Annotated in this window: 50 protein-coding genes, 1 tRNA gene and 1 pseudogene (2 of these 52 cut by a window edge); 27 read left to right on the forward strand and 25 right to left on the reverse strand. The window is 67.7% G+C overall.

Features of this window, described 5'->3' with window-relative positions; translation table 11 throughout:
- The 4 genes from LL962_RS01220 to LL962_RS01235 form a co-directional block, all read left to right on the forward strand.
- Positions 1-905, forward strand: the 3' portion of a protein-coding gene (locus tag LL962_RS01220; protein WP_228315663.1) for an HD-GYP domain-containing protein. 334 nt of this gene lie to the left of the window's left edge; 905 of the gene's 1239 nt are visible here — the last part of the coding sequence; its start codon lies beyond the left edge, outside the window; the stop codon is at positions 903-905.
- Positions 906-1468: 563 nt separating this feature from the next.
- Positions 1469-1954 (forward strand): MarR family winged helix-turn-helix transcriptional regulator, encoded by a 486-nt coding sequence (locus LL962_RS01225; protein ID WP_104586281.1) that lies wholly within the window; start codon positions 1469-1471, stop codon positions 1952-1954.
- A gap of 226 nt (positions 1955-2180) precedes the next feature.
- Positions 2181-2948: a coniferyl-alcohol dehydrogenase gene (locus LL962_RS01230; protein ID WP_228315589.1), complete on the forward strand. Its 768-nt coding sequence runs from the start codon at positions 2181-2183 to the stop codon at positions 2946-2948.
- A 32-nt stretch (positions 2949-2980) separates the two neighbouring features.
- A complete protein-coding gene (locus LL962_RS01235; RefSeq protein ID WP_228315590.1) occupies positions 2981-4462 on the forward strand; it encodes a benzaldehyde dehydrogenase in 1482 nt (493 codons plus the stop codon).
- A 103-nt stretch (positions 4463-4565) separates the two neighbouring features.
- Here the strand turns inward: LL962_RS01235 and LL962_RS01240 are convergent, their stop codons facing one another.
- Complete coding sequence (locus tag LL962_RS01240; RefSeq protein WP_228315591.1) at positions 4566-5456, reverse strand: helix-turn-helix domain-containing protein; 891 nt, start codon at positions 5454-5456, stop codon at positions 4566-4568.
- A 95-nt stretch (positions 5457-5551) separates the two neighbouring features.
- On the opposite strand from LL962_RS01240, the gene pobA reads away from it, so the two are divergent.
- Positions 5552-6739, forward strand: coding sequence for a 4-hydroxybenzoate 3-monooxygenase (pobA, locus tag LL962_RS01245; RefSeq protein ID WP_228315592.1), 1188 nt, complete (start codon positions 5552-5554; stop codon positions 6737-6739).
- Between the two features lie 208 nt (positions 6740-6947).
- Entirely contained in the window at positions 6948-7460 is a 513-nt protein-coding gene (locus tag LL962_RS01250; protein ID WP_228315593.1) for a nuclear transport factor 2 family protein, read from the forward strand.
- A gap of 122 nt (positions 7461-7582) precedes the next feature.
- Here the strand turns inward: LL962_RS01250 and glpK are convergent, their stop codons facing one another.
- From glpK to LL962_RS01285, 7 genes are all read right to left on the reverse strand, one after another.
- Positions 7583-9082 carry a glycerol kinase GlpK gene (gene glpK / locus LL962_RS01255; protein WP_228315594.1) on the reverse strand — a complete coding sequence of 500 codons (1500 nt, stop codon included), beginning with the start codon at positions 9080-9082 and terminating at the stop codon, positions 7583-7585.
- Between the two features lie 130 nt (positions 9083-9212).
- Positions 9213-10034 carry an MIP/aquaporin family protein gene (locus tag LL962_RS01260; RefSeq protein WP_228315595.1) on the reverse strand — a complete coding sequence of 274 codons (822 nt, stop codon included), beginning with the start codon at positions 10032-10034 and terminating at the stop codon, positions 9213-9215.
- Positions 10035-10211: 177 nt separating this feature from the next.
- Positions 10212-11726 (reverse strand): glycerol-3-phosphate dehydrogenase, encoded by a 1515-nt coding sequence (glpD, locus tag LL962_RS01265; RefSeq protein ID WP_228315596.1) that lies wholly within the window; start codon positions 11724-11726, stop codon positions 10212-10214.
- 206 nt (positions 11727-11932) lie between these two features.
- On the reverse strand, positions 11933-12757 hold the full coding sequence (locus LL962_RS01270) for a DeoR/GlpR family DNA-binding transcription regulator (protein WP_104586267.1): 825 nt from the start codon (positions 12755-12757) through the stop codon (positions 11933-11935).
- Between the two features lie 136 nt (positions 12758-12893).
- Positions 12894-13877 carry a PDR/VanB family oxidoreductase gene (locus LL962_RS01275; RefSeq protein WP_104586485.1) on the reverse strand — a complete coding sequence of 328 codons (984 nt, stop codon included), beginning with the start codon at positions 13875-13877 and terminating at the stop codon, positions 12894-12896.
- Complete coding sequence (locus LL962_RS01280; protein ID WP_228315597.1) at positions 13870-14673, reverse strand: GntR family transcriptional regulator; 804 nt, start codon at positions 14671-14673, stop codon at positions 13870-13872. The genes LL962_RS01275 and LL962_RS01280 overlap by 8 nt, the downstream gene beginning before the upstream one ends.
- Before the next feature lie 23 nt (positions 14674-14696).
- A complete protein-coding gene (locus LL962_RS01285) occupies positions 14697-15773 on the reverse strand; it encodes an aromatic ring-hydroxylating dioxygenase subunit alpha (protein WP_104586263.1) in 1077 nt (358 codons plus the stop codon).
- Between the two features lie 258 nt (positions 15774-16031).
- Between LL962_RS01285 and LL962_RS01290 the strand changes: the two genes are divergently transcribed.
- The 8 genes from LL962_RS01290 (at position 16032) to pcaC (ending at position 23084) form a co-directional block, all read left to right on the forward strand.
- Positions 16032-16895 carry a CoA transferase subunit A gene (locus LL962_RS01290; RefSeq protein WP_228315598.1) on the forward strand — a complete coding sequence of 288 codons (864 nt, stop codon included), beginning with the start codon at positions 16032-16034 and terminating at the stop codon, positions 16893-16895.
- The gene (locus LL962_RS01295) at positions 16892-17680 is read left to right on the forward strand and encodes a CoA-transferase subunit beta (RefSeq protein ID WP_228315599.1); all 789 of its coding nucleotides are present in this window, start codon (positions 16892-16894) and stop codon (positions 17678-17680) included. The genes LL962_RS01290 and LL962_RS01295 overlap by 4 nt, the downstream gene beginning before the upstream one ends.
- Positions 17677-18885, forward strand: a complete 1209-nt coding sequence (pcaF, locus tag LL962_RS01300) for a 3-oxoadipyl-CoA thiolase (RefSeq protein ID WP_228315600.1) — start codon at positions 17677-17679, stop codon at positions 18883-18885. The genes LL962_RS01295 and pcaF overlap by 4 nt, the downstream gene beginning before the upstream one ends.
- An 82-nt stretch (positions 18886-18967) precedes the next feature.
- The gene (gene pcaH, locus LL962_RS01305; RefSeq protein ID WP_228315601.1) at positions 18968-19699 is read left to right on the forward strand and encodes a protocatechuate 3,4-dioxygenase subunit beta; all 732 of its coding nucleotides are present in this window, start codon (positions 18968-18970) and stop codon (positions 19697-19699) included.
- A gap of 4 nt (positions 19700-19703) precedes the next feature.
- Positions 19704-20267, forward strand: coding sequence for a protocatechuate 3,4-dioxygenase subunit alpha (gene pcaG, locus LL962_RS01310; protein WP_228315602.1), 564 nt, complete (start codon positions 19704-19706; stop codon positions 20265-20267).
- Positions 20268-20529: 262 nt separating this feature from the next.
- Positions 20530-21882, forward strand: coding sequence for a 3-carboxy-cis,cis-muconate cycloisomerase (locus tag LL962_RS01315; protein WP_228315603.1), 1353 nt, complete (start codon positions 20530-20532; stop codon positions 21880-21882).
- Positions 21883-21892: 10 nt separating this feature from the next.
- Positions 21893-22675: a 3-oxoadipate enol-lactonase gene (gene pcaD / locus LL962_RS01320; RefSeq protein WP_104586251.1), complete on the forward strand. Its 783-nt coding sequence runs from the start codon at positions 21893-21895 to the stop codon at positions 22673-22675.
- Between the two features lie 22 nt (positions 22676-22697).
- Entirely contained in the window at positions 22698-23084 is a 387-nt protein-coding gene (gene pcaC / locus LL962_RS01325; RefSeq protein WP_104586249.1) for a 4-carboxymuconolactone decarboxylase, read from the forward strand.
- 45 nt (positions 23085-23129) lie between these two features.
- Here the strand turns inward: pcaC and LL962_RS01330 are convergent, their stop codons facing one another.
- On the reverse strand, positions 23130-23990 hold the full coding sequence (locus LL962_RS01330; RefSeq protein WP_104586483.1) for an IclR family transcriptional regulator domain-containing protein: 861 nt from the start codon (positions 23988-23990) through the stop codon (positions 23130-23132).
- A 146-nt stretch (positions 23991-24136) separates the two neighbouring features.
- On the opposite strand from LL962_RS01330, the gene LL962_RS01335 reads away from it, so the two are divergent.
- Entirely contained in the window at positions 24137-24994 is an 858-nt protein-coding gene (locus LL962_RS01335) for a PA4780 family RIO1-like protein kinase (RefSeq protein WP_228315604.1), read from the forward strand.
- Positions 24995-25043: 49 nt separating this feature from the next.
- On the opposite strand, the gene LL962_RS01340 is transcribed toward LL962_RS01335, so the two are convergent.
- The 3 genes from LL962_RS01340 to LL962_RS01350 all read right to left on the reverse strand — a co-directional run bounded on the left by LL962_RS01340 (position 25044) and on the right by LL962_RS01350 (position 28927).
- A complete protein-coding gene (locus tag LL962_RS01340; protein WP_104586245.1) occupies positions 25044-25754 on the reverse strand; it encodes a DUF2490 domain-containing protein in 711 nt (236 codons plus the stop codon).
- 260 nt (positions 25755-26014) lie between these two features.
- Entirely contained in the window at positions 26015-27919 is a 1905-nt protein-coding gene (gene mnmG, locus LL962_RS01345; protein ID WP_228315605.1) for a tRNA uridine-5-carboxymethylaminomethyl(34) synthesis enzyme MnmG, read from the reverse strand.
- Positions 27920-28474: 555 nt separating this feature from the next.
- Complete coding sequence (locus LL962_RS01350; protein ID WP_104586241.1) at positions 28475-28927, reverse strand: hypothetical protein; 453 nt, start codon at positions 28925-28927, stop codon at positions 28475-28477.
- A gap of 157 nt (positions 28928-29084) precedes the next feature.
- Between LL962_RS01350 and LL962_RS01355 the strand changes: the two genes are divergently transcribed.
- From LL962_RS01355 to LL962_RS01365, 3 genes are all read left to right on the forward strand, one after another.
- Positions 29085-30044, forward strand: coding sequence for a pyridoxal-phosphate dependent enzyme (locus tag LL962_RS01355; RefSeq protein ID WP_228315606.1), 960 nt, complete (start codon positions 29085-29087; stop codon positions 30042-30044).
- Positions 30029-30646: a YdcF family protein gene (locus LL962_RS01360; protein ID WP_104586229.1), complete on the forward strand. Its 618-nt coding sequence runs from the start codon at positions 30029-30031 to the stop codon at positions 30644-30646. The genes LL962_RS01355 and LL962_RS01360 overlap by 16 nt, the downstream gene beginning before the upstream one ends.
- Positions 30647-30744: 98 nt before the next feature.
- Positions 30745-31164, forward strand: a complete 420-nt coding sequence (locus LL962_RS01365) for a nuclear transport factor 2 family protein (RefSeq protein ID WP_228315607.1) — start codon at positions 30745-30747, stop codon at positions 31162-31164.
- 107 nt (positions 31165-31271) lie between these two features.
- Here the strand turns inward: LL962_RS01365 and lpxO are convergent, their stop codons facing one another.
- From lpxO to bioB, 7 genes are all read right to left on the reverse strand, one after another.
- Positions 31272-32177, reverse strand: a complete 906-nt coding sequence (gene lpxO / locus LL962_RS01370) for a lipid A hydroxylase LpxO (protein WP_104586225.1) — start codon at positions 32175-32177, stop codon at positions 31272-31274.
- A gap of 173 nt (positions 32178-32350) precedes the next feature.
- Positions 32351-33235 carry a malonyl-ACP O-methyltransferase BioC gene (gene bioC / locus LL962_RS01375; protein ID WP_228315608.1) on the reverse strand — a complete coding sequence of 295 codons (885 nt, stop codon included), beginning with the start codon at positions 33233-33235 and terminating at the stop codon, positions 32351-32353.
- Between the two features lie 171 nt (positions 33236-33406).
- Positions 33407-34189, reverse strand: a complete 783-nt coding sequence (locus LL962_RS01380) for an SDR family oxidoreductase (protein WP_104586221.1) — start codon at positions 34187-34189, stop codon at positions 33407-33409.
- A gap of 44 nt (positions 34190-34233) precedes the next feature.
- Positions 34234-34995 (reverse strand): pimeloyl-ACP methyl ester esterase BioH, encoded by a 762-nt coding sequence (gene bioH / locus LL962_RS01385; RefSeq protein WP_228315609.1) that lies wholly within the window; start codon positions 34993-34995, stop codon positions 34234-34236.
- 111 nt (positions 34996-35106) lie between these two features.
- Positions 35107-35436 carry a DUF7079 family protein gene (locus tag LL962_RS01390; RefSeq protein ID WP_228315665.1) on the reverse strand — a complete coding sequence of 110 codons (330 nt, stop codon included), beginning with the start codon at positions 35434-35436 and terminating at the stop codon, positions 35107-35109.
- Positions 35437-35574: 138 nt separating this feature from the next.
- Positions 35575-36780: an 8-amino-7-oxononanoate synthase gene (bioF, locus tag LL962_RS01395; RefSeq protein ID WP_228315610.1), complete on the reverse strand. Its 1206-nt coding sequence runs from the start codon at positions 36778-36780 to the stop codon at positions 35575-35577.
- Between the two features lie 495 nt (positions 36781-37275).
- Positions 37276-38310 (reverse strand): biotin synthase BioB, encoded by a 1035-nt coding sequence (gene bioB / locus LL962_RS01400; RefSeq protein ID WP_228315611.1) that lies wholly within the window; start codon positions 38308-38310, stop codon positions 37276-37278.
- A 49-nt stretch (positions 38311-38359) separates the two neighbouring features.
- Here bioB and LL962_RS01405 point away from each other — a divergent pair, with 49 nt between their 5' ends.
- Positions 38360-39085, forward strand: a complete 726-nt coding sequence (locus tag LL962_RS01405; protein ID WP_228315612.1) for a ComF family protein — start codon at positions 38360-38362, stop codon at positions 39083-39085.
- A 96-nt stretch (positions 39086-39181) separates the two neighbouring features.
- Here the strand turns inward: LL962_RS01405 and ubiA are convergent, their stop codons facing one another.
- Positions 39182-40081: a 4-hydroxybenzoate octaprenyltransferase gene (ubiA, locus tag LL962_RS01410; RefSeq protein ID WP_104586213.1), complete on the reverse strand. Its 900-nt coding sequence runs from the start codon at positions 40079-40081 to the stop codon at positions 39182-39184.
- 273 nt (positions 40082-40354) lie between these two features.
- On the opposite strand from ubiA, the gene LL962_RS01415 reads away from it, so the two are divergent.
- Positions 40355-40431: transfer RNA gene (locus tag LL962_RS01415), tRNA-Arg, on the forward strand.
- A 155-nt stretch (positions 40432-40586) separates the two neighbouring features.
- Here LL962_RS01415 and LL962_RS01420 read toward each other — a convergent pair.
- Positions 40587-40928, reverse strand: a complete 342-nt coding sequence (locus LL962_RS01420) for an HPF/RaiA family ribosome-associated protein (RefSeq protein ID WP_167395230.1) — start codon at positions 40926-40928, stop codon at positions 40587-40589.
- 261 nt (positions 40929-41189) lie between these two features.
- On the opposite strand from LL962_RS01420, the pseudogene LL962_RS01425 reads away from it, so the two are divergent.
- A pseudogene (locus LL962_RS01425) lies at positions 41190-43702 on the forward strand (DUF3772 domain-containing protein).
- Positions 43703-43821: 119 nt separating this feature from the next.
- Here LL962_RS01425 and LL962_RS01430 read toward each other — a convergent pair.
- Complete coding sequence (locus LL962_RS01430) at positions 43822-44712, reverse strand: LysR family transcriptional regulator (protein WP_228315614.1); 891 nt, start codon at positions 44710-44712, stop codon at positions 43822-43824.
- A gap of 245 nt (positions 44713-44957) precedes the next feature.
- Between LL962_RS01430 and LL962_RS01435 the strand changes: the two genes are divergently transcribed.
- The 4 genes from LL962_RS01435 to LL962_RS01450 all read left to right on the forward strand — a co-directional run bounded on the left by LL962_RS01435 (position 44958) and on the right by LL962_RS01450 (position 48045).
- Positions 44958-46028, forward strand: coding sequence for an aldo/keto reductase (locus LL962_RS01435; protein WP_104586205.1), 1071 nt, complete (start codon positions 44958-44960; stop codon positions 46026-46028).
- Positions 46029-46043: 15 nt separating this feature from the next.
- Positions 46044-46586 carry a nuclear transport factor 2 family protein gene (locus tag LL962_RS01440; RefSeq protein WP_329957074.1) on the forward strand — a complete coding sequence of 181 codons (543 nt, stop codon included), beginning with the start codon at positions 46044-46046 and terminating at the stop codon, positions 46584-46586.
- Positions 46583-46978: an Atu4866 domain-containing protein gene (locus LL962_RS01445; protein ID WP_228315615.1), complete on the forward strand. Its 396-nt coding sequence runs from the start codon at positions 46583-46585 to the stop codon at positions 46976-46978. The genes LL962_RS01440 and LL962_RS01445 overlap by 4 nt, the downstream gene beginning before the upstream one ends.
- A gap of 170 nt (positions 46979-47148) precedes the next feature.
- Positions 47149-48045, forward strand: coding sequence for an SDR family oxidoreductase (locus LL962_RS01450; RefSeq protein WP_228315616.1), 897 nt, complete (start codon positions 47149-47151; stop codon positions 48043-48045).
- Positions 48046-48228: 183 nt separating this feature from the next.
- Here LL962_RS01450 and LL962_RS01455 read toward each other — a convergent pair whose 3' ends face one another.
- Positions 48229-50337 carry a phosphoglycerol transferase I gene (locus LL962_RS01455; protein ID WP_228315617.1) on the reverse strand — a complete coding sequence of 703 codons (2109 nt, stop codon included), beginning with the start codon at positions 50335-50337 and terminating at the stop codon, positions 48229-48231.
- A 300-nt stretch (positions 50338-50637) separates the two neighbouring features.
- Positions 50638-52413 carry an ABC1 kinase family protein gene (locus LL962_RS01460; RefSeq protein WP_228315618.1) on the reverse strand — a complete coding sequence of 592 codons (1776 nt, stop codon included), beginning with the start codon at positions 52411-52413 and terminating at the stop codon, positions 50638-50640.
- Between the two features lie 189 nt (positions 52414-52602).
- On the opposite strand from LL962_RS01460, the gene LL962_RS01465 reads away from it, so the two are divergent.
- A complete protein-coding gene (locus LL962_RS01465; protein ID WP_228315619.1) occupies positions 52603-53544 on the forward strand; it encodes a DUF808 domain-containing protein in 942 nt (313 codons plus the stop codon).
- A gap of 256 nt (positions 53545-53800) precedes the next feature.
- Here LL962_RS01465 and LL962_RS01470 read toward each other — a convergent pair whose 3' ends face one another.
- On the reverse strand, positions 53801-55429 hold the full coding sequence (locus tag LL962_RS01470; RefSeq protein ID WP_104586195.1) for a GGDEF domain-containing protein: 1629 nt from the start codon (positions 55427-55429) through the stop codon (positions 53801-53803).
- A gap of 479 nt (positions 55430-55908) precedes the next feature.
- Between LL962_RS01470 and glgA the strand changes: the two genes are divergently transcribed.
- Positions 55909-56988 carry the 5' portion of a glycogen synthase GlgA gene (gene glgA / locus LL962_RS01475; protein WP_146092325.1) on the forward strand. 507 nt of this gene lie beyond the right edge of the window, so only the first 1080 of its 1587 coding nucleotides appear in the window; its start codon is at positions 55909-55911; the stop codon falls past the right edge of the window.

Raw genomic sequence — 56988 nt, forward strand, 5'->3', positions numbered from 1 at the left:
GGCGCATTTTCGAGGACGGACGCGACACCGTGGAGGCGATGTTTCGCGACGTGCGGCTTGGGCGCACCGTGGACACCGAGGCGGCAATGCCATTGGTGGAGGCCATCAACGATTCGGTGTTGCGCCATCCGCAGGCCTTGATCAGCGTGGCCCGGCTCAAGACCGCCGACGACTACACCTATCTACATTCGATGGCAGTGGCCGGGCTGATGAGCGGCCTGGCCCGCCAGCTCGGCCTGCCGGATGCGCAGGTGGTGGAGGCGGCCATGGGCGGCCTGTTGCACGACATGGGCAAGGCGGTGACGCCGCTGGACATCCTCAACAAGCCAGGCCGGCTCACCAACGAAGAAATGGAGGTCATGCGGCAGCACCCGTTGGATGGCCACCGCCTGCTGGTGGCCGGCGGCGTGCAGAACGCGGTGGTACTGGAGATCGCGCTGCATCACCACGAGAAGATGGACGGCAGCGGGTATCCGAATCGCCTGGTCGGCGAAGAGATCTCGCTGATGTCGCGAATGGGCGCGGTATGCGATGTCTACGATGCCATCAGCTCCGATCGTCCCTACAAGCGCGGCTGGGATCCGGCCGAATCGCTCAAGCAGATGGCGTCCTGGAAAGGGCACTTCGATCCGGCCATCTTCCAGGCCTTCGTGCGGCGGCTCGGCATCTATCCGGTCGGCTCGCTGGTGCGTCTGGAATCGCAGAAGTTGGCCGTGGTGATCGAGCAGACGCCCGATGCGTTGCTCAAACCGAAAGTGCGCGCGTTCTATTCCGCCAAGTTGCGCAGTCACGTGCTGCTGCAGGACATCGACCTGTCGCGCGCTGATTGCCAGGACCGTATCGCGCAGATGGAAAGCCCCGCCGACTGGGGCTTCCGTGACCTCGAGAAACTCTGGTTGCCCTGAGCCTTCGGCCTGCGGGCCTATCCGATTGGCGTCGCTTCTTGCCGGCGCCGCCCGACTCCCGCGACCCAGAGCATCGAGACCCCGGACCGGCCTGGCCGCGCTGCGTGCGATGCGCCGCTGTGGCCGCTGCGCCGCGCCTGGTCGGCGCAGGGCGCCCGGGATGGTCGCCGGCGCGTCACCCATCCGCTCGGCGTACACGGGGCCCGTCCGGTTCAACGAGTGGCGAGCGCGACCATGCTGCGGTGCAGCTTGGCAATGTAGTTATGATCAATAACTATTCCGCGACGTAATCAGTTGCCGACCGGACCCGATGTCCAAACCGTTTCTGGATCACTGCCGCCTCCCGCCTGCCATCTCCCAGGTGCAGCGACCGGGCGCGCGTGCTGGCGACGCTGATGCGCGCGCAGCCGGGAACGCAAGCAGCCAGCGCCTGGCAGCGGCAGGCTCATCCACCTCGAAAGACCGGTGCGCGTCTACAATCGGCTGCACGCCGGGGATCGGCGTTGCGAACGGTACGCGTCGCGCGCACCTGCCCGCCCGCTGCCCTTGTCGCGAGAACCGCCATGCCCGCTACCGTCTCCGCCGCACCATTGCCCGATGCCATCACCGAGGTGGATCAGGCGCGCCTGCTGCGGCTGCTGGGTTACCGCATCACCCGCACCGAACTGCTGGTACGGCGGATGTTCCAGGAGTGCGTGGCGGCCTTCGACCTGAAACCGGTGGATTTCTCGCTGTTGATGCTGGTCGATGGCAATCCCGGCATCAATCAACGCCAGATCGGCGATGTGCTGCACGTCTCGCCGCCGAACCTGGCGATCGTGGTCGCGCGCCTGGTCAAGCGCCGGCTGCTGCGGCAGGTCCGCGGCCGTCAGGATCGGCGCATGCAGCACCTGTCACTGACTGCGGCCGGTGTCGCTCTGCTGACCGATGCCGAGGCGCAAGTGCTGCGCATGGAGCGGCAGCTCAGCGCCATGCTCGGCTCCAGCGAGGCGCCATTGCTGCGCGCACTCGACCGCCTGGACCGCCTGGAGCGTTCGCACCCGGCATAAGCCGCGCCCATCGCAGCTACGCCCGCCATTGCCTCGGGGTACCCATGTCCGCGCCGCACGCAGCGCGGGCATGCGCGTGTCTGAGCGAGGTTGCACGTTCGCGCGCGGTCGCCGTGGTCGGCGGCCGGCCTGATCGCCGCCGCTGCAGCGGCGGCGGCGATGTCATCAACTGCACTACATCCCTGTGGTCCCGCGTCGGCGCAGCCGGCTTCCTTGGAGAATGGTAATGAGTTTGCAGAACAAGACGATCGTGGTGACCGGTGTGGCATCGGGGATCGGTGCCGAAGTCGCGCGACTGGCGCGGTTCCACGGCGCCACCGTGATCGGTGTCGATCGCACGCCGGTGCAGATGACGCTGCACGGCTTCCACCAGGCCGACCTCGGCGATCCGGCCTCCATCGATGCCCTGGTGCAGGCCTTGCCCGAACGTATCGATGCCTTGGCCAACGTGGCCGGCGTGCCGGGAACCGCGCCGCTGGAAGCGGTGGCGCGCGTCAACTATCTGGGCCTGCGCCACCTCAGCCATGCGCTGCTGCCGCGCATCGCAGCCGGCGGCTCCATCATCAACGTGGCCTCGATTCTCGGTGCCGAATGGCCGCAGCGGCTGGAGCTGCACAAGCAACTGGCCGCAGCCGACAGTTTCGAGGCGGGTAACGCATGGCTGGCCGCGCATCCGGTCGCACACGACACCTGCTACCAGTACTTCAAGGAAGCGCTGATCGTCTGGACCTTGTTGCAATCGCGGCCGTGGTTCGCCGAGCGCGGCGTGCGCGTCAACAATGTCTCGCCGGGTCCGGTGTTCACGCCGATCCTTGGCGATTTCGCCGCCATGCTCGGCGAGGAACGCGTCAAGGCAGATGCCAAGCGCATGACGCGCCCGGCGTACGCCGACGAAGTGGCCGAAGCGATCGTGTTCCTGGCGTCCGATGCGGCGCGCTGGATCAATGGCATCACGCTGCCGGTCGATGGCGGCCTGGCATCCACCACCCTGTAACTCCCCTCACCGTTTCAGCAGGAGGCTAGACCATGAATGCTCTTCCCAGCGCAGCGGCATCGGCGAACGACACTCCGGCGTGGCATGGCCGCATCTTCAATGGCGAATGGGTACCCGGCAGCGCCGGCGTGCTGTCCATCCACGAACCCGCCACCGGCGCGTTGTTGCATGAGGTCGGCAAGGCCGATCTGAGCGATGTCGCCGCCGCGGTGGCGCAGGCCAAGCAGGCGCAGCGCGCCTGGGCCGCCAGCGCCCCGCGCGAGCGTGCGGCGATCTTCCATCGGGCCGCGCAACTGTTGCAGGCGCGACGTACGGAGGCGACCCTGCTGATCGCACGCGAGACCGGCGGCATCCTGCCCAAGGCCGAGCGTGAGGTGGACGAGTCGGTGGTATTCCTCCAGCAGGCCGCCGGCATGCCATTGCAGGCCACCGGCCAGATGCTGCCCACCGTCGCCGGCCAGCTCAGCCTTGCGCGGCACCTGCCGCTGGGTGTGATCGCGGTGATCTCGCCGTTCAATTTCCCGCTGATCCTGTCGCTGCGCTCGGTCGCACCCGCGTTGGCCATGGGCAATGCGGTGGTGCTCAAACCGGACCCGCGCACGCCTTATACCGGCGGAGTGCTCATCGCGCAGGTGCTGGAAGAAGCCGGCCTGCCTGCGGGGCTGCTGCATGTGCTGCACGGCGATGCGCAGATCGGACAGGCGCTGGTGGAATCGCCCGACGTCCCGATGATCGCCTTCACCGGCTCCACCGGTGCCGGCCGCCGCATCGGCGAGCTGGCCGGCCGTCATCTGAAGAAGGTGGCGCTGGAACTGGGTGGCAACAACGCGGTGATCGTGCTGGAAGACGCCGATCTGGATCGGGCGGCGTCGGCGATCGCGTTCGGCTCGTACATGCACCAGGGGCAGATCTGCATGGCGACCGGTCGGGTCCTGGTACATCGCGCTGTGGCCGATGCGCTGACCCAGCGGCTGGCGGACAAGGCGCGCCACCTGCCGGTCGGCGATCCGGTCAGTGGCACCGTGGCGCTGGGTCCCATCATCGACCAACGCCAGCTGCAGCATGTGATCGACATCGTGAGCGACAGTGTCGCCGCCGGCGCAGTGGTCGAAGCCGGCGCCACCAACGAGGGGCTGTTCTACGCACCTACCGTGCTGTCGAACGTGCGCCCAGGCATGCGGGTGTTCGATGAAGAGATCTTCGGGCCGGTGATCAATATCTGCGTCTTCGACACCGACGACGAGGCGGTCGAGCTGGCCAACCGTGGTGAGTACGGGCTGGCCGCCGGCATCATGTCGGCTTCGGTCTCGCGTGCCATGGCGCTTGGCGAACGCCTGCATACCGGGCTGCTGCACATCAACGACCAGACCGTGGCCGATGAAGTGGTCAATCCGTTCGGGGGGACCGGTGCGTCCGGCAACGGCACCAGCGTCTGTGGTCCTGCCGACTGGGAGCAATACACGCACTGGCAGTGGCTGACGATCAAGAGCGAAGTGCCGCAATACCCGTTCTGAGCGCAGCGCCGGGATCGGCCCGCCCGGTCCCGGCGTGTCGGGGCAGTCCTGCGACCAAGGGCGCGTCATGCCGGCGCCTGCGTCTGACCAGGGATGGCGCCTCTCAGTTGCCGGCGCGAAAGCGCGTCGGCGAGCAGCCGGCGTGCCGCGCGAAGTAGCGGCTGAAATACGCGGCGTCGAAAAATCCAAGCGTGGCGGCGATCTGCTGCACGCTCATGCTGGTGTAGCGCAGGCTGCGGCGCGCTTCCAACATCACCCGGCGTTGCAGCAGCTCCAATGCGCCGGCGCCGGTCAGTCGTTTGCACAGCGCATTGAGATGGCCCGGCGTCACGCCCAACTGGTCGGCGTATCTGGACATGGGCCAATGCGCACGGTAGTGCTGGTCGATCAGCGCCTGATAGCCGCGCAGATGGCGCAGTGCCGGGTCACCCTGCTGGCCTGCCGCATGGGCTGCGTGCGCCTGTTCGAGCACGTTGCGGGCAGTCCAGATCAACAGCTGCGCTGCGGCGGCCTGCAGCGCAGCCTCATAGCCGATGCGTCGCTGTGCATGATCGCTGGCGATACCGGCGAACACGGCATCGAGCAATACTCGTGAGTGCTGCACGGGCAGCACCGCTGGCACCGTCATGGCACGGTCCAGCAACGGCGTGGCGGCAAGCGCCTGGCGCACCAACGGCACGCACAGGGTGATGACATGCCCGCGTACCTGCGGGCCGAATGCGAAACCGTGCACGCATAGCGGAGGCAGCCACACCAGTGTGGCGCCACGTAGCCGTTGGCTGTGCGCGTCCAGCTGCAAGGTTGCCGGGCCGCGTTGCAGGTACAGCAACTGTGCGAGCGCGGCGTGGCGATGCGGGACGATGCGCCAGTCGTGCAGCCGGCTGCGCGCGGCGATCGACTCCCAATGCAACAGTTCCAGCGTCTCGGAGCGGTGCTCGCCGTACAGCCCGTAGGCGGGAACGGTGGCGGTCACGTGCGGCGTGCGGGTCGGCATCGTCGAAAAGTCCAAAATCTGCCTGCAATCATCCCTTCAAACCGGGCGCTTGGCTACCGACACTGCAGACCTGGTCAGCCAAGCAGGAGTCGCGCATGCGGACGCAGGTTGCAATCATCGGTGCCGGTCCGTCCGGCTTGTTGCTGGGCGAGCTGTTGCTGCGCTGCGGGATCGACACGGTGCTCGTCGAACGCCAGACGCCCGAACACGTGCTGGGGCGCATCCGGGCCGGCGTGCTGGAGCAGGGCAGTGTGGATCTGTTGCAGCGCGCCGGCGTCGGCGAACGCGTGCAGCGCGAAGGGTTGTTGCATCACGGTTTCGAGCTATCGATCGATGGTGGGCGCGAACGCATCGACCTGCTGCGCGGTTGCGGACGCGGGGTGACCGTCTATGGGCAGACCGAGGTCACCGCCGATCTGATGCACGCACGCACGCGCAGTGCCGCGCCGACCTACTACGGCGCAGGCCAGGTGAGCCTGCATGCGCTGGACAGCGCCTCGCCGGTGGTGGAGTTCGAGCATGAGGGCAGCCGAAGGCGAATCGACTGCGACTACGTGGTTGGCTGCGACGGTTTCCACGGCATCAGCCGCGCCAGCATTCCCCCGGACCGCTTGCGTGTGTTCGAACGCGTCTACCCGTTCGGCTGGCTGGGAGTGCTCGCCGACACGCCGCCGGTGCACGACGAATTGATCTATGCCCGTCATCACCGTGGATTCGCGCTGTGTTCGATGCGCTCGTCCACCCGCACGCGCTACTACGTGCAGGTGCCGGCCACCGCGCGCGTTGAAGCGTGGAGCGACCGGGCGTTCTGGGACGAGCTGCGGGCGCGGCTGCCGACGGCACTGGCTGCACAACTGGTCACCGGTCCGTCGATCGAAAAGAGCATCGCCCCGCTGCGCAGTTTCGTCGTCGAGCCGATGCAGTATGGGCGCTTGTTCCTGGCCGGCGATGCGGCGCATATCGTGCCACCGACCGGCGCCAAGGGCCTGAACCTGGCGTTGGCCGATGTCGGCCTGCTTGCGCAGCTGTTCGCGCGCTGGAAGGCATCGGGCGATGCCGATGCGCTGCAGCGGTACTCGGCACTGGCCTTGCAGCGGGTATGGAAGGCCGAGCGCTTCTCGTGGTGGATGACCACCTTGCTGCACCGCTTCGATGGCGAAGATGCCTTTACCGCGCGCATCCGTCAGGCCGAGCTGGACTATCTGCTCGGCAGCGAGGCCGGACGCGCGACCATCGCAGAAAACTATGCAGGACTGCCGCTGACCGAGCTCTCGCAGGCCTGAGGTCTGGCGCACTTGGGTAATCGTTTGATTACCTTGAATTCCGAAAGTGGCCAGGTGCGCTTGGGAGTGGCTAGCGTGCCACCGGCTGCGCTCGCTAGGGTGAGGCTGACGCACCACCGTGGCTTTGCTCGACGAGGCGTCATTCCCCACCAACGCAGCTTGCGCGACTTCCCCCGAGCGCAATGCGTATCTCACTCAGGAGCGTCCCATGAAAAAGATCGTTTCCCGTGCCCTGTTGCTGCTTATGCTGAGCGTTCCGCTGGCAGCGTTCGCGCAGACCGCAGTCACCGCAAATCCCAACCACGAAAAGATGCTGTACGGCTCCACCTGGCAGGAAACCGTCAACAAGCGGCTGGTCTACGACTTCTGGCGCATCGTGTTCGAAGCCGGTCAGGTGCAGGAAGCGCCCAAGTACATGGACAAGAACTACATCCAGCACAATCCGAACGTCGCCAATGGGCGCGATGCCTTCATCGCGTTCCTCACTGCATTCGTGCCACCGAGCCCGGTGCAGCGTCGCGTGCAGCTTCCGCTGGTCGCCATCACCGCCGACCGCGATCTGGTCACGCTGGTGTCGGTGCGGACGCTTCCGGATCCGCGTCATCCGGGCCAGACCTACACCACCACCTGGTTCGACATGTTCCGCATCGAGAAGGGGCTGATCAAAGAGCATTGGGATCCGGACACCATCGCCGGCCGTGCCAGCAGCGGCGGGCAGTAGCGTCACGATGCGGCGCTGGCCCGCGTGCAAGCGGGCCGGCGCCACGCACTCGCCGTCATCGCCACTGCCTTTCCGACGGGCGCGGACGGGGAGCGCGAACAAGAATGTCCAGCGTCGCTGCCTCAGCCGATCCGGAACCCCATCGTCGCTTCCACTGCCTGCTGCCAACCGGCATACAGCTGCTCGCGCTTGTCCGCGGCCATGGCCGGCTCGAAGCGGCGATCCACCGCCCACTGCGCGGCGATCTCCTCGCGGCTGGTCCAGAAGCCGGTCGCCAGACCGGCCAGGTAGGCCGCGCCCAGTGCCGTGGTTTCGGCCACTTCCGGCCGCAGCACCGGCACGTCGAGGATGTCGCTCTGAAACTGTGCCATGAAGTCGTTGGCGATCGCGCCGCCGTCGGCGCGCAGCTCCTTCAGTTCGATGCCCGAATCGCTCTGCATCGCGGTCAGCACATCGCGGGTCTGATACGCCATCGACTCCACTGCCGCACGCACGAAGTGCTCCTTGCTGGTGCCGCGGGTCAGCCCGAACACTGCACCGCGAATATCGCTGCGCCAGTACGGCGCGCCCAGGCCGACGAAGGCCGGCACCAGATACACGCCATCGTTGTCGCCGGCACGTTCGGCGTATGCCTGCGAGTCGCTGGCCTTGCCGAGCATGCGCAGGCCGTCGCGCAGCCACTGCACCACCGAACCGGCGACGAAGATCGCGCCCTCCAGTGCGTATTCCACCTTGCCATCGATGCCCCAGGCGATGGTGGTCAGCAGGCCGGCCTTGGACGCCACGGCCTTGTCGCCGGTGTTCATCAGCATGAAACAGCCGGTGCCATAGGTATTCTTGGCCATGCCCGGCTCGAAGCAGGCCTGGCCGAACAGCGCTGCCTGCTGGTCGCCGGCGATGCCGGCGATGGGCACCTGCTCGCCATAGAAGTACTGGGTCTGGGTCGTGCCATAGACCTCGCTGGAAGAGCGCACCTGCGGCAACATCTGCGCCGGCACATCCAGCATCTCCAGCAGTTGCGCATCCCACTCCAGGGTGTGGATGTTGAACATCATGGTGCGCGATGCATTGGTGTAGTCGGTCACATGCACCTTGCCGCCGGTGAGGTTCCAGATCAGCCAACTGTCGATGGTGCCGAACGCAAACTCGCCGTTGCGCGCACGCTCACGCGCACCCTCCACATGGTCCAGGATCCATTTGACCTTGGTGCCGGAGAAATACGCATCGATCAGCAAACCGGTCTTGTCGCGCACCATCTGCTCGTGCCCGGCCTCCTTGAGCTGGGTGCAGATGTCCTTGGTCTGCCGCGACTGCCACACGATGGCGTTGTAGATCGGCTGGCCGGTGGCCTTGTCCCACACCACCGCGGTCTCGCGCTGGTTGGTGATGCCGATGCCGGCGATCGCGCGCGCATCGATCTGTGCGTTATTGAGCAGCTCGGTGATGGTGGTGTAGACGCTGGTCATGATCTCGCGCGGGTTGTGTTCCACCCAGCCCGGTTGCGGGAAGATCTGCGCGAACTCGCGCTGCGCCACGCCGGCCACCTTGCCGTGACGGTCGAACAGCATCGCGCGTGAGCTGGTGGTGCCTTGATCGATCGCAAGGACGTACTGCTTTTCCATCGTAGATTCCTCGAACGACGCCGGCGCGGGCGCGCGGCGGGAGTGGTCGGTGCAACCGGGGGCATTGCACGAATGGCGCGTCATCGGCGGTGATTCGTGCAGGCGTCATGCGTGCCGCAAGGCACTGCGATCAGCGTGGATCCAGCGGCTGGGTTCCGCCCTGCAGGTGCCGCACGCGTGCCGGCAGGAACGGCAGGATCAGCCATTGATAGGCCAGCGCACCGACGGGACCGCCGATCAGCGGCCCCGCGATCGGCACCCACCAGTAATTGTCCTTGGCTGGCAACGCGGCTTCGCCCCACCCTGCGAGGTAGGCAAACAGGCGCGGCCCGAAGTCGCGCGCCGGATTCATCGCCCAGGCTTCCAGGTAGCCCATCGACGCACCCAGCGTGGCCACCAGCAGGCCGATCATCAACGCGCCGGAATTGGCGCTGGGCGCCGCTTCGTTGAAGCGTTCGGTGATGGCGAAGATGCCGAAGATCAGGAAGGCGGTGATGATGATCTGGTCCACCAGCGCGTGCATCGGCGTGACCGCCAGGCCGGGAGCGGTGAAGAACACGCCGGCCGCGCCGCCGGCCTCGCGGGTCAGCTGCTGTACCTGGTTGTAGTGATCGATCACCGGCCCGTAGAGCTGGTAGACGATGGCCGCGCCGAGAAACGCACCGATCACCTGGGCGAGCCAGTACGGCAGCACCTTCTTCCAGGGAAAATCCCGGAACAGCGCCAGCGCCAATGTCACTGCCGGATTGGCATGCGTGCCCGAGACCGAGCCGGTCACGTAGATGGCCAGGGTGACCGCCAGGCCCCAGGCGATGCAAACGCCCCAATACGCATTCTGGTAGGGACTGGGATCGTAGAGGATGTACATCGCGGCCACCGAATCGCCGAGCGCGATGATGATGAACATCGCGACCGCTTCGGAGATCAGCTCGCCCACGAATTGGCGGCTCATGCGGGCAGTCTCGCGCAGGCCGCAGCTGGCCGAGCGGGATCGGGCAGGGCGCAGGCTGCTGCGCCGGTGGAGTGGGTGCTGCTCATCGGGGATGCCCTCCAGGTGACTCGGAATGTTGCCGGCTGTGCGCCAGGATACGTTGCCGGACGACCCGTCCTCGCCGGCACTGCGGTGGATTCAGGCAGGAACGCGGTCTGTGTGCCGGTCCGCCTCTGTCTGCAGATAGTCGTCGAGTCGCTGGCGTCCGGCCGTGTCGATACGCAGGCCGAGTTTGCTGCGACGCCACAGGATATCCTCGGCGCTGTGCGCCCACTCGTGCCGGCACAGGTAGTCCACCTCGGCCTGATACAGGTCCACGCCGAAGTGCGTCCCCAGACCGGCCATGTCCGTCGCATCGCCCAGCAATTGCTCGCTGCAGGTGCCGTAGTTGCGCACCAGGCGCTGTGCGGTGGCGGCGGGCAACCAGGGGCGCGCGTTGCGCACGCGCTCGAGCAGGCTGGCGATGTCGCGCTGTTCGCCGCCGGGCAGCGCATCGCCGCGCGCCGTCCAGGCCGGCTTGCGCGCACCCAACGCCTGGGTCAACCGGTCCACTGCCTCTTCGGCGAGCTTGCGGTAGGTGGTGAGCTTGCCGCCGAACACGTTGAGCAGCGGTGCCCCGTCGCTTACCAGCTCCAGCTGGTAATCGCGGGTGACCTCGGCGGCGTTGTCCTCGGCATCATCCAGCAGCGGGCGCACGCCGCTGTAGTTCCACACCACGTCCTGCGGGCCGATCTGTTGCTGGAAGTACAGGTTGGCCGCATCGCACAGGTACTGCACCTCGGCCGTGTCGATCTTCGGCGCGGCGGGGTCGGCCTCGAAGTCCACGTCGGTTGTGCCGATCAAGGTGAAGTCGTGTTCGTAGGGAATGGCGAACACGATGCGGCGATCCGGCTGCTGGAAGATGTAGGCATGATCGTGGTCGAACAACTTGGGCACCACGATGTGGCTGCCCTTGACCAGGCGCAGCGCATGCTGATGCGGCACTGCCGCGACCTTGTCCAGGAACGATACCGCCCACGGCCCTGCCGCGTTGGCTAGCGCGCGCGCCTGCACCGTGCGGCGGCGGCCATGCCGATCTTCCAGCTCCGCATACCAGAACCCGGCATCACGCCAGGCCCCCACGCAGCGGGTGCGGGTATGGATCTGCGCGCCGCGCCTGGCCGCATCCATCGCGTTGAGCACCACCAGCCGCGCATCCTGCACCCAGGCATCGGAGTAGACGAAGCCGGTCCGCAGCGATTCCTGCAACGGCGCGCCCACCGGATGGGTGCGCAGCGACAGCCTGCGCGAACGCGGCAGGCTGCGCTTGCTGCCACCCAGATGGTCGTATAGGAACAGCCCGGCGCGGATCATCCAGGCCGGGCGCAGATGCGGCTGATGCGGCAGCAGGAAACGCAGCGGCCAGATGATGTGCGGCGCCAGCCGCAGCAGCACCTCACGCTCGGCCAACGCCTTGCCCACCAGGGCGAATTCGTACTGCTCCAGATAGCGCAGGCCGCCGTGGATGAGTTTGGTGCTGGCGCTGCTGGTGTGCGCGGCCAGATCGTCCTGCTCGCACAGGCACACCGACAGGCCGCGACCGGCCGCATCGCGGGCGATGCCGACCCCGTTGATGCCACCGCCTACCACCAGAAGATCGTACGTCTCGCCCATCGGTGTCTCCGTCCGGATGCGCCTGCGGCGAACCCAAGTTGTCATGTTCGAACATATTCGAACATTCCGCCTTGCCGGAACGTGAAGACAGCTGATCGCGTGAAACCCAATTTCTCTGGGGAACTGTGGCCTGAGTAGGGACGGACATGCCGAGTTGGCAGCCCCTACTGCAGTCTAAAAAGAACAGAATCGAACATCGCGCGGGATCAGCGGGTATCGGTGCCTGTCACATGCACGCGGGTGCCCGCCTCGGCCAGGACAGGAGCCAGCTCCTGCGGCAGCGGCCGGTCGGTGAACCAGTCGTGCACCTGCGCCAGCGCGCCCAGCCGCACCATGGCATTGCGCCCGAGCTTGCTGTGGTCGGCGGCCAGCACCACCTGGCGGGAATGCTCGATGATGGCCTGGGCCACGCGGACTTCCTGGTAATCGAAGTCCAGCAGGGTGCCGTCCCGATCGATGCCGGAAATGCCGATCACCCCGAAGTCCACCTTGAACTGCCGGATCAGCTCCACCGTGGCTTCCCCGGTCACGCCCTGGTCGCGACCGCGCACCACGCCGCCGGCCACGATCACCTCGAAGCTGGGGTTGGCGCTCAGCATCACCGCGACATTGAGATTGTTGGTGATCACGCGCAGGCCGCGGTGCTGCAGCAGTGCGCGCGCCACTTCCTCGTTGGTGGTACCGAGGTTGATGAATAGCGAGGCATCGTCGGGAATGAACCGGGCAACCTGCGCGGCGATGTGGCGCTTTTCTTGCGCCTGCAGCGCCTTGCGGGCGGTGTAGGCCAGATTCTCCACGCTCGATGGCATGCTGACGCCGCCGTGGTAGCGGCGCAGCACCCCGGCATCGCACAGCAGCGTCAGATCGCGGCGGATGGTCTGCGGCGTCACCTCGAAGCGCGTCGCCAGCCCTTCCACATCCGCAAACCCCTGCTGCCGGACCAGTGCCACCAATTGCTCCTGGCGCGGGTTCAGTGCCGGCGCCGGGACAGTCCTGTAGTGAGTCGACTCCATGCGCAGATGATCGCGCATGCGTGTGAGGATGCAAACACGTCGTGGGGCGCATCGGCGCAGCGGTCCGGTCGGGCAACTGCGCCGATCGGCCCGCCGCCGGGGACGGCATCACGCGGTCGGGCCTGCGCAGGCCTGCGGCCCGGCGCCGCGTGGCTCAGCCCAGCTCGCCGCGATAGCCGGTGTCGATGGTGATGCTGCCGCCCACCGCACGCGACACGCAGGCGCATAGCTTGCGGTTTTCGCGGCGTTGCGCGTCGCTGAAGAAGACGTCGCGGTGATCGATGTCCGCTGCGCTGTCGAGTATCTCCACCGCGCACAATCCGCATTCGCCACGCCGACACTCGGCGATCAGTTCCACGCCGGCATCGGTCAGCGCATCGAGCATCGACTCGTTCTCCGCCACCGGTACCTCCAGGCCGAGCGCGGGCAACTTGACCACGAACGCCTGTGCGGGCACGCGCCCGCTGTTGCCGAAGGTTTCGAAATGCAGCCGCGCGCGCGGCCGCCCGGCCGCGTGCCAATGCTGGCGGACCGCTTCGAGCATGCCTAGCGGGCCGCAGACGTAGACCTCGGCATTGGGCGACAGGCGCGCCAGCGCGCCGGCCAGATCGGGCGCGCCGTCGTTGTCGTCGCAGTGCAGTGTCAGGCGTTCGCCGAGCAAGCCGTCCAGCTCGTCCACGTAGGCCATCGCGTGGCGCGATCGGCCCACGTACAGCAGCCGGAACGCCGGATGGCGCGCTGCCAGCCGCTGCGCCATGCCGACGATCGGGGTGATCCCGATACCGCCGGCGATCAACAGGATTTCTTCCCCGCGTTCGTCCAGCGCGAAGTTGTTGCTGGGTGGCGACATCTCCACCACATCGCCCGGCTGCAGCGTCCACATATGCCGCGAGCCGCCGCGGCTGTCGGGCATCTGCCGCACCGCGATGCGGTAGTGGCCGTCCGCGCGCGGCTCGCCCACCAGCGAGTACGAACGCACATCGGCACGCCCATGCAGCTGCACGCGGAAGTCCAGATGGCTGCCGACCTCGAAACTGCGTGCGGCCGGTCCCGGATCGAACACGATCTCGCGGACGCCTTCGCAGGCGTCGGCAATGCGGACCACGCGCGCGCGGTGCCATTGGGTGTCTTTACGCATGATGAGCTCCAGGCGGAAGGGCGTGCCGGGCACTGCCGACATCGGGAATGGGGGCAGGACCGATCAACGCGCCGCCACGCAGCTGGCCGATCGCCGCAGGGGTCTGCAGCACATGACGTAGATTGCGATGCGCCAGGCGCGCGTGTTCGCGCATCAGCGCTTCGGCGCGACCGCCCTGGCGCTGCTGGATGGCCGCGATCACTTCGCGATGCTGATCCTGTGCCAGGGTCAGCAGCAGGCGTGCATCGGCATCGCTGGTCTGCGCCATCACCAGACCGCTGGGAGAGGCGAACGGCAGCTGCACGCTGCGGTTCACCGCGCGGTCGAGTACGTCGCTGTCGGCCATCGCCAGCAACAGCGCATGGAACTGCGCATTGATCTGCACGTAGGCAGCGAGATCGATCGCATCGGGCGACGGGCCGACGATGCGGTCGAGCTGGGCCAGCAGGCGCTGCGCCTGCGCCAGCTCCGCAGCGCCGATGCCGCGCTCGGCCGCCATGCGCGCGGCCAGTCCTTCGAGCGTGCCGCGCAGTTCGATGGCGTCATGCACATCGCGGTCGCTGAAGGCCTGCACGGCATAACCGCCGCCCGGCAGGGCGCTGACCAGGCCTTCGTCGCACAGACGTTGCAGGGCCGCGCGTACCGGAGTGCGCGACACGCCAAGGCGCTGCACCACCGACAGTTCGGACAGGCGGGTACCGGCGGCCAGGCTGCCGTCCAGGATCGATTCGCGCAGCGACAACAGCGTGCGCGTGGTTTGCGCGGCGCTGTGACGGAACGGGGTGGTCGGTGACATGCCGGGGCTCCTGCGCTGCGCGCTCAGCCCACCATGCGCAGCGACAGATCGCCGGCGCGCTGCTCCTGCGCGATTAGGCGATCGATCACCCGCCGCGCCCACATGCCGCCGGCATCCACATTGAGGTTGTAGAAGGTGTGGTCCGGGTGCGCATCGATGGCCCGTTGCTGCGCTTCCAGCACCGCTTCGTCTTCGCCGAACACGCCGGTGACGCCCGCGCGCGTGAGCGTGGTCAGCGATTGATCGTGCAGCGCGTAGTTGCGCATGAACGCCCAGAAGTAATGACAGGTGGTGTCCGTCTCGGGGGTGATGGTGTTGAGGACGTAGCCATTGACGCCCTGGCTGCGATCGCCTTCCGGCGCGCCGGTACCGGCGATCGCCACGCCCACGTCGATGGCGATGGTGCCGGGCGCTTCGAAACGGATGATCTGCCAGCGATCCACCTTGCCGCGGTAGTCCAGATGGCGCGCGATCTGGCTGGCCCAGAACGGTGGCGCGTCGATGTTGCGCATCCAGCGCGACACCACCACCGAGCGCTCGCCATGCGCCACGTCGAAGGGCGCCTCGGCGATTTCGTCCTGGCCGATGCTGGAGCCGTGCACGAAGGTTTCGTGGGTGAGGTCCATCAGGTTGTCCAGCACCAGCCGGTAGTCGCACTTGGCGTAGATGGTGCGGCCATCGCCGGCCCAGGCCGGATCGTGCGCCCAATGCAGATCCGGGATCAGCGCGGGATCGGCCTTGACCGGGTCGCCCGGCCAGATCCAGACATAGCGGTGCTTCTCGGCCACCGGAAAATTGCGCACGCACGCCGACGGGTTGATGGTCTCCTGCGAGGGCATGTGCACGCAGCGGCCTTGCGTGTTGTAGACCAGGCCGTGATATCCGCACACCACGTCGTCGCCGCGCAGCTTGCCCATCGACAGCGGTACCAGGCGGTGCCAACAGGCATCTTCGAGCGCCACGACCGCACCGGCGGTGGTGCGGTAGAGCACCACATCCAGGTTGCACACCTTGCGCGGCGCCAGTGCGTGCTTGATCTCGTGGTCCCAGGCGACGGCGTACCACGCGTTGAGGGGAAACAGCGGCTTGGACTGGGACATGACCGTGACTCCTGGGGTTTTTGTATACAACCTGGGGTACGAATCGGCGCCGGTGCGCCGGCTGGCAACCAGTTGACGCGCATGCCAGCGCTGGCGTCTGCTTGCAGGCGAAGTTATGTATACACCGGACACAATGTCGCGGCACCACTACACACGCGAAATTGTGCGTTTATCGAATACAAAAGCCGATAATCGGATTGACCGGGCCATCTGGCCGGCTCTACCGTGACGGCTCGTTCGCAACCTAGGCGTGCTGCCATGGCCGAAGTCGTTTCCCTGAGAGAGGCGGTGTCCCACCTGATCGTCGATGGCGACTGCGTGGCGATGGAGGGCTTTACCCATCTGATCCCGCACGCCGCCGGGCACGAGGTGATCCGCCAGCAAAAGCGTGACCTGCGTCTGGTGCGCATGACGCCAGACCTGATCTACGACCAGTTGATCGGCGCCGGCTGCGTGGCGGCGCTGCGGTTCTCGTGGGGCGGCAACCCCGGCGTGGGCTCGCTGCACCGGCTGCGCGACGCGGTCGAACATGGATGGCCGCGGCCATTGCAGATCCGCGAACACAGCCATGCCGACATGGCCAACGCCTACGTCGCCGGCGCCTCGGGCCTGCCGTTCGCGGTGTTGCGCGGCTATGTCGGTTCGGACCTGCCGCATGTCAACGACAGCATCCGCTTCCTGCAGTGTCCTTATACCGGCGAGACCCTGGCCACGACGCCGGCAGTCACTCCCGACGTCACCGTGATCCACGCCCAACAGGCCGACCGCCGCGGCAATGTGCTGCTGTGGGGCATCCTGGGCGTGCAGAAGGAAGCCGCGCTGGCTGCGCGCAAGGTGATCGTGACGGTGGAAGACATCGTGGACACGCTCGACGCGCCCCCCAACGCCTGCATCCTGCCGCGCTGGGTGGTCGATGCGGTATGCCATGTGCCAGGCGGCGCGGCGCCATCGTATGCGCATGGCTACTACGCACGCGACAACCGCTTCTACCTGGCCTGGGATGCGATCGCCCGCGACCGTGCACGCTTCCAGGCCTGGATCCAGGCGCACGTCCTCGACACCGAGGACTTCAGCGCGTTCCAGCGCGTGTACGCGCAATCGCAGCAGCAGGTGGCCGCATGAGCGAATACAGCACCAACGAAATGATGACCGTGGCCGCCGCGCGCAGGTTGCCCGACGGCGCGGTCTGTTTCGTCGGCATCGGCCTGCCGTCCACGGCGGCCAACCTGGCGCGGCTGACGCATGCACCGGACGTCACCCTGATCTACGAATCCGGCCCCATCGGTGCACGCCCTGATGTGCTGCCGTTGTCGATCGGCGATGGCGAACTGGCCGAGACGGCCGACACCGTGGTCTCCACGCCGGAGATCTTCCGCTACTGGCTGCAGGGCGGGCGCGTGGATGTCGGCTTCCTGGGTGCGGCGCAGATCGACCGCCACGCCAACCTCAACACCACGGTAATCGGCGATTACGCTGCGCCGAAGACGCGCCTGCCCGGTGCCGGCGGCGCGCCGGAGATCGCGGCCAGCGCCAAGCAGGTGTTCATCATCATGCGTCAGTCCAGGCGCAGCTTCGTACCGGTGCTGGACTTCATCACCACCGTGGGGCATCTGGACGGCGGCGATGCGCGCGAGCGTGCCGGCCTGCCCGGTGCCGGCCCCACCGTGGTGGTCACCGACCTGTGCGTGATGGAGCCGGATCCGGTGAGCCGCGAACTCACCGTCACTTCGCTGCATCCCGGCATCAGCCGCGAACAGGTCAGCGCGGCGACCGGCTGGCCGATCCGGTTTGCCGCCGACCTGGCCCAGACGACGCCGCCCAGTACGGCCGAACTGCAGGCGCTGCGTGCCTTACAAGCGCGTACCGATGCCGCGCATGGAACCCAGGCGGCCGGAGCGGAGGCATGAGCGAGGTCTATCTGATCGATGGCATCCGTACCCCGATCGGCCGGTACGGCGGCGCCCTGTCCGGCGTGCGTGCCGACGACCTGGGCGCGGTGCCGCTTGCCGCGTTGCTGGCGCGTCATCCAGCACTGGACCCTGCCGCGATCGACGATGTCTATCTGGGCTGCGCCAACCAGGCCGGCGAGGACAATCGCAATGTCGCGCGAATGAGTCTGCTGCTGGCGGGCCTGCCTACGTCGGTGCCGGGCAGCACCCTCAACCGCCTGTGCGGCTCCGGGCTGGATGCCGTCGGCACGGTGGCGCGTGGCATTCGCGCCGGCGAACTGGAACTGGCGGTCGCCGGCGGCGTGGAATCGATGTCGCGGGCGCCCTGGGTGATGGGCAAGGCCGACAGCGCCTTTGCCCGTACCCAGCAACTGGAAGACACCACGATGGGCTGGCGCTTCGTCAATCCGCGTCTGCAGGCGACCTACGGCACCGAGCTGATGGGCGAGACCGCGGAAAACGTCGCCGCCCGCCATGCCATCACCCGTGAGGACCAGGATGCCTTCGCGCTGCGCAGCCAGCAGCGCGCGGCCGCCGCGCGGGCCGCAGGTTTCTTCGATGGCGAGATCACCGCGGTCTCGGTGGCCGGACGCAAGGGCGGCGAACCGACCACGGTGGAGCACGACGAACAGCCGCGCCCCGGCACCACCGCCGAGACCCTGGCCAAGCTCAAGCCGGTGTTCCGCCAGCCAGGCACGGTTACTGCGGGCAATGCGTCGGGCATCAACGACGGCGCCGCCGCGCTGCTGCTGGCGTCCGCGCAGGCGGTGCGGGCGCACGGGCTGACGCCGCGCGCGCGGGTGCTTGGTTTCGCCTGCGCGGGCGTGGAGCCGGCCTATATGGGCATCGGCCCGGTGCCTGCCACGCAACGCCTGCTGGCACGCCTGAACCTGCGCATCGCGCAGTTCGACGCGATCGAACTCAACGAAGCCTTCGCCGCCCAGGCGCTGGCCTGCACGCGCCAGCTCGGCCTGGCCGACGACGCTGCGCAGGTCAACCCCAACGGCGGCGCGATCGCGCTGGGCCATCCGCTCGGCATGAGCGGCGCGCGGCTGGCGCTGACCCTGCTGCGGCAGCTGGAAGCCGGCAACGGGCGGCTCGGGCTGGCCAGCATGTGCATCGGCGTGGGGCAGGGCGTGGCCCTGGCGATCGAACGCCTCTGAGCCGGCGCCATGCCCTCTGTCCCGCAACCAGCGCCACCCAATATCGTTTGAACGTGCCGCACTGCGGCCAGGGAGATCCCACATGCGCGATGCCACCACCGACGAGCCGGGCGCCGATCCATTGCTGGGCTATCGCCGTCCACGTCCCGGCACTCAGCCGGCCTGTCTGCACCTGCCCTACGCATCCACGCGTTTGCGCGGTCCCACCTGCGCGCCGATCCAGATCCCCGCCACGCTGTCGGAAGTCACCGGGCCGCGGATGGATCGCCTGACCCTGGGGCCGCATGCCGCCGACCTGACTGCCGGCTTCGATGGCGAACCGCTGGGCGAGCGCATCGTGGTGTCCGGCCGCGTGCTTGACGAAAACGGCAAGCCGGTGCGCAACAGCGTGGTGGAAGTGTGGCAGTGCAATGCCGCCGGCCGTTATCAGCATGCCGGCGACCGCCACGATGCGCCGCTGGATCCCAACTTCCGCGGCACCGGGCAGGTGCTGACCGACGCGCAGGGCCGCTACGCCTTCAAGACCATCAAGCCGGGTGCCTATCCGTGGCGCAATCACTACAACGCATGGCGGCCGGCGCACATCCATTTCTCGCTGCACGGCGACGGGATCGGGCAGCGCCTGGTCACGCAGATGTATTTCCCGGGCGACCCGTTGCTGGCGCACGACCCCATCTACAACTGCGTGGACGATGTGCTGGCGCGCGAACGCATGGTGTCCAGTTTCGACTGGGAGAACGCCATCAGCGAATACGCCCTGGCGTATCGCTTCGACATCGTGCTGCGCGGCCGCAAACAAACGGTCTGGGAGTGAACCGATGAGCCTGTACGCAACGCCTTCGCAAACCGTCGGCCCGTATTTCCGCCTTGGCCTGGAGCCGCTCTACCGCGATCGACTGGCATCGCCGCAGGTCGCGGGCACGCAGGTGCAGATCAGCGGCTGCGTCCGCGACGGTGCCGGCAGCCCGGTGGCCGATGCGGTGCTGGAACTGTGGCAGGCCGATGCGGCCGGCATCTACGCGCACCCTGCCGACCCCCGCTGGCAGGCGCATGCGCCCGAATTCGACGGGTGGGGCCGGGTCGCCACGGATGCCGAGGGGCGGTTCGCCTTCGCGACCATCAAGCCGGGTGCGGTGGCCGGGCCTGGCGACGCACTGCAGGCCGCGCATCTGACCGTGCTGGTGTTCATGCGCGGCCTGCTGCGCAGCGCGTCCACCCGCCTGTACTTCGCCGACGACCCGCAGCTGGATCGCGACCCCATCCTGGCACTGGTGCCTGCAACGCGCCGCGCCACCTTGCTGGCGCAACCCCGTGGCGGGGGCGCCTACCGCTGGGACATCCACATGCAGGGCGAGACCGAGACCGTGTTCTTCGACTACTGATGCGGCGCGATGTTGCCAGTCGCAGGCGTGGCCCTGGCCGCTCCCCGCCTGTTCGAATCACGCAGCGGTGTCCGGTCCGGCAACGCCGTGTGGCAGGTTGCGCTGCCGTCCGGCGCGATGGCGCCGCAGTTTCCCCCTGCGCGCGTGGCCATGGCATGCCGTGGATGGACGTTGCGCGCAACGGCCATGCACACGTGTCGCGTGCCGGTTGGCACCTACGCGCTGCGATGCCATGCTGCCGCCACGCCAAGAGAGCCACCGCATGAGTTCCACCTTTTCGCTGTTGGACCCTTTGTTTGGCGACCCTGCATGCGACGCGCTGTTCGACGATGCGGCGCGGGTGCAGGCGATGTTGCAGTTCGAAGCGGCACTGGCCCAGGCGCAGGCGCACTGCGGCGTCATTCCCGCGGCCGCCGCGCAGGCCATCGCCCGGGCCTGCGATGTGCGCCATTACGACCTGGCCGCATTGGCGCAGGCCAGCGCGCTGGCTGGCAACCCCGCCATCGGGCTGGTCAAGGCGCTCACCGCGCGGGTGAGCCAACACGATGCCGACGCCGCGCGCTGGGTGCACTGGGGTGCCACCAGCCAGGACCTCATCGACACCGGCATGGTGCTGCAGTTGCGCGCTGCGCTCGATCTGCTGCTGCCGCAACTGCAGCGCCTGTGCGGCACCCTGGCCGATCTGTCCGAACGTGAGCGCGACACCGGCCTGCCCGGGCGCACCCTGCTGCAACATGCGGTGCCGGTGACCTTCGGACTCAAGGCGGCCGGCTGGCTGGATGCGCTGCAGCGCGCGCAGCGCCGCCTGCACGCCCTGCGCGAGGATGCGCTGGCGCTGCAGTTCGGTGGCGCTGCCGGCACCCTGGCCTCGCTGCAGACGCGCGGACTGGAGGTGGCGCAGGCGCTGGCCGACACCCTGGCCTTGCCGTTGCCGGCCGTGCCCTGGCATACCGCCCGCGACCGCATCGTCGAGATCGGCTGCGTATTCGGGCTGCTGGCCGGCACCCTGGGCAAGATCGCCGGCGACGTGGTGTTGCTGATGCAGTCGGAGGTGGGCGAGGCGTTCGAACCCGCCGCGGCCGGCAAGGGCGGCTCGTCGGCGATGCCGCACAAGCGCAATCCGGTCTCCAGCGTCGCGGCGATCGCCGCAGCCACGCGCGTGCCCGGCCTGGTCGCCACCTTGTTCAGCGCGATGACGCAGCCGCACGAGCGCGCCGCCGGCCAGTGGCATGCCGAATGGGACACCCTGCCGCAGATCGTGCGGCTCACTGCCGGCAGCCTGGCGCAGATGCAGGCCTGCCTGGCCGGGCTGAAACTGGACCGCGCACGCATGCGGGCGCATCTGGACAGCCACGGCGGCGTGCTCTACGCCGAGGCGGCGGTGTTCGCCCTGGCGCCGCAGCTCGGCAAGGCGCAGGCACATGCGCTGGTCGAGCAGGCCGTGCTGCGCGCGCAGCAACAGCAACGGCATCTGCGCGAAGTGTTGGGCGAGGATCCGCAGGTCGGCGCGATACTCACGCCGGCACAACTGCAGGCGGTGTTCGATAGCCGGAGCTGGCGTGGTATGTCGTCGGTCTGGATCGACCGCGTGCTGGCCGGTTCTCCTTCCCGCTGACGGTGCTCCGATGGCCTATCTCCCGTTGCCCACGCATCGCCTGCACTACCGCCTGGACGGCACCGAGGGGCGGCCCTGGCTGACCTTCTGCAACTCGCTCGGCACCGATCTGCACATGTGGGATGTGCAGATCGAAGCCTTCGCCCCGCATTACCGCATCCTGCGTTACGACCGGCGCGGCCACGGCTATTCGGAAACGCCGCCCGGTCCCTACAGCATCGCCGAACTGGCCCAGGACGTGCTGGCGCTGTGGGACGCACTGCAGATTGAACGCAGCGATTTCTGCGGGCTGTCGATCGGCGGACTCACCGGGCAGTGGCTGGGCCTGCACGCACCGCAACGGCTGCGCCGCCTGGTGGTGTGCGCCACCGCGCAGAAGATCGGCAGTTCGGCCACCTGGGAGGCGCGTATCGAGCAGGTGCGCAGCGAAGGCCTGCCAAGCCTGATCGATGCCACCTTGCAGCGCTGGTTCACCCCAGCGTTTGCGCACAGCCATGCGCAGCGCCTGGACATGGTGGCTGCCGCGTTCGTGTCCACCTCGCCGGCCGGCTACATGGCCTGCTGCCAGGCCGTGGCCGAGGCGGACTTCCGCGGCGCGCTCGATGGCCTGGCCTTGCCGCTGCTGGCCGTGGCCGGCGACGACGACCCGGTCTGTCCGCCGCCGAACCTGCGCGACATCGCCTACGCCGCCCCCGACGGCCACTACGCTCAGGTGCCCGGCCGGCACATCTGCAATCTTGAATCGCCCGCCGCCTTCAACGACGCGGTACTGGGTTTCCTGTTGAACGACTGACTCCCCCCGCCAAGGACATCCGATGCACGAAGACGAGCGTTACCAGGCCGGCATGCGCGAACGCCGGCGCGTGCTGGGCGATGCGCATGTCGATCGCGCGCAGGCCGCACGCAGCCCGCTGACCGACGAGTTCCAGGCCCTGATCACCCGCTATGCCTGGGGCACCATCTGGACCCGCGATGGCTTGCCCGCGCATACCCGTTCGTTGATCACCTTGTCGATGATGGTCGCCCTGGGCCACGACGAGGAATTCAAGCTGCACGTCCGTGCGGCACGCAACAACGGCGTGACCGCCGAGCAGATCAAGGAAGTGTTGCTGCAGGCGGCCATCTATTGCGGCGTGCCGGCTGCCAACCACGCCTTTGCGCTGGCCGTGCCGATCCTGCAGGAACAGGCTGCGGAAGGCTGAGTCCTTCGCTTCTTGGAACGTGCCGACGCTGCGGTTCGGGGCGGCCTAGCTCAGCAAGGTGCCCAGTCGCTGCGCGGCCTGTTTCAGCGGCTCCAGCAATTGCATCTGCATGGTCTGCAGGCTCACGCGCCCCGCCTGGGCGCCGATGTTCAGCGCGGCGATCACCTCGCCGCGCAGGTTGCGCACCGGCACCGCGATCGAGCGCAGCCCGATCTCCAGTTCCTGGTCGGTCAGGCACATGCCCTCGCGGCGCGTGCGTGCCAGCACCTCCAGCAGCGCCGATGCCTGGGTCAGCGTGCGTTCGGTGCGCGGGCGCAGCGTGGTGCGTTCCAGATAGGCTCGCAGGGTGTCGGCGGGCAGCGCAGCCAGCAGCACCCGGCCCATCGAGGTGCAATACGCCGGCAGCCGGGTGCCCGGGCGTAGCCCGATGGACATGATGCGCACCGTCTCCGCACGCGCCACGTACAGCAGGTCGTCGCCGTCCAGCACACCTAGCGAGCAGGATTCCAGCACCTGATCGCGCAGGCCATCCAACACCGGCTGCGCCGCGGCGGTCATCGACGACGAGGCCACGTACGCACCGCCCAGCCCCAGCACGCGCGGCAGCAACACATAGCCGCGGCCCTGCTCGCCCACATAGCCCAGCCTGGTCAGCGTGTGCAGCACGCGCCGCACCGCGGCGCGCGAGATCCCGGTTTCCAGGCTGATCTGCGACATCGTCACCTCGCGCGCATGCTGGGCGAACACGCTCAGCACCACCAACCCACGCCCCAGCGAGGTCATGAAATCGGGGTCGCCCTGCGCGGCGGCAATCTGCTGCATCAGCTCGTGCGGCAGACCGCGTTCGCTGCCGGCCGCAGCCGTGGAGGCGGAGGGTGTGCGGCGGCGGGCAGGAGTGTCGGGCATCGGATCGCAGCTTGGGCAGGTGCTGCCATGGTAAGCGCTCGCACCGTCGTGCGCGCCGATCGCGGTGGGCGTGCGCGGCATCTAAACGCTTCACCCGGCTTGCCGCATAATCGTCGCTGGCTCGTTCCGGATGGTCCTCCTAGTCCATGAAAACCCCCAAGGGTCTGCAGCCGCTGATCGACGACGGCGTGATCGACGAGGTATTGCGGCCGCTGAAGAGCGGCAAGGAAGCCTCCGTCTACGTGGTCGGTGCCGGCGAAGACATCCTGTGCGCCAAGGTCTACAAGGACATGGCGCAGCGCAGCTTCCAGGCGCGCGTGCAGTACCAGGAGGGGCGCAAGGTGCGCGGCAGCCGCCAGGCACGGGCGATGGGCAAGGCCACCAAGTTCGGCCGACGCGAGGCCGAAACGGCATGGAAGAACACCGAGGCCGATGCGCTCTACCAACTGGTGGATGCCGGCGTGCACGTGCCCAGGCCGCGCGGCTATTTCCATGGCGTGCTGCTGATGGATCTGGTCACCGACGACGCGGGGCATAGCGCACCGCGCCTGGGCGAATTGGAACTGGAACCGGAACAGGCGCTTGCCTTCCATGCCAGTCTGATCGGCGACGTGGTCAAGATGCTGTCGCTGGGGTTGGTGCACGGCGACCTGTCCGAATACAACGTGCTGGTGTCGCCCCAGGGGCCGGTGGTGATCGACTTTCCGCAGGTGGTCAGCGCCGCCGGCAACAATGCCGCACGCCAGATGTTGCTGCGCGATGTGCACAACCTGCGCGATTGCCTGGGCCGTTTCGCACCGGAGCTGCTCCAGACCCATTACGGCGAAGAGATGTGGGCGCTCTACGAAAAGGGCGAGCTACGCCCCGATAGCGTGCTCACCGGGCGTTTCCGGTTCGATACCCGGCGTGCGGATGTGCGCGCCGTGCGCGCCTCCATCGAGGACGCACGCCAGGAAAATCTGATCCGCCAGCAGGGTCGGCAAGCCGCCGCCGAAGACGATTGATCGGCGCAGTGCAGACATCTGCAAGTGCCTGCCGCGCCGGCGTGCATTCTCAGAAATTGAAGCGGAATGTCGTCATCAGCACATGGTTTTCGCGATCCACCGCGCGGGTGTTGACGAACTGGTTCAGATAGCCCACATCGACATTGGAAATGGCATTGAATTTCCAGTTGATGCCGACGAACAGACGGTTCTGGTCGAGACCGCGTCGCGCTCCCCAGCTGGTCTGGTCGAGATTGACGAACACTTCGTCGAAGACCACCCAGGACAACTGCGGCGCCAGGCTGCTGGGGCGGGTGGCGCGAATCATCTGCCGCACCCGATATCCCTCGTCGCTGAAGTCCTCGCGGTGACGTTGTTCCAGGCGGGTTCGGCTGGTGATGCTGATGTTGGCGACCGGGTCGAACTGATACTGGAACTGCCCCCACCAGCGATTCTCGCGATTGGATGGCTGGCCGGCCGGATGGCTGATGATGGTGTCGTAACCCATCCAGACGCTGGCCTTGGGATTGAGTCGATAAAACACTGCCGGGCGCAGGATCAATTGATCGAACTGCTCGCCTTCTTCGCGCCAGCGGGGATGGATATCCATGCTCCAGTAGAGATTCTCGACCGGCAGCTTGCCCTGAGCGTAGATACTCAACCAATACCGCCCATCTTCTTCGGTGCTGGCGTGGGCAGGGTAGATGCTTGCCAGCGTCAGGAGCGCAGCGGGGCAGGCGATGCGGAGCGTGGCGGCCAATAATGTGCTAACTGCGTTCATTTAATAAAATGTGTCGTCGTTGGCAAATCATAGCAATATCCTTTGCCCGCCCAACGACCGTCCGGCGGATCTATTCCGCCCTTATTCGCCACTCTCTTCGTGAATCGCGACATTCCATCGTGCTGGTTTCTCCAAACGGACGACCCGCCCATGCAATGCACACACCACACGGGTCGGCGATGGACGATCTCCATGCCGTGGTGGTGCCGCTCCTGACAGCGCTGCGACCTCGTTCTGCACCACACGTGTCCAGCGGGACGCTACGCCACCTGGCTGCGCCGCGCACGCTCCAGGTGTACCAGCAGCAGCGAGATCGCTGCCGGCGTCATGCCGGGAATGCGCTGGGCCTGGCCGATGTGTTGCGGGCGCACGCGTTCGAGCTTCTGTTGCACCTCGATCGATAGTCCGCGCACGCCGGCATAGTCGAAACCCTCGGGTATCGGCGTGTTTTCCTGGCGCTGCTGACGTGCGATGTCGTCGCGCTGACGGTCCAGGTAGCCGGCGTACTTGACGCCGATTTCGACCTGTTCTGCCACCTGGCTATCGTCCACGCCTGGCCCCAGGGTCGGCACGCGCATCAGGCTGGCGTAGTTCAATTCCGGGCGCTTGATCAGATCCAGCACATTGGTTTCGCGGCTCAGCGACACGCCCAGGGTCTGCGTCACCTCGCGCCCCAGCGCATTGCCGGGTGTGGCCCACAGTGCAGACAGGCGTGCGCTTTCGCGCTGCACGGCCTCCTGCTTGGCCGCAAAGCGCGCCCAGCGCGCGTCGTCGACCAGGCCCATGCTGCGGCCGACACCGGTCAAACGCGCATCGGCATTGTCTTCGCGCAGCTGTAGCCGGTACTCGGCGCGGCTGGTGAACATGCGATACGGCTCGGTGGTGCCGTGGGTGATCAGATCGTCCACCAGCACGCCCAGGTAGGCCTCATCGCGGCGCGGCGACCACGCGGGCAATCCCTGTACGTGCCGGGCGGCATTGAGGCCGGCCAGCAGGCCTTGCGCGGCAGCTTCTTCATAGCCGGTGGTGCCGTTGATCTGGCCGGCGAAGAACAGCCCGCCCACGGCCTTGGTTTCCAGCGAGGCCTTGAGTCCGCGCGGGTCGAAGAAGTCGTATTCGATGGCATAGCCGGGGCGGGTGATGTGCGCCCGGGCAAAGCCGTTGATCGAGCGCACCAGCGCCAGCTGTACATCGAACGGTAGCGAGGTGGAGATGCCGTTGGGATAGATCTCGGTCACCTCCAGCCCTTCGGGTTCGACGAAGATCTGGTGGCTGGTCTTCTCGGCGAAACGCACCACCTTGTCTTCGATCGACGGGCAGTAGCGCGGGCCAATGCCTTCGATCTGCCCCGAATACAGCGGCGAGCGATGCAGCGCATTGCGGATGATGTCGTGGGTCTGTTCGGTGGTGTGGGTGATCCAGCAGCTGACCTGACGCGGATGGTCGCCGACCTGGCCCATGAACGACATCACCGGCAGCGGGTCGTCGCCGGGCTGCTCGACCATCACGTCGTAGTCCAGCGAGTGCCCATCGATACGCGGCGGGGTACCGGTCTTGAGGCGGTCGATGGCGAACGGGCGCTCGCGCAGGCGGGCGGCCAGGGTGGTGGCCGGCGGGTCTCCCATGCGCCCTGCCGCATACTGCGTTTCTCCGACATGGATCTTGCCGGCCAGAAAGGTGCCGGCGGTCAGCACCACCGAGGGTGCTTCGAAACGCAGCCCGGTCTGGGTGATCACCCCGCGCACGCTATCGCCTTCGGCGGCGCCGTTGTGGATGATCAGATCGTCCACCGCCGCCTGGAACACGGTCAGGTTGGGCTGCGCCTCGACGATGCGTCGGATCGCGTTGCGGTAGAGGTTGCGGTCAGCCTGGCAGCGGGTGGCGCGCACCGCCGGCCCCTTGGAGGCATTGAGCGTGCGCCACTGGATGCCGGCTAGATCGGCGGCATGCGCCATTGCCCCGCCCAGCGCGTCGATCTCCTTGACCAGGTGGCCCTTGCCAATCCCGCCGATGGCCGGATTGCAGCTCATCGCGCCCACTGTCTCGATGTTGTGGGTCAGCAGCAGGGTGCGGGCACCGGCACGCGCGGATGCCAGCGCAGCCTCGGTGCCGGCGTGGCCGCCGCCGATCACGATGACGTCGAAGCGGTAGAAGGAGTCGGACATGGGCGTGTATCGATGACGGAAAAAGAAAAACGGCCGGAGAAGTATCGGCTGAAGGACCGACGCGGTCACTAATGCGCTAAAAGTGTGGTGTAAATCACATTTCGCAATAGTGGCGCTCAAGTTGGCATGTTTCGTGCGGATATCCCTACTGCACCCGGCGCGGCATTGCGACATGGGCGCAAAGGCTGGAATTGGAACAGGGGCCAGCCGCGCGTGCGTCGGGGTAGCGTAAGGGTCGGTAGTCGGGGGACTGCCGACCCTTAATTTTTTGCCTGACGCCGACCTGCTGCAGACCATCGACCACACGGCCCCAGGACAAAACGCATAAAGCCCCGGCATGCCGGGGCTCTATGCGTTGAAGGCGCCGATATCCGACAGGGCCGGAACAGGGGGGATCCAGATTTCCCTGTCGGACATCGACATAAGTCGGTCCATGCGGCGAGCCGGGTCACAACATGACGTGGCAGGTCACACAGAGCACCTAGCTTGCGTCCAAGTACCAACTGAACGCAAGCCCCACACGTCTCATTTGTGGGACGTGTCTCAGTCAGCGGGTTACGGAATTTGCTGGCGTGGCGTCTGCCGCTGGATTTCCCGGATCACCCGTGGCGGCGCACCGATCCGCGGCGGCGGTCGCGACGGTGGCGCACCGGTCGGCGGCCGGCTGCCGCCTGACGGCTGCGATGGCCGAGGCCGATCCGGGCGTGGGCCGCTGAAGCCGCCTTGCGGGCGCGGCGGTCGGTATTGCGGCCGCCGATCGTAGGGCCGGTAGTAATAGCCGCCACCGCGATAGATCGGATGGATCGGATAGTTGTACAGGCCGAAGCCACCTGCCCCATAGGGCCCGTAGGGCGGACCGTAGTAGAACGGCGAGTACCCCGGCGGATAGCGGTACTGCACCGCAGGGGCGCCGCGGTAATAGCCGCCGGACCCGCCCCCGGTGTAGTCATAGGTTGCACAGCCGCTCAGGGCAATCAGCCCGGCAGCGAAGATCAGACGGAATTTCATCGATGGTGCCCTCCTGCAACCATGGTGTCACTTTCGAACCGGTGCTTTGAATCGGTCCTTAACTCTGCAGCAACGGCGCGGTTGTTCATGGATCCAGCATGCGGCGGCGTGCTGCGTGCGAGCCGTGAAGGACGGGACGATACGTTAATCTTGCGGCATGATCGAAACGGTCCCTCTGGCCCACCGCGACGTGCTGCACGCCGCGGCGCGCATCGCCCCGCACTGCGCACCCACACCGGTGCTGACCTCGCACAGCCTGGACACCTTGAGCGGCGCACGCCTGTTCTTCAAGGCCGAACACCTGCAACGCACTGGCGCCTTCAAGTTCCGCGGCGCCTGCAACGCCGTCTGGGCGCTGCCTCAGGAGCAGGCTGCGCGAGGCGTGGTCACGCACTCGTCCGGCAATCACGGCGCCGCGCTGGCCCTGGCCGCGCGCACGCGCGACATCGGCTGCCATGTGGTGGTGCCCGAGGGCGCGGTGGCCGCCAAGCTGGCCAATATCTCCCGCCACGGCGCCACCCTGTGGCGCTGCGCGCCAACCATCGCGGCGCGCGAGCAGTTATGTGCGCAGGTACAGGCCAGCAGTGGCGCCACGCTGGTCCATCCGTATACCGATCCGGCCGTGATCGGCGGGCAGGGCACCGCCACGCTGGAGCTGCTGCACCAGAGCGGCGGGCTGGACGTGCTGGTGGTGCCGGTCGGCGGCGGTGGGCTCGCGGCCGGGGCGGCGCTGGCTTTGCGCGCGGCGCCGGACTGCGCACTGGTGCTGGCCGAGCCGAGCGGCGCGGCCGATACCGCCCGCTCGCTGGCCGCGGGGCGGCGCCTGATCGATTTCGTTCCCGAGACCGTGTGCGATGGCCTGCGTGGAACGCTCGGGGAACCGAATTTCGCGCTGCTGCAGGATGCCGGCGCGCAGGCGATCACGGTGGACGATGCGGCCGTGGTGCAGGCGATGCGGCTGCTCTGGCAGATCCTCAAGCAGGTGGTGGAGCCGTCCTCGGCGATCGCGCTGGCCGCGGTACTGGCCGAGCCGGACCGGTTCGCCGGGCGCAGGGTGGGGCTGGTCCTGTCCGGCGGCAATGTCGACCTGGATGCGCTGCCGTGGGTGCTCGCATGAGCAGGCGCGCGCGCGGTCTGGGGCTGTGGGGATGGTGCTGGCGGCTGTGCATGCTGGCGCTGATCTGGCTGGTGGGGGTGGCTGGCTGGATCGTCTGGGTTGGCGATCGCGATCAGGCCGCGCCGGCCGATGTGATCATCGTGCTGGGCGCGGCCGCCTACGATGCGCGTCCATCGCCGGTGTTCGAAGAGCGGATCCGGCACGCGCTGGATCTGTACACACAAGGCTATGCGTCGCACCTGTTGTTCACCGGTGGCTTCGGCAACGGCGCACGCTTTGCCGAATCGCAGGTGGCGCGGCGCTATGCGCTTCGGCATGGCGTGCCGTCGGACGCGATCGTGATCGAAACCCGCTCGCGCACCACCCGGCAGAATCTGGAGCAGGCGCGTGCGCTGATGGAGCGTCACGGCATGCATCGGGCAATCATCGTCAGCGACCCGCTGCACATGGCGCGCGCATTGCGGCTGAGCCGTGAGCTGGGCGTGGACGCGCTGGCGTCGTCCACACCCAGTACGCGCTTCCGCAGTTTTCACACCAGCTGGCGTTTTCTGCTGCAGGAGGTCTACTACTTCCACCGCGATCTGCTGTCGCGCGGAGCCTAGCCAGCCGCGCCGCGCCGGTCCTGCCGGCAATGCGCGCGACCTCCGCCACACCGCGCGCGTTTCATTATGATGCGGTTTTCCCAGCGGCAGGTTCGAGCATGAGCGAGAGCAACCGACAACACGCTATCGGCCTGGTTCAGGCCTATTACGAAGCCTTCAATCGCGGCGATTGGGACGGCATGTTGGCGTTCCTGACCGAGGATGTCGCGCACGACCTCAATCAGGGAACGCGCGAGATCGGTCGCGCGGATTTTGCCGCGTTCCTGCAGCGCATGAACGACAGCTACCGCGAGCAGCTGCACGATATCGTGGTGACCGCCAACGAGGACGGCACGCGCCTGGGCGCCGAATACGTGGTGCATGGCGTCTACCACACCACCGACGAAGGCCTGCCCGATGCGCATGGGCAGACCTATGTGCTGCCGGGCGGCGCCTTCTTCGAGGTGCGCGAAGGCAGGATCGCCCGCGTGACCAACTACTACAACCTGCAGGAGTGGATCGCGCAGGTATCGCGCTGAGCGCTCGATCGGCACGGAGCGGCGCTGCGTAGGAGCGCGCTTGCGCGCGATGAGGCGCTGCCGGCATGACCGGTCGCGCCCGGGTGCGCTCCTCGGATGGTGCGACGCTACAGCCGCACGATACCGATCACCACCAGCACGAACAGGCTCCACTTGAGCACCTGATAGAGCGGGTTGTTGCGCTCCTTCAGCGCCTTGGCCTTCAGTCGCGCGGCGTAGAAATAGCGGAATACGCGGTTGATGCCGCCGGTCTTGTCGCCTTCCTGATTGGGCGAGGCGCCCGCCGAGAGCAGGCTGCGGCCGACCAAACGGTTCACCGCCGCCGCCCAGCGCCAGCGCATCGGGCGCTCGATATCGCAGAACAGGATGATGCGGTCCTGATCGGTGTCGTTGCGCGCGTAGTGGATGTAGGTCTCGTCGAACATGGTCCACTCGCCATCGCGCCAGCTGTGGCGCTGTCCGTCCACGTCGATGAAGCAACGGTCGTCGTTGGGCGTGGCCAGCCCCAGGTGCAGCCGCATGGATCCTGCGAACGGGTCGCGGTGCGGGCGCAGCTCGCTGCCCGGCGGCAGCTCGGCGAACATGGCCGCCTTCACTGCGGGGATCGACTTGAGCAGGGCGGTGGTCTGCGGGCACAGCTCGGCCGCCGAGGGATGCGCGGTGCCGTACCATTTCAGGTAGAAGCGTTTCCAGCCGCGGCGGAAGAACGAATTGAAGCCGATGTCGGTATAGCCGTCGGCGGCGCGGATCTTCTGCATCTGCTGCAGGGCCACCGCTTCGTCGCGGATCACGGACCAGTTCGCGCGCAGCGGCGCCAGTTCCGGAAATTCCCGGCCCGGGTCGATGAACGGCGTCGTCGGCACACGCGAGCACAGGTACATCAGCGTGTTGATCGGCGCCATGAAGGTGGAATGGTCCAGCAGCTGCCGACTGAGCCGGTGCCGCACGCGACCGCGGTAATGGATGTACAGCGCCGATGCGATGAACAGCGCGATCAGAAACCACTTCAACATGGGAGAGGCCGAATGGGGGCGGGGCCGTCGCAGGGGGAGCGGCGGGTTCGACGCAGGGGAGGCGTCGTCAACTTGTGAATTCTACCGGGTGATACGGTCTTGCCCACGCATCAGCCCCCGATGCCGGCGCAATGCAGTGTGTCACTGACGCGCTACGCCGCCTGGAGCGGCGCTCACTCGCTGCGGCGGCGGATCGGGATGGAAGCGACCGGGACACTGGCGATGTCCTGGCCGCGCTCGCGGATGGGGGCGCCGGCGGCCGGAGCCCAGGCCTGCGCGTAGATCACTTCCCAGGAGCTGGGCAGTGTCCCGTCCGCTCGTCGCAGCGGCTCGTAGGCAGCGCTGGCGGCGGCGAAGCGACCACGTCCGGTGAGGGTGGTGCGGCGCTCGTTGAGCGCATTGGTCGCGCCCATCGCGCGCAGCTCGCGCATCAGCGCGGGCAGGTCCTGATAGGTCAGCGTGAACAGGTCGCGGTCCAGCACCGGATCGCGGAAGCCGGACATCATCAAGGCATCGCCGAACTGGGCGATCGGCGGGAAGCGGCTGACGTGCGGAGCGGTGTCGGCCTGGGCAAAGGCCTCGCGCAGTTCGATCAGGGTCTCCGGGCCGAAGGTGGAGCACAGCAACAGCCCACCCGGGCGCAGCGCACGGCGGAAGCCGGCGAACACCGCCGGCAGGTCGTCCACCCACTGCAGGCACAGGTTGCTGAAGATGACATCCACGCTGCCATCGGCCACCGGCAGCGCACGCGCGTCGGCGCAGACCTGGGCGAACGGTTTCCACCAGCCGGCCGCCTTGCGTGCCTGGCGCAGCATCGGCATGGCCTGATCGAGCGCGATCACCTGCGCCTTTGGCCAGCGCTTCTTGATGCTGCTGCTGGCATGGCCGGGGCCGGCGCCGACGTCCAGCACCACCTTCGGGACCTGATCGCCCAGGTAATCCAGCGATTCGAGCAGGCGGGTTTCCACTTCGCGCTGCAGCGCGGCGGCGGCGGCGTAGCTGCTGGCGGCACGCGCGAAGGCGCGACGGACGTGGCGGGGATCGAAAGTACTGTTCATTGCGCCGCTATTGTCGCCTGTGGCCGGTGCGGAGGGAATCGATGCGCCATGGCGGCCTTCCGAAGCGCGACCTGGTGCGTTGCATGCGTGCGGCGCGCAGGATACGCGGAGTGCGCCGGGCCCACGGATCGCTCCATCCACCGCCACCGATGCTTCCGGCGATCCGGCGCGCTAGAACGTGCCGGGGTAGCTGCCGCCATCGATCAGCAGGTTCTGCCCGGTGATGTAGCCGGCCTGGGCGCTGCACAGGAACGCGCAGGCGGCACCGAATTCGTCCGGCTCGCCGAAGCGCCTGGCCGGAATGCCGGCACGCTTGCGCTCGGCGACCACCTCAGCGCTATCGCCTTGTTGCTGTGCGATCGCGGTGAAGTTGCTGCGCAGCCGGTCGGTAAGGAATTGGCCCGGCAGCAGATTGTTGAGGGTGACGTTGTCGGCCACCGTACTGCGGGCCAGACCCGCCACGAAACCGGTCAGGCCGGCGCGTGCGCCATTGGACAGCCCGAGCATGTCGATGGGCGCCTTCACCGCGCTGGAGGTGATGTTGACGATGCGGCCGAAGCGGCGCGTGCGCATGGCATCGACGGTGGCGCGGATCAGTTCGATCGGCGCCAGCATGTTGGTGTCGAGCGCACGCAGCCAATGCTCGCGCTCCCATTGACGGAAGTCGCCCGGCGGCGGGCCGCCGGCGTTGTTGATCAGGATGTCGACCTGCGGGCAGGCGTCGAGCGCGGTGCTGCGTCCTTCCGCAGTGGCGATGTCGGCGACCACGCTGCGCACCTCGCCCGCGCCGGGGAGCGCGCGCACTGCAGTGGCGGCCTGTTCCAGCGCATCGCGGCCACGCGCCACGATCACCACGTTGACGCCTTCGCTGGCCAGCGCGCGTGCGCAGCCCAGGCCCAGGCCCTTGCTGGCGGCGCAGACCAGCGCCCAGCGCCCGGCGATTCCCAAGTCCATGCAATGCGTCCTCGATCAGCGAAACTGCATGATCGGCGATTTGCTCAGGGGATGGACGCAACGAAGCGTTGCAGCGCCTCGGCCACCTGGTCGGCATGGCCCAGGAACGGTGCGTGACCGCCACCGGCCACGGTCAGCATCTGCGCCTGCGGTGTGCGCGCGGCGGCGGCCTGCATGCCTGCCGCTGGTACCAGCCGGTCGCGCTGGCCGCCGATCCACAGGCTGGGGCGCGTCAGTTGCGGCAACGCGCGGCGCAGGTCGGTACGTTCCAGCAGCCGGAGCCCTTGCTGCAAGGCGTCGGCAGCCGGCTCGCCGCGTGCGGTGAGCGCGTCGCGCAGGCTGCGCAACTCGGCACGTGCATGCGCCGAGCCCAGTGTGTCCAACGCCAGGAATCGGTCCAGGGTGCCGCGATAGTCGCGCGCCAGATCCTGGCCGAACTGCACGAAGACGTCGCGATCGACTGCCTCCGGCCAGTCGGAGCCGCGCACGAAGCGCGGCGTGGCGGCGATCATTGCCAGCCCACGCACCTGCGGCAGGGTAGCGGTCGCATGCAGCGCGAACAGGCCGCCCAGCGACCAGCCCAGCCATACCGCCGGCGGCGTGGCGGCGGCGATGGCGGCAACCACATCGGGCAGCGCCAGCGGCGTGCTGTCCTGGCGGCTGAAGCCGTGCCCGGGCAGATCCACCAGATGCAGCTGGAAGTGCGGCGACAGCCGCTCCACCAGTGGTGCGAACACCCCGCCGTGCAGCGCCCAGCCGTGCAGGAGAACCAGTGCCGGCCCATGGCCGATGACGTCGATATGCATGCGTGCATTGTCGCCGATCGGCGCGCGTCGAATGCTGCCCGGCATGAGCTGCCCAGGTCAGCGCCTGTCGATGGCGCGCAGCGCCCGGATCTTCGGTGCGAGCACTGCCCATTACGCGCGCGCATGCCCACGCCAGCACCAGCGGTCGGGCCACCGCCAGCGCCGTGCACGCCGTGCGGCGATGGTGGCGGCCAGCCAGTCGGAGTCGAAACCGTCCCACACACCGGCGACGCAGCGCAGATTGCCGATCAACACCGGATGCACCTCATGCAGCAACATCGCACGCAACTGCGGCAGCGTGAAGGGCGAAGCCGCCAACGCCTGCGCGATGCGGGCGTGCTCGTTCTCGCAGGCGGTGTCCAGGTAGAGCAGGGACAGTGCGTCCCAGACGCGGCGCTGTGCCGGCGTGGCAGTGGTTGGGTCGAGCGCGCGCGCGGTCACGGCGGTGGACGCGTCGCTACCGGACGCGCCGCTGCGCAATGTCTGCGCGTGGCGGTGACCGCGTGGAAACGGCGATATGGCCGCCGGCGGCGTGAGGCGGCCGCACCGACCGGGCGGGGCGGTGCGGTGTCGCTCACCTCAAGCCGAGGCGCGCAGCGGTTGCCGGCCGACCGTATCGCGCGCCTGCGCGATCGCCTCGATCAGCGCCTGCACCTGCTGCGGCGTGTGCAGCGCCGACAAGGTCACGCGCAGGCGTGCCTTGCCCTCGGGCACGGTGGGCGGGCGGATGGCACCGACCATGAAGCCGGCCTGTTCGAGCGCGGCCGACATCGCCATCACCGTGGACTCTTCGCCGCACAGCAAGGGTTGGATCGGTGTCTCCGAGGCCATCAGTTCGAAACCATGCCTGCGCGCACCGTCGCGGAATGCGCCGATCAGTTCGACCAGGCGTGCGCGGCGCCAGTCGTCGCGGCGTGCCAGGCGCACCGCGGCCAGCGTGGCGGCCACCTGCGCCGGCGGCAGCGCAGTGGTGTAGATGTAGGGGCGCGCGGTCTCGGCCAGGTGGCGCACCAGTGCTTCGTCGCCGACCACCGCCGCGCCGTAGCCGCCCAGCGCCTTGCCCAGGGTCACCAGCTGCAGCGGGACCTCGGCCATGCCCAGTCCGGCATCGGCCACGCAGCCGCGCCCCTGCGGCCCCAGCACGCCGACGCCGTGCGCATCGTCGACATAGAACAGCGCCTGCTGCATGCGCGCCACCAGGCTCAACGCACGCAACGGCGCCACGTCGCCATCCATGCTGAAGACGCCGTCGCTGGCCAGCATCGCCGCGCCCTCGGGCGCGCCCTTGAGCTGGCGCATCGCGCCTTCCACGTCCAGGTGCGGATAGCGCCGCAGCCGGCAGCCGGCCAGGCGCGTGGCATCGAGCAGGCTGGCGTGGTTGAGCCGGTCCTGCACGCAGACGTCGTCCTCTTCGCTGAGCAGCGCCTGCTGTACCGCCAGGTTGGCGATGAACCCGCTGCCGAACAGCAATGCCGAGGGATAGCCCAGCCACTCGGCGATCTCGCGTTCCAGCATCTCGTGCGCGGTGTGGTGCCCGCAGATCAGGTGCGAGGCGGTCGCGCCGACGCCGTCGCGCGCGGTGGCATCCTGTAGCGCGGCGACCACTTCGAACTGCTGGGACAGCCCCAGATAATCGTTGGAGCAGAAGCCGGTCAGCCAGCGGCCATCGATTTCCAGCCGCACGCCATCGCGACGACCGACCTGCCGCCGTACCCGGACCCGTTCCTGGGCCACGCGCAACTTGCGCAGTGACGAAATCCGTTCGTGCAGATCGGGGCGCGTCATGGGACATTCGGTAAGGGAAAGGGCCGCTAGCGTAGCGTGCCGCGCCTGCCTCGCACAGCCGAGACCGACGACCGGTACAGGCGATGCCGACGCGCGCGCATCCACGGCTGGTTGCGCGCGCTGCCATCGCCTGCCGGTCGCGCAGATGCGCCGCTCGGGTCGCGGAGGTTCCGCAGCTGGCGCGGCTATCGCGGCGCAGGTCGGCGGCAAGCGCGCATGCCGGCCGGTGGTCTGCGACCCCGGAGTGCAGGACTGCCGCCGATCGCGCGACCGATCGGGTGTGGACGGTGCGAGAGTGACGACGGCAAGCGCTTTGCGCCTGACCGCCGCCCGCCGACCGGCAGGATTCGCATGCCGCACTCGCGCAGCGCGATGGCATGGCTTCCGACTCGCGACCGACGCGACCCGGCAGGCGCCGGCATCTTCCGCGGCGCCACAGGCCGCTGGCTCATCGGAGCCATGCCGGCACCGCCTGCCGTCAGGCGCTGGCGATGCTCATGCCGCGCGTTCGCAGGCCGTGCCGCAGGTGATGTCCGCATGCACGGTGCCGGGGTGATCGTGGTCGGCCGCATCGACGCTGACCTGCATCGCACGCAGGCCCAGGCGCTGGAACAGGGCCTGGTCGCGTTCGGTGTCCGGGTTGCCGGTGGTGAGCAGTTTTTCGCCGTAGAAGATCGAATTGGCGCCGGCCATGAAGCACAGCGCCTGCAACTCGTCGCTCATCGCCTCGCGGCCGGCAGACAGACGCACCATCGATCTGGGCATGACGATGCGGGCTACGGCGATCATGCGTACGAACTCGAACGGATCCAGCTGCTGGACGCCGTGCAGCGGCGTGCCGGGCACCTGCACCAGCTGGTTGATCGGCACCGAATCCGGATGCGCAGGCAGGTTGGCCAGGGCCAGCAGCAGGCCGATGCGGTGCTCGCGGGTTTCACCCATGCCGACGATGCCGCCGCAACAGGTCTTCAGGCCTGCATCGCGCACATGCTCCAAGGTATCCAGGCGATCCTGGTACTGGCGGGTATGGATGATGGAGTCGTAGTAATCCGGCGCGGTGTCCAGATTGTGGTTGTAGTAGTCCAGGCCGGCGTCCTTGAGCGCACGCGCCTGGCCGGCATCCAGCATGCCCAGCGTGGCGCAGGTTTCCAGCCCCAGCGCCTTGACCTCGCGGATCATCGCGGCCACCTTGGGGATATCGCGCTCCTTGGGCGAGCGCCATGCCGCACCCATGCAAAAACGCGAGGCGCCGGCGGCCTTGGCCTGGCGTGCCTTGGCGACGACGGCGTCGGTCTCCATCAGCTTCTGCGCGCTGACGCCGGTGTCGTAGCGCTGCGCCTGCGGGCAATACGCGCAGTCTTCCGGGCAGCCACCGGTCTTGACCGACAGCAAGGTGGAGACCTGCACCTGCGACGGATCGAAATGTGCGCGGTGCACGTTGGCCGCGTGATGCAGCAACTCCGGGAACGGCAGGTCGAACAGCGCCTGCAGTTCTTTGCGATCCCAGTCATGGCGTACGACAACAGGCATAGGAGTTTCCTGACAGTCAGCGGCTTGAAAGCCAGGCAGTCTGGTGAGCATGGACGAGGCTGTCAACTTCGATGTCGTGGGTTCGGTTTACAGCTGGCCGCAGCGGGTGCTGCGGCTGTTGCTGCCCAGCCTGTGCCTGGTCTGTGCCGAAGCGGGCATGGCCGATTGCGATCTGTGTCCCTCCTGTCGCGCGGCGCTGCCGGAGCATGGCCACGCTTGCCTGTGCTGCGCCACGCCGCTGTTCGCCTTCGACAGCATGGCGCTATGCGGACAGTGCCTGCAGCAACTGCCGCCGCTGCAACGGGTGCATGCGTGCTTCACCTATCGCTGGCCGGTGGATGGCCTGCTGCGGCGATTCAAGTTCCACCAGGATCTGGCCGCCGGGCGCCTGCTGAGCGAGCTGATGGCCAGGCGCTGCGCGCAGTTGCCGCGGCCGCAGGCGCTGGTGCCGGTGAGCCTGCATCGGCAGCGCCTGCGCCAGCGTGGCTACGACCAGGCGCTGGAACTGGCCCGGCCGCTCGGCCGCGCGTTGCAGCTGCCGTGCCTGCCGTTGCTGCGGCGCGTGCGCGCCACCGCGCCGCAGTCGGAACTGGACGCCGCCGAGCGCCAGCGCAACCTGCGCCAGGCCTTCGTCGCACACGGTGCGCTGCCGGCGCACGTGGCGCTGGTGGACGATGTGATGACCACCGGCGCCACCCTGCATGCCGCAGCGCAGGCCCTGCGCCGCGCCGGCGTGCAGCGGGTGGATGCGTGGGTGTGCGCGCGGGTGCCGTAACCAGGTGCACGCATGAGCGTCAACGTCGCTTGGCGGCAAGGCGCTGCCCGGATCGGCACGCGATAAAACCGAATCCCCAATCCCCAATCCCGGCTCTCAACGCACCGCCACCGCGATGCCGACGAAGATCGCCAGGCCCACCCAGTTGTTGTGCACGAAGGCACGGAAGCAGGGGCCACGCTCGCGATGGCGGACGATGCGAAATTCGTACAGCACCAGCAGCGCCGCCACGCCCAGGCCCGCCCAGTACGCGGTGCCCAGACCGGCGCGCAGGCCGACCGCCGACAACATCGCCAACATCAGCGTGTAGAGCGCGGCCTGGATGTGCAGATCGTGCTTGCCGAACAGGATCGCAGTGGACTTGCTGCCCATGCGGATGTCGTCGTCGCGATCGACCATGGCGTACCAGGTGTCGTAGGCGGTGGACCACAGGATATTGACCGCGTACAGCAACCAGCCCAGCAGGGGCACGCTGCCCTGGACGGCGGCGAACGCCATCGGGATGCCCCAGCCGAATGCCACGCCCAGATACACCTGGGCCAGATGGGTGTGGCGCTTCAGATACGGATAGCTCGCGGCCAGGAACGCGCCGGGCACGCTCAACGCCACGGTCAGCCAGTTGAGGCTGAGCACCAGCGAGAACGCCACCAGCATCAACACCACGAACACCCACAGCGCCTCGCGCCCGGAGACCGCGCCGGTGGCCAGCGGCCGCGATTTGGTGCGCTCCACATGCGGGTCCAGCCAGCGGTCGGCATAGTCGTTGATCACGCAGCCGGCCGAGCGCGTCAGCCACACCCCCGCGGTGAACACGAACAGCGTCCACAGCGGCGGTACCCCATCGGCGGCCAGCCACAGGCCCCACCAGGTAGGCCAGAGCAGCAACAGGCTGCCGATCGGGCGATCGCCACGTACCAGCTTCCAGTATTGGCCCAGCCGTTCGGACCACCTCAGCGCCGGCGCAGCGGGTGCCGGTTCCACACCATGTTCGTTCATGCCGCAAAGGGTAGCAGCGCGGCTTGGCCGCGGTCATGCGGGCCGTGACGGAGCGCGCGACATGGGTCGCCCGCGCTCGCGCTCAGCGGATCCTGCCGTCGGACGGCACTGCGCCCCGCGTCTCCTGGGCGGCAAGGCGATGCCGGCCGCGCGGCGGCGCTTCGAGGACATCCCCTTCGGTAGCGGCGATGACTACAGTCCGGCGCAGCGCTGGAGAGGCCCTGCGCATGCGGGTCGTCGAGGGGCATCGGTTCTGGCATACTGTGCGGCCAGGCGCTCGTAGCTCAGCCGGATAGAGTAGTGGCTTCCGAAGCCATTGGTCGGGGGTTCGAATCCCTCCGGGCGCACCAGTTTCGACAACGATCGGCCCGCTGCCAGTGCAGCGGGCCGATGCGTTTTGCGTGGTTCTCGATATCGCGCGGTGTGGCCGCTGCGGCGCTGCCATGCGGCTGGGCGATCGCGGCGGCTCGGCAGTGCACGCGGTGACGCGGCTGCCCACGCCGGATCAGAGGTTGTCCGGGGCCGGGGCGGTGGCTTTGGCGTGCTGCTTGCCGCGCGCGTGTTCGATGGCGGTGCGCAGCTTGCGGGCGGCGCCGGTGACTGCCGAGGCGGTGGTTTCGGCGCTGTTGGTGGCGGCGATCGGCGGCAGGCCGGCGACGTGCGCTTCGATACTGCAGGTTCGATCCGCCGCACCGCCGCGCTGACCGTTCTCATCGCGTAGATGCACTTCGACGCGGGTGATGTCGTTGGCGAAATGCGCCAGCTGGGCCGAGCAGGTCTTCTCGACATGCTGCACGACAGAGGGATCATGCGGCACGTGGTTGTCGGTCTGGATCTGAATCTGCATAGAGGTCTCCTTCGCGGTCATCCGCTGCGTCTGCCGCAGCGGTGTTCCGATTCTGCGACAGCCCGGTGTTGCCGGGAGGTGACAGGGGCCAGGCATTCACCTGCAGGTCGGCAATGCGCGGCCTGCGCGGCCGCTGTCAGGAGACGATGCACACCCCAGCACGTAGGGGCCACAGGTGGCGGGCGGCTATCGCAGGCCGGCTGAATCGCCCCAGCCCTGTGGGGAGGGGCGTGGCCTGGGGTCCAGGGACAGTGGCTTAAGATTGCGCGATTGCGGCTGCCCGCGCTGTTCGATGCCTGCCTGTGTCTGAAATTCGATCTGTCTTGCGTGCGCGTTCTGGCGTCTGGTTGCGGGCATTGCTGTGCTGCAGCCTGTGGCTGGTATGGGTGGCCGGAGCGGTGGCCCAGGACGACGACGCTCTGTTGAAGACCGCGCAGACGCAGCTCGACGATGCGCAAACGGTGTTGGACCAAGTGCAGGTCGGGATGGAGAAGGCCGATGCCGATCAGCTGAGCGCATTGGTCGATCAGGTCACCGCCGCGCAGCGGCAAGCGCAGGATCTGGCACGTCAGCTGGATCCGCCGCTCAAGCAGCTCAGCATGCGGCTCGACGGTCTGGGTGCGGAGCAAACGACCGATCCGCTCGATCTGCGCAACCAGCGCAAGGGTCTGGCGAAGGAAAAGAACCAGCTGGACGCCGAACTCAAGCGTGCCAACCTGCTGGCATCGGAGGCCGGCGAACTCGCCGACCGCCTCGAGCGCAAGCGCGCGCAACTGTTCAGTGTGCAGCTGTCCACGCGGGTGGGTTCGCCGTTGTCGCCTGCGCTGTGGAGCCGTATCGCGCAGCAATGGCCGGACGACCGTGGCCGCCTGAAGGGGCTCAACGACGACGCGGCACAGATGCTGCGCGCGGCAGTCGCCGCTAGGGGCGTCGGTGTGCTGCTGACCTGCGCGCTGGTGGCGCTGTTGCTGGCGTTTCCGCTGCGCATCTTCCTGCGCCACCTGGGCCGCCGTTACGCCGCCTCGCGCGCGCCGGGCGGGCGCCTGCGGCGTTCCGGGCTGGCATTGTGGTTCCTGCTGGTGGGCACGCTCAGTCTGGGCATGGCGGCCCTGGTGCTGGCCGAAGGCGTGCGCGCGATCGCGCAGGTGCCGGCGGACCTGGACGAGTTGCTGGATGCCTTCGTGTTCATCAGTTTCTTCGCCGCCTTCGTCGGTTCGCTCAGTGCCAGCCTGCTGATGAAGCACCAACCGAGCTGGCGCCTGTTCCCGCTGGACGACGCCACCGTCGACCGGTTGCGCGTGCATTGCCTGGCCACGGCGGTGGTGAGCTGGGTGAGCGGCATGGCGATGAAGCTCAACGAGGTGGCGCGCACCAGCGAGGCGGCCACCACCGCCACCGATGCGGTGGCGGCGTTGCTGTATGCCGGCCTGATCCTGTCTGCGCTGGCGGGCTTGAGCCTGTCGCTGCACGCGCGCGCAGCCAGCGCGGGGGTGGCGGTGGCCGAGCCCGGCAATGGCGAGCCGCCGCCGGTGGTCTCGCGCGGCGGTGGGGTGATCGTGTTGATCCGCCTGCTGGGCCACCTGGCGGTGATCGTCGCCCTGCTGGCGGCGTTGTTCGGCTATCTCAACCTGGCGTTGTTCGTTGCCCGCCAGATCATCTGGATCACCTTGATCTGCAGCCTGCTCGGCCTGTTGCTGGTATTTGCCGACGATCTGCTGACCTGGGTGTTCAAGCCCGATGGCCGTTTCAGCCGGGCACTGTCGCATGCGCTCAGCATCGGTAGCGGCCGCCTGGTGCAGCTGGGCCTGTTGCTGTCGGCGGCGGTGCGCGTGGTGCTGGTGCTGCTGGCCATCGCGGTACTGCTGACGCCTTACGGCGCCAACGTCAGCGTGGTCACCGGATGGGTGGAGAACATCACCCATGGCCTGACCATCGGCGGTGAGCTGGTGATCACGCCCGGCGACGTGGCGCGGGCGCTGTGCGTGTTCCTGCTCGGCATGGGCCTGGTGCATGTGGTGCAGCAGTGGCTGCTCAATACCTATCTGCCGCGGACCGAACTGGATGCCGGCGCGCGCAATTCGATCAGCACGGTGGCGCGCTATCTGGGCTGGTTGGTGGTCACGGTCTGGGGCCTGACCGCGCTGGGGCTGGATCTGAAGCGGCTGGCGCTGGTGCTGAGTGCGCTGTCGGTGGGTATCGGCTTCGGCCTGCAGGCGATCACGCAGAACTTCGTGTCCGGCCTGATCCTGCTGGCCGAACGGCCGGTCAAGATCGGCGACTGGGTCCGCATCGGCGATCAGGAAGGCGACGTGCGCAAGATCAGCGTGCGTGCCACCGAGATCCAGGTCGGTGATCGCTCGACCCTGATCGTGCCCAACTCGGAGTTGATCACCAAGAGCGTGCGCAACATGACGCTGTCCAATCCGATGGGACGGGTGCAGCTGCAGTTCTCGGTGCCGCTGGAAGCCGATGTGGCCAAGGTGCGCGACATGTTGCTGGCGTTGTTCGCCGAGCATGCCAAGGTGTTGGCCGAGCCGGCGCCGTCGGTGTTCATCGACTCACTGGCCGGCGGGCACGTCAATTTCAATTCGTTCGCTTACGTCAGCAGCCCACGCGATTCCTATGGCGTGCGTAGCGAGCTGTTCTTTGCGCTCTTGCAGCGGATGGAGCAGGCCGGCGTGGCCTTGCAGTCGCCACAGGAGATCCGCTTCAGCCGCGCCGGCGTGGCCGCAGCGCGCGATGGCGACGGCAGCACGCCGGCAACGCCGGTATAGGGGAGCGGCCAGGCGATCGCGAGCGATGGCGCGCCGTCTCCGATGCGCCATCGCTCGCCAGGCCACCGCAGCGGTACATGCACGCGGGCCTGTGGTGCAAGCCATTGGACATGCTGGCGTCAGGTCTGGAGATAGGCCTGGAATGCGTTGGCGAGGTGGTCGAACACGGCGCGCACGCGCGGAACGCTGCGCAGATCTTCGTGGGTCACGATCCAGGTCTCCAGGGCGGGCAGTCCGAGCGCGGGCAGCACCTGCACCAGGTCCGGGTCTGCACGCGCGACCGGGCATTGCGCCACGACGATGCCCAGGCCGGCACGCGCCAATGCCAGTTGCGCGGGGTGGCTGTCGGTACGCGTACTCAAGCGTGCGCGGCTCAGATCCGGGTGCAGTGCAGTGGCGAGCGCCAGGTCGGCGCGGCATCGGTCCGGGCCGATCAGGGCATGCTGCAGCAAGGCCTGCGCCGAGGTCGGCGTGCCATGGCGCGCGAGGTAGTCGCGATGAGCGAACAGGCCCAGCGCGATCGCGCCGACCTTGCGTGCCACCAGGGCGCTTTGCGTGGGTGGATGCATGCGCACCGCGATATCGACCTCCTGTTCCAGCAGATCGGCCGCGCCGTTGCTGAGCGAGATTTCCGCGACGATGCGTGGGTGCGCTGCACGCAGGCTGGCCAGCATGGCGGGCAGCACTTCGATTCCGACGAACTCGGAAACGCCGATGCGCACGCTGCCGGCGATTTCGCCTGGCGGACTGTAGGCCAGACGCACGAACTGCGCCGATGCGCGCGCCATGCTGCGCGCCGAATCGGCCAGTGCGCGCGCCTGATCGGTGGGTGTCAGACCAGTGATCGAACGAGTGAACAGCGTGGTGCCCAGCATCCGTTCCAGCGCGGCAAGCCGGGTGCGTACCGTGGGTTGGGTCACGCCCAGCAACCGAGCGGCCGCCGACAGGCTGCCCTCTTCCAGCACGGCCAGAAAGATCCGCTGATCTTCCCAGGCGATGTCCTCGCTCATAAAAATTGATCCAGCCGCTGGTGGAATTTCGATACTTCCATCCTAGCCGCTGCAACGGCACGCTGGCTGCCGCCCTGGCGCGGGGCAACGCTTGGAGGTGTCGCAGGACGCCGCATGCAGGGCCGGTCGATCAGGCAAGGATGGCAGAGGATACGGCTACCGCATGGCCGCTTGCAGGCGGCACCCTGGTTGCCGCTGGAGACAGCACTGCCCGATGTTCTTTCACTCACTAAAGGAGCAAACGCATGCCTTACACCACTTCGCTGGATCGCTACCGCCTGCTTGGCCGTTCGGGCCTGCGGGTGTCGCCGCTGGCGCTGGGCACCATGACCTTCGGACAGGACTGGGGCTGGGGTGCGGATGCAAGCGAGGCCAAGCGCATCTTCGACGCCTATGTGGAACGTGGCGGCAACTTCCTGGACACCTCGGTGAACTACACCAACGGCGCCTCCGAGCGCATCGTCGGCGAGCTCATCAAGGACAAACGCGAGCGCATCGTGCTGGCGACCAAGTACACCATGGCGCGCGATGCCGGCAACATCAATTCTGGCGGCAATCATCGCCTCAACCTCATGCGCTCGGTGGAGACCAGCCTGCGCCAGCTGGCGACCGACCGCATCGACCTGTTCTATCTGCATGCATGGGACTTCACCACCTCGCCCGAGGAAGTGATGCGGGCGCTGGACGATCTGGTACGTGCGGGCAAGCTGCTATACCTGGGCATCTGCAATACGCCAGCCTGGCGGGTGGCGCAGCTGCAGACGCTGGCCGACCTGCGTGGCTGGTCGCCGTTGGTGGCGTTGCAGATCGAGTACAGCCTGGTCGAGCGCAGCGTCGAACACGAGCTGATCCCGATGGCGCGTGAACTGGGCCTGGGCGTGCTGCCGTGGTCGCCGCTCGGTGGCGGCATCCTCACCGGCAAGTACAGCCGCGACGATCTGTCCGACGAGAACGGGGCGGAGGTGGCGGACAGCCGCAAGGGCGTGATCGCCTCGACCGGGCACCTCAACGCACGTGCGCTCGACATCGCCGACGTGGTGGGTGCGGTCGCCGAGGAACTGGGCGCTTCGCGCTCGCAGGTGGCCCTGGCCTGGACCTTGCGCAACCCGGCGGTGGTTGCGCCCCTGATGGGCGCGCGCACGCTGAAGCAGGCCGAAGACAACTTCGGCGCGCTGTCGCTGACGCTCAGCGATGCGCAGCTGGAACGCCTGCAGCAGGCCAGCGCGGTGGCGCCGATCTTTCCGGAGCGCTTCATCGGCCGGCCGATGGCGCAGCAGCTCATCTACGGAACCTCGACCCTGGAACCGCGCCGCTGAGCGCAGGAGAAGCGCATGCACGTCTCCCGTTACGCACTGCTGTTCGTCGCCGCGGCGCTCATGGCGCAGGTCGTGGCGGCAGCACCCGCCGGCAGGACCGCCAATGGCAACTGCGCGGCGGCAGCGACGCCGACCGAACGCAACCGCTGCATCGTCGATACCGCATTCGCGCAATGGGCCGGCGGCGGTGGTGGCTTCTTCGATCGTGTGCTCGCGCCGGAGGTGGTGTGGACCATCGAAGGCTCCGGGCCGCATGCAGGCACGCTGCGTGGCCGCGAGACACTGATGGCGCGCGCGGTGCAGCCGCTGGCCAGCCGCATGTCGACACCGCTGCGCCCGCTGCAGTGGCAGGTCTGGGCCGATGGCGCGCATGTGATCGTGCAATGGGAAGGTGTCGGCCGCGTGCGCGACGGAAGCGAATACCGCAACCGCTACGCATGGATCATGCGCATGCACGAGGGCAAGGCGGTGCAGGTCAACGCGTTCCTGGATCTGCCGCGCTATGGCGAGGTGCTGCAGGACGATGCCGTGCGGGCGGGCAGTGGAGCGGGCGCATGAGCGATGCGCGCATGACGCTGGCGGTGGCGGTGGCATTGGGTGCAGGAGCGGCGGTGTTCCGTACCGATGCAGTCTCGATCGAGCCGCCGCCGCGCGTGGGCGACGACGCGACCGATGCGCGCGGCCCACAGCGGTGGCACGCGCATCCTTACCTGGGGGCGTGGGTCACGGCCGACGGTCGCGCGTGGCGGGAGTTGTTGCCGACCGGGTATTACGCCCAGGCCGGGGACCGTCGCGATCTCAGCCAGGGCCGCTACGTGGTGGACCACGACCGTATCCGTTTCCTGGACGAGCGCGGCTCCAGCGTCGAAGGAATCTTCGTCGGTGCGGACGAACTGCACCACGCTGGACGGATCTTCCATCGGCAACGCAAGACCGCGTCCGCGATGTAGCGGCATGCGGCACGCAGCATGCGCGGCACGCCCGGCATGCCGAACCAGCAGCGGGTTCCCAGTCACCGGCCCCCACCGGTGCTGGCCCACTGCATCCATCCGCAAGCTCCCGCGTGGCATGCGTCGCGCGCGATGCGGTTGCGGCCAGAAACATTCCAAGGGAGAGAGCGATGAAGACCGTACTGATTTCCGGAGCCGGCTCGGGCATGGGCCTGCTCACTGCGCAGACCCTGATCGCCCGCGGCGATATCGTCTATGCCGGGGTGCGCGACCCGGATGGACGCAGCAAGGCGCGCAGGGACGCACTGGAGCGGCATGCGCAGGCGCATGGCACGCGCGTCCACGTGGTGGACATGGACATCCATCACCAGGACTCGTGCCAGCAGGCAGTGGACCGGGTCGTGGCCGAGCAGGGCCGGCTGGACGTGGTGATCCACAATGCGGCACACCTGTACATCGGCATGGCCGAAGGTTTCACCGCCGAGCAGCTGGGCGAGAGCTTCAACACCAATGCGGTGGGCGCTCACCGGCTCAATCGCGCCGCCCTGCCGCAGATGCGTACGCAGGGCGATGGGTTGCTGCTGTACGTGGGTAGCACGATCACGCGCATCGTGGCGCCTTTCATGATGCCTTACGTGGCCGGCAAATACGCGTTGGATGCGGTGGCCGAAGCCACCGCCTACGAGGTGCGTCCGCTGGGAATCGATTCGGTCATCGTCATGCCAGGCACCTTCATGGATGGCACCTCGCATTTCCAGACGGCGGTGCACCCGGCCGATGCCCAGGCCGTGCAGGGCTATGCGCCGGTGCAGGCGGAATTCGACAACTACGAGCCGGGGTTGCGTCGGCTGTATCGCGATGGGCAACAGGCGCCGGTGCAGGCGGTGGCCGACGAGATCGCGCGCGTCATCGCGTTGCCGAAGGGGCGCAGGCCGCTGCGGACCACGGTGGATTTCGCGGACTATGGCGCCGAGGCCATCAATGCCGTCGTCGAAGCGCAGACCGCACGCGTGTTCGGCATCATGGGCATGCAGCGCTTGCGCGATGTCGCGGGCGGCAGCGGTTGATTGAACGGCGCGCGGCAGCCACAAAGGTGGCTACGCGCGGTGCCGATGTCGCTGGCGCGCGGCCTTGGGCACCGCTGCAACACGCATGCCGTCATGCATGGGCTGCATGCCTGCGGCAGTAGCGCGTGCCATGGGCTGCCAATGCATGCAGGCGAACGCGCAGGCATGGTGGGACGCCTTGCATCAGGAACGGTCGGCGACCCGGGCCTGCTTGACCAGGGCCAGGTCGTCCACGCTGACATCTTCGGTGTAGTCCAGCCACGCGCGAATTTCCAGATCGTCCACCGCGTGCTCCAGGCCCACCGGCATGCGGATGCGCCCGGAGGCGTCGGGCACGACCCACTGCTGCGCCAGCACCACCTTGCGGTCGGACGACACCGCTTCCACCCAGAACGCGCGGGTGGGCCGGCGCTTGGCGGATACCTCCAACATGTAGCGGCCGGCCTCGGTCCTGCGTGCGGCCTGGGTGAGCATGATCGGCTGACGCACGCGCGGACGCGGGCCTTGCGCTGGCGCGTCCAACGGCGCATCGATCGCAATGCCGCGAGTCAGGTCGGGGTCGCGGTACAGCTTCATGCGCTGGTCGCGATCCACCACCAGGGCGCACCAGTCGCCATCGGCCGAACCGTCTTCGAACGCAGTGCAGCGGTCCACATAGGCCAACGTGCCCGTCCCGTGCGTGCGGTCGAACTGACGCGAGGTGTTCTCCAGGTAGACCGTCTTGAGCTTGCTGTCGTCGTCGTACTCGAGCAGCACCGGTGGGCGCACCTGTTGCACGCCCACCACCACCTCGCCATTGCCGTTGACGCGCAGCAGGCGCGTGCCCTGTCCGGTCCATAAGGTGCGTGCATAGGCCAGATAGCGCGGGTAGTCCTTGCCGTCGTCGCGGCTGGCCGCTGCGCTGGCGCTGGGCGGTGCGTCGCCGGCCAGCAGCGAACGGCCGAAGCCCAGCGTACGCATGCCCGGCTCCAGCAACTGCAGCAGTGTGGCGCCGGAGTCGAGCGTGCTGCCGGCGCGCGCGGCCACTTGCTGCGGGGCGATGTCCTTGCCGAGGAACAGCAGCAGATTCTCGCGTTTCTGTCGGGCGAGCACGTCGCTCAGGTCGTTGGGCATCGCCAGATGATCCGACGCGATGACGATGATGGTGTTCCTGCCATAGCGACTGTTGCGGATACGCGCGACCAGCTCGCCGATCAGACGGTCGCTGCACTTGATCGCATGCAGCAGGGCGATGTCACCCAGCGGGCCATCGTAGTGCTGGCCCTTGCAGGCCAGCGGCAGGTGGCCTGCCGGATGATGGGTATCCATGGTGAGCGTGGTCAGCATGAACGGCTGGCCGGCACGCGAGAGCGTCTGGAAGCTGTCCCAGGCATCGTCGAGCAGTACGTCGTCGTGCACGCCCCAGGCAGAAAAATGCCTGGAATCCACGCCCTTGTCGTAGAAATGATGCACGTCGTGCACCACGTCGTAACCATGGCTGGACAAGAAGCTGCCCTTGCCGGCGAAGCTGGCATCGGCACCGCCGACATAATGATTGCGGTAGCCCTGCTCCTTGAGATAGTCGCCCAGGCAACGCGCCTCCGGCAGGAACAGGCCCATGCGGTCCATGCTGTTCTCGTCGCCCGGTGCGGTGGTCAGCGGCACGCCGCACATCGAGGCCACCATGCCGGCGATGGTCCATCCGCTGCCCTCGGCGGATGCGAGGTTGCGTACGTCCACCGCTTCGGTGGCGAGCGCGCGCAGATTGGGCATCAGGCCCGGGAACACCGATTCGTCGAAGTAGGTGCGCTCCAGGCTCTCGCCGTAGATCCAGACGATGTTCTTGCGCCTTTGCAGCGGTTGTTGCGGCAGCTGGTACTCCGGTACCACGGTGGCGTAATCGACCGGGCGCCACTGGTAGTACAGGCGCTTGCCATCGCGGTACAGCGGGCTCACGGCGATGCTGACCAACAACATCGCCACGAAGCCTGCAAAAACCGCACCGCCGCCACTCGGGTGCCGGAAGCGGCGTACCCGGACCAGCAGCAGCGGGCTGAGCGAGAGCAGCAACATGCCGACGAACACGGCGATATAGCCGGAGAAATCGCTGACACCGGCACCCTCCATGTCCGCGCGCAAGTGGTACAGCGTGGCGGCGTTGATGCCATCGCCGCTGAGGCGGTCGATCAGCCCCCAGGCGCTCAACGCCAGTAGCAGCAGCGACAGCAGGCCGGCCTTCAGCCACGCCAGCCGCGGCGAGGCGACCAATAGCCACAGCAACAGCAACAACGAACCCAGCAACATCCAATGCATGCGCAGCATCCGAGAGGGAATGATGCGAGCGCGTACCGGACGCCTTGCTCGCCATGTCCCGCGCGCCACATATACATGACACCCGGATGACCGACTATGCCGCGACGAAGCTGACTGAAATGTTTGTTGGCCGGCACCGTGCCAGTGCGGTGCGCCCTTTGCGACGGACGCGGCGATTCAACGGATGGCCGTCAGGAAGGGTTCTGCGCTTGCGTTCGGCGATCCCGCGCGGCCACGGCGGCGTACGCTATGTAGCGCCGGGGGAAGCGCGGGCGCCAGTTTCAACGGGCAATGCACGACCTAGCGATGCCCGCGCTCCTCGCGCGCCCTGACGCGGCGGTCGAACAACAACGCGCTGACCACGATGCCGAGCCCCAGCACCACACCGAGCAGGAACAGCACCATCGCGATGGCCGGATAACCCCAGAGCTTGAAGCCGGTGTCGATGCGCATCATCTGCGCCGAGGCCATGATCAATGCCGCGGTCACGATGCCGGCCGCCACGCGATTGGCGATCTTCTGCAGGCTCTCCATCAGATGCGATTCTTCCAGCCCGGTGACGCGCATCTGCAGGCGATTTTCCGCCGCCAGCGACAGGATCTCCGACAGCCGGCGCGGTCCCTCGCGCACCAGGTGCTGCAGCTCCATCGCCTCGCTGGCGAGGTTGGCCGCAGACATGGATTTCTTCAGGCGTGCGCGCATCACATGTTGCAGGTGGCGCTCGACGATGCGTCGCGTGTCCAGCTGCGGCGACAGGGTGCGGCACACGCCTTCCAGATTCAGCAGGGTCTTGCCGAGCAGGCTCAGTTCCGGCGGCGTGCGCAGGCCGGTGGAGGTGGCGATGCGCACCAGATCCAGCACCACGCGGCCTTCGGAGGTGGTGTCGTGTGCGGCATAGCGCGCGATCATCTGCCCGGTTTCGCGCTGATAGCGCTCTTCGTCGTAATCTTCCAGCCGCGTGCTGAGTGCGATGGTCTCTTCGGCGACCTCTTCGCCGCGGCCATCGACGGCGGCGAACAACAGTTTGAGCAGGCGCTCGCGCAGACGCGGCGGCACGTGCGCGACCATGCCCAGGTCGAAGATGGCCAGGCGTCCATCGGCCAGTACGCGCAGGTTGCCCGGATGCGGGTCGGCATGGATCTCGCCATGCACGAACATCTGGTCCAGATAGCCCTTGACCAGTTCGGCCGCCAGCGCGTCCATCGGCTGTTCGGTACGGCGCAGGCCGGAAATCTTGTCCACGCGCACGCCTTCGGCCAGCTGCATGGTCAGCACCCGGCGGCTGCTCAGGTCCCAGATCGGTTGCGGCACCCACAAGCGTGCGAACGGCTTGAGGTGCTTTCCGAAACGCACCAGGGTCTCGGCTTCGTCCTCGTAGTTGAGTTCGGCACGCAGGGTCTTGCCGAATTCGCCCAGCCAGTCGGCAAAGCGCATCCGGCGACCGATGCCGGTCAGCCGATCGGCCGCGGTGGCGAAGCTCTTGAGCACCTCCAGGTCCGATCGCACCTGCGCGGCGACCTCGGGCTTTTGCACCTTGATCGCCACCGGGGTGCCGTCGCGCAATGCGGCGCGGTGCACCTGCGCCAGCGAGGCGCAGCCCAGCGGCGTGGGATCGAAGTGCGAGAACGCCTTGTTCACCGACACCCCGAGCTCTTCTTCGATGATCTGGCGAATGCGTTCCACCGGCACCGCACTGGTGTTCTCCTGCATGCGCTCCAGCGCCGTGGCGAACTCCGGCGGCACGATATCCGGGCGGGTGGACAACATCTGCCCGAGTTTGACGAAGGTGGGGCCGAGCTGCTCCAGGTCGGAGACGAACTGGTCCGGAGTGCCTTCGGCAGGCACCTCGTAGTCGTTGATGGCGGCCGGGTCCAGGTTCATGCCGGCGAACACGCCGGACCCGCGATACCGCAGCAGCAGGCGCAGGATCTGCGTGCGCCGGCTCATTCCGCCCACCACGGCGTGGTCGGCCGGGCTTGCGACCGGGGCCGGGCTGCGGTGCGGATCGTGGTGACTCAAGGCCTTCTCCGGGGCGTCGTGCGGGCGATCAGTGTGGCCAGCGCGGGGTCGCGGCATGGTGAATCCAGCCGCATGCGACCCACCGCCACGCCAGGGCGGCGCGCTCGGGGGGAGCCGCCGGACGACGCGCCGCCTTGCCGGGATCGCTCAGACAACGGCGCGCAACGGCCGGGCAATGCCATGCCATCACCCCATGCGGGCGCCGGATCGGCGAGAATCCGCACCCACCCACGAAGGACCTTGCGCATGGCCGGTGCCAGCCTGTTCACCCTGCTCGACGACATCGCCACGCTGCTGGACGACGTTTCCATCCTGACCAAGGTCGCGGCCAAGAAGACCGCCGGCGTGCTGGGTGACGATCTGGCGCTCAATGCCCAGCAGGTGACCGGGGTCACCGCCGACCGCGAGTTGCCGGTGGTGTGGGCCGTGGCCAAGGGCTCGCTGGTCAACAAGGTGATCCTGGTGCCGGCAGCGCTGGCGATCAGCGCACTGGAGGCCTGGTTGCGCGGACGCGGCTACAACATCCCGCTGGTGATGCCCTTGATGATGATCGGCGGCGCCTACCTGTGCTTCGAAGGCGTGGAGAAGCTGGCGCATAAATTCCTGCACAGCGAGGACGAAGAGGCGCAGCGGCACGCCGAGCGCACCCGTGCGCTGGCCGACGAGAGCGTGGACGTGGTGGCGCTGGAAAAGGACAAGGTCAAGGGCGCCATCCGCACCGACTTCATCCTGTCTGCGGAGATCATCGTGCTGTCGCTGGGCGTGGTGGCGGAGGTGTCCTTCGGTCAGCAGGTGGCCGTGCTGGTGGCGATCGCGTTGGCGATGACCATCGGCGTCTACGGCCTGGTGGCGGCGATCGTGAAGCTGGACGACCTGGGCCTGTATCTGACCCGGAAGGGCGCGTCGCTGGCCGCGCTCGGTCGCGGCATCCTGGTGGCCGCGCCGTGGTTGATGAAGTTCCTGTCGGTGGCCGGCACGCTGGCGATGTTCCTGGTCGGTGGTGGCATCCTGGTCCACAACATCCCGGCGCTGCATCACATCGTGGTGGATCTGGCCAACTCGGCCGGCGGCATGGGCTGGCTGGTCGAGGCGCTGGGCAACATGCTGGTGGGCGTGGTGGCCGGCGCGGTGGTGCTGGCGGTGGTCACCGGGTTCCAGAAGCTGCGCGGCAACAAGGCCGCGCACTGAGGCCGATGCGGGGCGTCGGCGTTGCCGGTGCCTGCTGGCTGGCTGGCCGCGTCGCGTGGGACCGCCCGGCGTGGCTTGCCAAGGCACGCGCTTCTTCGGGGCGGCATGCCGGGATCCGGCTCGCGGATCCGCTGCCCGGCCATGTGCCTCGGCGTCCGATGTAGCCGGCACACGCTGCCAGCCGGCGAGTGGATGCACTTGGTCGGCCCCGTTGCAATACCTGCGGCCGGAGCCGGCCATTGGATGCCGAGCGGCGCTAATCGGCGCTGATCACCCGGTTCTTGCCGGCGGCCTTGGCGTCGTACATGGCGCGGTCGGCGCGGCGGATCAGTTCGTCCTGGGTTTCGTCCGGGTGGCGCAGGGCCACGCCGGCGCTGAAACTGATGAACACACGCACGTCATCGTGCAGCAGCGAGCGCTGGGCCAGGGCCCGCTGCAGGCGGATGACCGCCGCGCTGGCCTCGAAGATGGTCGAGTCCGGCATCAGCAGCACGAATTCCTCGCCGCCGAAACGCGCGATGGCATCGGTGGTGCGCAAGACGGCCTTGGCCACGTCCACGGTGTGGCGCAGCGCGGCGTCGCCGCCGGCGTGGCCGTGCGCCTCGTTGAGGCGGCGGAAATCGTCCAGGTCCAGCATCGCCGCACAGAGCGGCTGGCCGCTGCGCTGGGTGCGCGCGGCCTCGCGCTGGAACAGTTCCTCGAAGCCCCGCCGGTTGAGTGCGCCGGTCAGCTGATCTTCGCGGACCAGCCCGGCGACTGCGGTCAGCTCCTGCTCCAGCGAGGCGATGCGTTGTTCGGCTTCTTCGACCTGGCGGCGCGCGGAGAGCAGTTCGTCGCGGGCGGCCAGGGCCTGCGCCTGGACCCCGGCGGTGTCCTGCAGCACATCCTGCAATAGTCGATTGAGGTCGGGAATGCTGCGAGCGTCGCCGATCGCCTGCGAATAGCCGGCAACGCGATCGTGATATTCGCCGGTACTGGTCGCCATGCCGTCCAGCCGGTCCACGAACGACACCATCATCTCGCGCATGGCGGTCTTGGAGTCGGCGATGCCTTGCTTGAGCAGGCCCTGCTTGTAGATGACCTCGCGCAGGGTGCCGCGCGCCTGCTCGATCGAGCCGACATCCAGCGGGCCTGCGATCAACTGCCGCACCACCGAAATCTGCCCCTGCAGCCAGCTGCGGTCGTCGAGCAGTTCGCCGACATTCTCCAGCAGCAGGTCGAACAGGCCCAGCAACAGGTTCTGTTGCTCGCTGGCATCCTCGGCACGCAAGCCGATCTGATGGCTGAGTTCGCGCAGCCGCTGTTCCAGCGTGACCAGCTCATGGCCGGGGCGCCAGTGGCGCAGTGCCGAGGCCAGCGTCTGGGCTTCCTCGGCCAGCTCCGGGCTGCGTTGCAGCAGGGTGGCCAGGGCATTGCCTAGCGCGTGACGCAGCAGATCGCGTAGCTGTTCGGCCTCGGTGCGGCCATCGGCCAGCGAGTCGCCGGTATCGATGGTGCGGATGTATTTGTCGATCAGCTGGCGCAGCGTGCGGCCATAGCCGAGCCAGTCGCCGGCCGCGTACGCCGCGCTCAGGCGCACGCCCATGTCGCCGAGCTCGCCATGCAGGCTGGCAATGCCGTCGGCGAACGCCTGCAACAGCGCTTCCGGATGCGCAGCATGGGAGAACAGCCGCATCAGCAGGGCGGTGGCGGCGGCCGGATCGTGCGCACCGGACTTGGCCTTGGCCGGCACCAACTGATGCGCGGCCAGACCGTGCCCGCCGCGCTCGCCGCCACGCACCGTGGGCAAGGCCGCGGCCGGACGTGCGGAGTCGGTGCCGCCCCATGGCAGCAGGCGGCGCAGCCCGCCACGCGGGCGGCTGGGTTGTTCAGGCTGTTCTGCCATGCGCCGGCTCTCGAAAGTCCTCTTGCTGACGCAGGTTATCGGCCCGCCCGCGTCCGCCTTGAGCGAGCCGGAGCAGGCGCGCCGGCCGGGTGGGACGGCGTGACTGCAGGCATTCCGCCAACCATCCACGTCGCTGCATGAACTGGTCATGCAGTGAGCGGGCGTGTCGCGTCACTCGCCCATATTCGGTGCATCGCGCTCCTGGTGCACCGTTACGGGGATCGAGTCGCAAGGCGATGTCTGCTTATGCCTTCGGACATACGCAGCCGTGTGTAACGGAATGAGCGTTGTCGCAGAAAAGTCAGCACATGTTCACGCATATTTTATTTGGACGGGGTGTAGATTCGTCGGCAGGGACAACGTGGAGTACGCGCGTCGTCCTCGCTCCTCATTCGCAGCAGGTCGTCTGGCCGCGTCGGCAGACGATGGTTTTCGCTTCGCCGTTTTCCGTCTCCATCCACTTTACGACGGACGTTTAGATGGTTGCCACGATGCCGCTTCACGCCACTGCCGCGCGCCTAGAGCGCAGCGCATTGATCCCCTCGCTTCTGAAGAAGAGCGGGCGTCCACGTGACGCACGCGGGCGTTTCATCCGCCACCACGAGCGCTTGCCGGTGTCGCCGAGCGATACGCGTGGCGCCTTGTTCGTGGTGTCGGAGATGGCCGACTTCATCAAGGCCGGCGGGCTTGGTGACGTGGCGGCGGCGCTGCCGCGTGCATTGCGGCATCGTTACGACGTGCGCATCCTCATCCCCGGCTACCGCGCCGTGCTCGAGCGCGCCGGCAAGGTGGAGATCGTGGGCCGCGTGCTGGCGCATGCCGCGCTGCCGGCCTGCGACATCGGCCGCATCGTGCAATCGGACGGGTTGCCCATCTACATCCTGCTGTCCAAGGAACTGTTCGAACGCGATGGCTCGCCCTATGTGAGCACCAGCGGTTCGGAGTTCGAAGACAACGCCATCCGCTTCGCCACCCTGTCGCATGCGGCCGCGCAGATCGCCGCCGGCCATGCCGGCCTGGGCTGGAAGCCGCGCCTGCTGCATCTGAACGACTGGCCGTGTGCGCTGGCGGCCGGTTACGTGCGCTGGTCCGGCGGAACCACTCCGTGCCTGTTGACCATCCATAACCTGGCCTATCAGGGACTGGTGCCGTATTCGATGGCGGCCGCGCTGGGCATCCCCGCCGAGCGCGTGGCCGAGCTGGAGTTCTACGGACAGATGTCGTTCCTGCGCGGCGGCATCGTCAACGCCGATCACGTCAATACGGTCAGCGTCAGCTATGCCAAGCAGATCACCGGTCCGGCGCAGGGCTGCGGGCTGGACCGCTTGCTGGCCGGTCGCGCCGCCAAGGGCGCGTTGACCGGTATCGTCAACGGGATCGATGCCAGTTGGGACCCGCGCACCGACGAATATCTGGATACGCACTTCAGCGTGAATCAGTGGCAGGGCCGTCAGGCCAATGCCGCACAGGTGCGCAAGGCGCTGGGGCTGCGCGATAGCACCGGCCCGCTGTTCGCGGTGGTGTCGCGGCTGGTACACCAGAAGGGCCTGGACCTGATC

Origin of the sequence: Xanthomonas sp. NCPPB 1067 (assembly GCF_020783795.1) — a bacterium.
GTDB classification, from domain to species: Bacteria; Pseudomonadota; Gammaproteobacteria; order Xanthomonadales; family Xanthomonadaceae; genus Xanthomonas; species Xanthomonas melonis.

Bases quoted from the DNA above. Each gene is read 5' to 3' on its own strand.
- LL962_RS01225 (WP_104586281.1), top strand. From the start codon at position 1,469: ATGCCCGCTACCGTCTCCGCCGCACCATTGCCCGATGCCATCACCGAG.
- LL962_RS01230 (WP_228315589.1), top strand. From the start codon at position 2,181: ATGAGTTTGCAGAACAAGACGATCGTGGTGACCGGTGTGGCATCGGGG.
- LL962_RS01235 (WP_228315590.1), top strand. From the start codon at position 2,981: ATGAATGCTCTTCCCAGCGCAGCGGCATCGGCGAACGACACTCCGGCG.
- LL962_RS01240 (WP_228315591.1), bottom strand. From the start codon at position 5,456: ATGCCGACCCGCACGCCGCACGTGACCGCCACCGTTCCCGCCTACGGG.
- pobA (WP_228315592.1), top strand. From the start codon at position 5,552: ATGCGGACGCAGGTTGCAATCATCGGTGCCGGTCCGTCCGGCTTGTTG.
- LL962_RS01250 (WP_228315593.1), top strand. From the start codon at position 6,948: ATGAAAAAGATCGTTTCCCGTGCCCTGTTGCTGCTTATGCTGAGCGTT.
- glpK (WP_228315594.1), bottom strand. From the start codon at position 9,082: ATGGAAAAGCAGTACGTCCTTGCGATCGATCAAGGCACCACCAGCTCA.
- LL962_RS01260 (WP_228315595.1), bottom strand. From the start codon at position 10,034: ATGAGCCGCCAATTCGTGGGCGAGCTGATCTCCGAAGCGGTCGCGATG.
- glpD (WP_228315596.1), bottom strand. From the start codon at position 11,726: ATGGGCGAGACGTACGATCTTCTGGTGGTAGGCGGTGGCATCAACGGG.
- LL962_RS01270 (WP_104586267.1), bottom strand. From the start codon at position 12,757: ATGCGCGATCATCTGCGCATGGAGTCGACTCACTACAGGACTGTCCCG.
- LL962_RS01275 (WP_104586485.1), bottom strand. From the start codon at position 13,877: ATGCGTAAAGACACCCAATGGCACCGCGCGCGCGTGGTCCGCATTGCC.
- LL962_RS01280 (WP_228315597.1), bottom strand. From the start codon at position 14,673: ATGTCACCGACCACCCCGTTCCGTCACAGCGCCGCGCAAACCACGCGC.
- LL962_RS01285 (WP_104586263.1), bottom strand. From the start codon at position 15,773: ATGTCCCAGTCCAAGCCGCTGTTTCCCCTCAACGCGTGGTACGCCGTC.
- LL962_RS01290 (WP_228315598.1), top strand. From the start codon at position 16,032: ATGGCCGAAGTCGTTTCCCTGAGAGAGGCGGTGTCCCACCTGATCGTC.
- LL962_RS01295 (WP_228315599.1), top strand. From the start codon at position 16,892: ATGAGCGAATACAGCACCAACGAAATGATGACCGTGGCCGCCGCGCGC.
- pcaF (WP_228315600.1), top strand. From the start codon at position 17,677: ATGAGCGAGGTCTATCTGATCGATGGCATCCGTACCCCGATCGGCCGG.
- pcaH (WP_228315601.1), top strand. From the start codon at position 18,968: ATGCGCGATGCCACCACCGACGAGCCGGGCGCCGATCCATTGCTGGGC.
- pcaG (WP_228315602.1), top strand. From the start codon at position 19,704: ATGAGCCTGTACGCAACGCCTTCGCAAACCGTCGGCCCGTATTTCCGC.
- LL962_RS01315 (WP_228315603.1), top strand. From the start codon at position 20,530: ATGAGTTCCACCTTTTCGCTGTTGGACCCTTTGTTTGGCGACCCTGCA.
- pcaD (WP_104586251.1), top strand. From the start codon at position 21,893: ATGGCCTATCTCCCGTTGCCCACGCATCGCCTGCACTACCGCCTGGAC.
- pcaC (WP_104586249.1), top strand. From the start codon at position 22,698: ATGCACGAAGACGAGCGTTACCAGGCCGGCATGCGCGAACGCCGGCGC.
- LL962_RS01330 (WP_104586483.1), bottom strand. From the start codon at position 23,990: ATGCCCGACACTCCTGCCCGCCGCCGCACACCCTCCGCCTCCACGGCT.
- LL962_RS01335 (WP_228315604.1), top strand. From the start codon at position 24,137: ATGAAAACCCCCAAGGGTCTGCAGCCGCTGATCGACGACGGCGTGATC.
- LL962_RS01340 (WP_104586245.1), bottom strand. From the start codon at position 25,754: ATGAACGCAGTTAGCACATTATTGGCCGCCACGCTCCGCATCGCCTGC.
- mnmG (WP_228315605.1), bottom strand. From the start codon at position 27,919: ATGTCCGACTCCTTCTACCGCTTCGACGTCATCGTGATCGGCGGCGGC.
- LL962_RS01350 (WP_104586241.1), bottom strand. From the start codon at position 28,927: ATGAAATTCCGTCTGATCTTCGCTGCCGGGCTGATTGCCCTGAGCGGC.
- LL962_RS01355 (WP_228315606.1), top strand. From the start codon at position 29,085: ATGATCGAAACGGTCCCTCTGGCCCACCGCGACGTGCTGCACGCCGCG.
- LL962_RS01365 (WP_228315607.1), top strand. From the start codon at position 30,745: ATGAGCGAGAGCAACCGACAACACGCTATCGGCCTGGTTCAGGCCTAT.
- lpxO (WP_104586225.1), bottom strand. From the start codon at position 32,177: ATGTTGAAGTGGTTTCTGATCGCGCTGTTCATCGCATCGGCGCTGTAC.
- bioC (WP_228315608.1), bottom strand. From the start codon at position 33,235: ATGAACAGTACTTTCGATCCCCGCCACGTCCGTCGCGCCTTCGCGCGT.
- LL962_RS01380 (WP_104586221.1), bottom strand. From the start codon at position 34,189: ATGGACTTGGGAATCGCCGGGCGCTGGGCGCTGGTCTGCGCCGCCAGC.
- bioH (WP_228315609.1), bottom strand. From the start codon at position 34,995: ATGCATATCGACGTCATCGGCCATGGGCCGGCACTGGTTCTCCTGCAC.
- bioF (WP_228315610.1), bottom strand. From the start codon at position 36,780: ATGACGCGCCCCGATCTGCACGAACGGATTTCGTCACTGCGCAAGTTG.
- bioB (WP_228315611.1), bottom strand. From the start codon at position 38,310: ATGCCTGTTGTCGTACGCCATGACTGGGATCGCAAAGAACTGCAGGCG.
- LL962_RS01405 (WP_228315612.1), top strand. From the start codon at position 38,360: ATGGACGAGGCTGTCAACTTCGATGTCGTGGGTTCGGTTTACAGCTGG.
- ubiA (WP_104586213.1), bottom strand. From the start codon at position 40,081: ATGAACGAACATGGTGTGGAACCGGCACCCGCTGCGCCGGCGCTGAGG.
- LL962_RS01420 (WP_167395230.1), bottom strand. From the start codon at position 40,928: ATGCAGATTCAGATCCAGACCGACAACCACGTGCCGCATGATCCCTCT.
- LL962_RS01430 (WP_228315614.1), bottom strand. From the start codon at position 44,712: ATGAGCGAGGACATCGCCTGGGAAGATCAGCGGATCTTTCTGGCCGTG.
- LL962_RS01435 (WP_104586205.1), top strand. From the start codon at position 44,958: ATGCCTTACACCACTTCGCTGGATCGCTACCGCCTGCTTGGCCGTTCG.
- LL962_RS01440 (WP_329957074.1), top strand. From the start codon at position 46,044: ATGCACGTCTCCCGTTACGCACTGCTGTTCGTCGCCGCGGCGCTCATG.
- LL962_RS01445 (WP_228315615.1), top strand. From the start codon at position 46,583: ATGAGCGATGCGCGCATGACGCTGGCGGTGGCGGTGGCATTGGGTGCA.
- LL962_RS01450 (WP_228315616.1), top strand. From the start codon at position 47,149: ATGAAGACCGTACTGATTTCCGGAGCCGGCTCGGGCATGGGCCTGCTC.
- LL962_RS01455 (WP_228315617.1), bottom strand. From the start codon at position 50,337: ATGCATTGGATGTTGCTGGGTTCGTTGTTGCTGTTGCTGTGGCTATTG.
- LL962_RS01460 (WP_228315618.1), bottom strand. From the start codon at position 52,413: ATGCCGCGACCCCGCGCTGGCCACACTGATCGCCCGCACGACGCCCCG.
- LL962_RS01465 (WP_228315619.1), top strand. From the start codon at position 52,603: ATGGCCGGTGCCAGCCTGTTCACCCTGCTCGACGACATCGCCACGCTG.
- LL962_RS01470 (WP_104586195.1), bottom strand. From the start codon at position 55,429: ATGGCAGAACAGCCTGAACAACCCAGCCGCCCGCGTGGCGGGCTGCGC.